Genomic DNA, 57,301 nt, shown 5'->3' on the forward strand with positions numbered 1-57,301 from the left:
GCGAGTATTTCCTTGGGGCAGCCATGGTCGTAGGTCCTCTCATGAGTCCCATCTGACCCTCTGTCAGCTCCCTCCGCATCTCGGGGGAACCTCAGACAGGGAGATCGTGACGTGCGCGCATGTCGTCGATGCCGCACTGGGGCGGGACAAGACGACAGACGAGCGGCCTGCGGACACTGCTCGTGTGCCGATCGAGTTCCCGTTACTGGGTGATGCAGAGGGAGCGCCCCTACGCCACTGCCGGGTCGTGGCGTGGGATCCACCGCCCGGACCTGGCCAGGCTGGGCGCGACGCTGCCGGACTGGTGCTCGTTGGGGGCGATGTTCTTCCTGCCGGCGCGGGAGCACGCCTCGCCGGTACGCACCGTGGTTCTTCAGCCGAGGGAACAGCCTCGGTATTCGGTTACCCAGGCAATCCCCCACGCACGAGAAACGGCGCCTGGAGCTCTTGCCGCCTGCGCGGTCCCGTGGGCGGAGGCGTGATCCAGCTGGATGCTGACAGCGAGTCGGCCTTGCGCACCCAGCCGTGGTTCAGCGGGGCGCCTGTCGTCGTCAACGGCAAGTGGGGGGATGCCGTCGTCGGCATGCTGGCCATCGCAAGTCGGGACGGCACCGTCGGCGACGCATACGCCGTGCCGCTGGCCCAGATGGCAGCGGCATGGCCGCAGGTGCTGGGCCGCAAGGTGTTGCCGCCCTGCCCTTACCGGGGCCGATGAGCGCCAGACGCCTGCCCGTCAGCACCGACACCTTCGCCGCGACCTTGTCGGTGGCGATCACCAAGCTCACCGCCGAGCGGCTCGCCGCCCTCGCGGCACTGGGCATGAAGTGGGCAGGACCGATTCTGGGCTCATCCGGCGGTCTGGGGGCTTCGGAGGACGGTCCCTGCCCAGCCCGCTGTCGGAGGCCCAGGTGCCCGAGCTGGGCGATCCAGACGGCAGCAGGGCGGAGGCCGAGCAAAGGCGCAGGAACTGGGTGGCACGGAGCAACAAGCGGGTGCAGCGCGTGCACGAGCTCATGCGTAAGCGCACCAAGGCCGAACTGCTGTGCATGGCCTACGGGGGTGGTCGGGTGCCCTTGAACTCCCCCGAGAAAGAGTGGTGTAAGGACGAGATCGCCTCCACCATCGTGGACATCGACTCCGGGCTGAGCAGGTCGAGGACCCTGGGCCGTCGGCCGAAGGCAGCACTCCCGCTCGGGATAACGTCTGGCCACCCTCCCGGCTACGCGAGCCCCGGGTCCAGCGGCCCGGGGCTCGCGTTGTCGGCGCAGTCGTGCGGTGTGTCAGGTGCTGATGGTGGCAGCGGGGTCGACGTGGTAGTTGCGGGCATAGCCGTTCTCGGTGCCGACGAGGATGTCGACGACCTCGAAGTAGCGGTCCCAGAACGGAGTTTCGCGCAGTGCGTCGATGAGGAGCTGGTAGGCGTGGTGATCGTCCGCTTCCCAGACCCAGACGTCGGTGACGCGCGCGGAGTAGAACTCGGTGTCGTAGAAGCGTGACCGGACGCCGGTGGTCCTGGCCTCGATCGTGGGGACGACCTGGGTGGTGAAGGCGTCGATCCGCTCCGGGACGGTCAGCGCGAGCCACTCGGGCGTGGTCTTGACGAGCATGAACGCGGTGACCGGCGGTTCGGTTTCCTCAACGGGCATGATGGGTGTCTCCAAGCGGCGGGTGGTCTGACGCCATAGGCACCATGTGCGATGGCGAAGGGGCTGGTGGCTTTCAGCGGAGGACGGCGGGCTTGAGGGTCTGGGCGCACCAGTGCTCGAAGGTGGCGGGACCGGCGGTGTCCGGGGTGCGGGTGACGCCGGCGTCGAGGCCCTCGTCCTTGGCTCGCTTCATGTCGGCGACGGCGACGAGGGGCGCCTTGCGGTCGGCGTCGACGGCGTCGGTGAAGACGCCCTTGACGCGGATCGAGGCGGCCTCCTCCAGGAGGTTCTCGAAGAAGGACGGGTTGGCCAGAGCCCGGTAGGCGACGCCGGTGCCGGCCAGAAGGTCGTCCATGGCCAAAGAGACGGTGACGAGTCCGGCGCGGCCGGCGAGCGGGGTGCCGCGGCCGAGAGCGGAAACCCCGACGACGTGGCCGACCCTGTGGGCGGTGAGCGCTCTCGCGGCGGGGCGGGTGAAGCCGGCGTAGGCGTCCTCCGGGGTCAGGCAGGCATCCGGGGGGACGAGCCAGAAGACGGCGTCCGCGCCCTGGAAGGCCCTGTCGACCACCTCGGCGTCGCCGTGCGAGCCGGTGATCGCCTCGACGCGTTCGCGTGCCGAGTCCGGCAGCCGTGCGGGGTCGCGCACGATCACGCGCAGTTCCTCACCGGCGCCGGGGCGGACTCCAGGAACCGGGTGCGCAGGTGGCGGCCGATGTTCCCGGTGGGGGCAGTGATGACGATCATGAAAACCTCAAGGTTTCGTGTTCCGTTCCGTAGGCCACCATCCTGGGGAGCGCCCCGGTGATGCCACAATGGGTACTTCAGCAAGGGGACATTGCCTGGAATGGAATTACGCTGGTGAACAGCCCACATTCGGCCCTTGACGCCAACCTCGCCGTCGCGCTGGACGCCCTGCTGGCCGAGCAGAGCGTCACCCGTGCCGCCGCCCGCCTGCGCACCTCCCCCGCCGCCATGAGCCGCACCCTCGGCCGCCTGCGACGTACCCTCCAGGACCCGCTCCTCGTGCGGGCCGGACAGACCATGGTCCCCACCCCTCGCGCCCTGGCTCTGCGCGACGAAGCCGCCGCAGTGGTGCGCCGCCTCGGATCGCTGCTCAGCCCCGGCGAAGGCGCCGACCCCGCCACCCTGGGCAGTACCTTCACCCTCCAGGCCGCCGACCTGGTCGGTGCGGCGCTGGCTTCCGGACTGCTGCCCCTGGCCCGGCAGGAGGCGCCGGGTGTCTCGTTCCGGCTCCGGGGCGAGGAGTTGGAGGCCGGCCCGGCCCTCCGCGACGGCCGGATCGATCTGGAGGTCGGATCCATCGACCACGTGGACCCGGAGACCCGGGTCGAAGAACTGGTCACGCTCCGGATGGTGGCGGCCGTCCGCCCGGGCCACCCCCTCGCGGGGAAAGCCCTGGACCCGGCGCAGCTTGCTGCCGCCGAACACGTCGTGGTCAGCCGACAAGGCCGGTTCACCGGCCCTCTCGACACCGCCCTGGCCGAACGGGACCTCCATCGGCGCGTCACCGCAGTCCTCCCCAGCCACCTGGCGGCAATGACCCTCGCAGCCCGCAGCGACGTCGTCTGCCTCGTCCCCGCCGCACTTCCCGGCAATCCCGAATCGCCTCTCACCCACACCGCCACCGCCCTCGGCCTGTGCCTCCTCGACATTCCCCTGCCGCTGCCGCCCCTGACCATCGGCATGGCCTGGCACCCCCGCCACGCAGCCGACGGAGCCCACCACTGGCTCCGCAACGCTGTTCGCCGCGCACTCCGTGCGCCCGGAGCCACCTGACGTGATCCCAGAGGTGCGGCATGGGCTGACAGCGGCCGGTTGGGGATCCGCCTGTCTGTGGTCCACTCGCGTTCCGGCTACCGGATTCGTGGTCGCTGACTCGTTCCACATCTTGCTTCGATCCCAGCCCCAAATACCGGCCGGACAGCCGACCTTGTGGAGCTGACGGCCCGGATGCTTGGCTTCCCCGGCGACTGAAAGATCAGACCCGTTCGGCGACCTCGGCCCGGTGGTCAGCCGCCCTCGGTCAGGAAGTCCTCTCTGATCATTGGCCACAGGAAAGTCGTCAGCTCGGCTTCGGAGGCATCGGATCCTGGAGCCGGTCCGCCGGCGATCGGCGTAAGGAAGGTCGTCACCGAGCCGGCCTCGCGCATGACGGTGTGCGGGGGAATGCCGGAGAAGCCGACCCTCAAGGCCGGCCAGAATACCTTTCATTGGTCATGCTTGGCCGACACTCCTGACGTATCGAAACCTGCTTCTGCGGCGTCGGCGGCGAGCCATATTCAGCATCGCCGCCCGATCCAGCGGCGGGTACCTTATCGCCGCGGGGTAATGAAAGCGCCATTCACGACGTACCCATCCAGCCCGTGGAGTTCGCCGTACGCAATCAGGTCGCTGGTGCGGTTGATGAACCCACGCCCCGAATAGTTGAGCGAGGTGTTGCAGAGGACGCTGAATCCGGTCAATTCACCGAAGGAGGTCAGCAGATCGGCCATTTCCGGGTTCGCCGTCGGGTCGACGGTCTGAGTGCGAGCCGTTCCGTCGACGTGCGTCACGGCCCGCAGTTCGCCGGACTCGACCTGACTGAAGTACAGCATGTAGGGGTCGGGGACCCCGCCACCGAACCAGCGGGCCGCGTCCTGCTCCAGACAGATCGGGGCGATGGGGCGGTAGCCCTCGCGCTGCTTGATCTTGTTGAGCCTGACCGTCGTCTCCTCGGTGAAGGGAGCGGCCAGGATCGACCGGTTCCCGAGCGCGCGGGGGCCGATCTCCCAGCGGCCCTGTGCCCAGCCGATGATGTTCCCGTCGCGGAGGTAGCGGGCGACCTCGTCGTTGCGCACCGGGCGGACTTCGTAGCGCTGCGGGTCGAATGTCATGTCCTCCACGAATTCACCCCCCGCGTAGACGTCCCAGTCCAGGTCGGCCGACCCGGTGTAGAAGTGCTGGGCGTCGATGGCGGTCCCGATCGCGGAGCCGCTGTCGTTGGGGCACGGCGGGACGAAGACCGCGGGGAAGAGCCCGCACTCGCGCCAGCGGCGGTTCCACTCGCAATTGAGTCCGCAGCCCCCCGAGATGAGCAGCGGGAGGCCCTCCGTCAAATGCTCCCTGGCGTACGCGTAGAACCGGTCGAAGATGGCGTTCGACAGGCGGGCGGCGAGGCTCTTGTACGCGTTCGATTCCACGCCGATGTTGTAGTAAGGGGAATCGACCATCCGGTCTTTCAGGCTGCCGGTGATGACTTCCTTCTGGCCGAGAATGAAGTCGATGACTTCCTGTTCCGCCTGGGTCGCCGATCGATTCTCGGCAAATCCGGCCAGGGCCATCTGCTTGCCCGCGTCCTGGAAACGGACGAATTCTTCGTGCGCACTGTAATTGGGGTCCGCGAGCGCGAAACCGTAGGAGTACTTGTTGCCCGGGTAGTTGAGCACCTCCTTGAGATGTGTCACCTTCCCTCGCTCGTCGATGCGGTAGAACGAGCCGATGTTCCCCTCCCACACCAGGCTATAGAAGGGCTGGTCCCGATGGAATGCCGACATTCCATAGGACGTCATGATGTGGGAGCGCTCATGTGTGGAGGAGAAGACGCGCACGTCCTTCCCGAAGAACCGGCCGGCCTCGTCCGAGATCGCGGATTCGCCCACACCGAAGTACCCGGAACGCGAAGGTTGGTCGGTGGCTTGGGTCCCCTTGATCCAGCCGCTCACGGCGACGACGTCCGGCTGCTTGTCCAGCCGGTCCGCCGCTACGGCGAACACCTCGGCGGTCAGACCGCTGTAGCGGACGAACGAGTCCTTCTCCGCCTCCAGGGAGAAGAGCAGCTTGCCGTCTTCGACGGCCGCTATCGCCCCGTCATGGCCTTCCTTGAGGGAAAGAATCAGCATGATGGTCCCTTTCTCTGTGGATTTCTGACCTGACAGTTGGGCGCCGGGATCAAACGGAGCCGGGATCGGCTGCCGCCCGGCGGCGCGGAGAGACGGGGGCGGCGACTCAGTCCATCGCAGCGATCGTGTCCATGACGTCCTCGGCGTGGCGGAAGGCGCGCCCCGAATCGCGGTACCGCCGCCAGGCGGGGCCTCCTGGCCAGCCGGTAGACAATTCCCTTCGGGGGCTGCCGGATGGCCGCGGTGTCGGACACACTCAAGCCCGTCACCACGCCCTCGGGAGGCTCCGCCGCAACTCGGCGAAGCGGTGTGCAAGTTCGGCGAAGACTGCTCCTGCCCCGGCGCTCTCGGGAGTGGTCCACACGGCCACGGCGTTGCCGCAGCCGGCTACCCAGACCTTCCCGGCCCCCTTGTCGCTGCGGGTGAGGAAGAGCTCCTGTGGTGACCCGGCGGGTGTGGCCGTCCCGGGGCGACGGTGCAGCGCGTGGCCGGACAGTCGGCGCACACCTCACCGAAAGCGTGTACGGACCGGGCGATGTCATCGCGGGTGGCGGGACGCACATCGGGCTCATGCTGGGGCATCGAGGTCTTCTGCATCGTGATCGAAGGCGGCGCCAGGCGGGGCCGAGAGGACTTTCAGGGCGAGCTGATGCAACCGCGGGTTGGCGGACAGGGCGCCGGTGCCGCTTTGGGGCGAGGCGCCCAGGAGATCGGTACAGACACCGCCGGCTTCCTCCACGAGGATCTGTACGGCGGTGATGTCCCAGGGGTTCACAACCGGTTCGGCCGCGATGTCGAGGGTTCCTTCGGCAACCATGCAGTGCTGGAGGAAGTCTCCGAAGGCACGGTCCTCCCAGCACGCTTCGGCCAGGCGCAGATATGCCTCACAGGAGTGGAAGATGTCCCAGGTACGCGTGCTGGTGGTGGACAGATAGGCCGTGTCGAGGCGGGGGTTGCCGGAGACCCGCAGGGGCAGGGGGGCGCTGTCGACCGACCCGCGCCGCAGCCAGGCGCCCCGTTCGGCCGCCGCCCACCATCGGCTGCGCAGGGCGGGGGCACTGATCACACCGACGGTGGGCCGGCCATCCTCCAGCAAAGCGATCAGTGTGGCCCAGACCGGCACCCCACGCAGGAAGTTCTTGGTGCCGTCGATGGGGTCGACCATCCAGGTGCGCCCCGCCGTGACGGAGCCGCCGGTCTCCTCCCCGGCGAAGGCGTCGTCCGGGCGGGCCGACCTCAGTGCCTCGTGTACGGCCGTTTCGACGGCGGTGTCCGCGTCGGTCACGGGCGTACGGTCCAGCTTCTCCTGGATCCGCAGGTCGCGGGCTTGGAAGCGACGGCTGGTGATGCTGTCGGCGATATCGCCGAGGTGCAGGGCCAGTTCGAGATCTGCCTGTCGTGACATGGAGCGCCTCACTGCACACATCGTAGGTTTCGGGGGCTCAGCCCTTGGCGGTCCGGGCGGAGCGCCAAGGGCTGCCGGATCACTTCGCGTGCAGTTCGAGCATGTGGTACTCCATGACCCGTACTTCCTCGATCCTGCGCACGCGCTGCAGCAGTTCGACCCGCATGCCGGCTTCCTCGGCGATGGCGTCGAGCCGTTCGCGGTCCCCGAGGTCGGCCGTGCCCAGCAACAGCCTGCCGTCGTCGGCCAGATGCTCATGGGCACCGGCGATGTACCGGGCCTGGCCCTGGTAGCCCGGGTCGAAGACGGCGGAGTGCAGATCGGTGGAGAGTGAGAAGCCGTCCTCCACATAGGTCCAGGGGACGTTCCAGAAGATGGCGTCGAAGCGCTCCGTGGGCTCAAGCGCCGTATACATGTCGCTGTGGAGGACGCGCACCCGGTCGCTCACACCGTGCCGCTCGGCGTTGGCAGCCGTGTTGGCCACGGCCTTTTCGTTGATGTCCAGCGCGGTGACGGAGGCGCAGCCGTTGAGCGCGGCGGTCACGGAGATGACGCCCGTGCCGCAGCCGACCTCCAGGAACGAGCCGCCCGCGGGATAGGGCACGAGCGAGGCCAGCACCTCGGTGGCGGCGCTCAGAGTGCTGGGGAAGACGCCTCGGTGCAGGCTCCATTCCCGCCCCAGCAGGGTGAAGGAGTCCGGCAGGTCGTCACCCACGAGGGCGTGCTGCAGGACCTGGGCCACGGCCTCGGGGGACTCCTCGGCAGTCATGGTCTCTCCCTCTTCGGTGGTGTCGGTCATCGGGACGGGTCTGCCGCGTACCGCACAAGCGCTTCGCGGTGACGGCCGATCTTGCGGAAGGCTTCGGCGTACTGGTCGATGAGCGTCGTGTCCTCGGGCCAGCTGGTGAAGGTGGGCAGGGACAGCGCGTGCTGCTCGACGTGTTCGGCGTGTGAGCCGGTCTCCGGTGCGATGCCCTTCTTCGGCGTTCCGGGGAAGAGGGGGTTCTCCGGGCGGGCGTAGAGCGGCAGGGTCGACAGCCGGGGGCCGGAGGGGGCGCCCACTTCCATGCCTTCGGCGCGCAGTGCCTCGATGAGCACGGAGCGCGGGACGCCGTCCAGTGCCTCGGGCCGGTAGAGCGGTTTGTAGCCGTACCAGGCGCCCATGTCGACGTGGTCGGCAACGTGTACCGGCTCCAGATAGGTCACGTCACCGAGTTGCTCGCTGAAGTAGCGCAGACAGCGATGCCGGGCCTCCTTGCGTGCCGGGAACGCTGCGAGCGCGTGCCGGGCGACGATGGCGTTGAACGGCGACATGCGCAGCTTGAGCCCGAAGCCGGTGACCCAGTGCGCACGCAGGTCCTCGTCGAGGACGGCGTCCCGGGAGCGGTCCCGGTAGTGCCCGAGAAGAGTGGCGCGGTCGTGCACCCGGGGGTCGCTCGTGACGAGGATGCCGCCCTCTCCTGCGTAGACGGCCTTGTTGGCCTGGAGGGAGAAGACCGCGGCGTCACCGAAGGTGCCGACGGGCTTGCCCTTGTAGCGGCTGCCATGGGCGTGAGAACAGTCCTCCAGAACGCGCAGCCCGTGTCGCTCGGCGATCCGCAAGATCGCGTCCATATCGCAGGGGTGGCCCCACTGGTGGACGACCGTGATGACCTTGGTGTGCTCGGTGAGCGCGGCGTGAAGTGCTTCGGGGTCCAGGCCACGGGTGTCAGGGTCGATGTCGGCCAGGACCACGTCACCGCGGAGCGCGAAGACGGGACTCAGCGCCGCATGGTAGGTGAGTGCTGGTCCCACGACGTCCACGCCTTCGCGCACGCCGAGCGCGAAGTAGGCGGCGAGGAGGGCGCTGGTACCGGAGTTGAAGGTGACCGCGAAGCGGGCCCCGTCGTTCAGAAAGGCGAGGAAATCGGCCTCAAGCCGGCCGATGGGACCGCTGTTGCCCTTGATGGAGATGTCGGTGTTCCGCTGCTCGGCCAGTTCCGACAGCTCCGCCTCGTCGGCGGGGGGCGGCCAGACCTCGTGTGGCAGCGGCCGTTCGACGGCGGGTGCGCCTCCAAGGAGGGCGAGTTGTTCGGCGGTGGTCATGTGTCCTACCTGCTTTCGCGGGTGGGCTTGGGCCCGGCGCGCCGTGCCTGGTCGGTGCGCGTTCGGTTGAGGAGGCGGTGCGGAGTGCGCTGTGCGGTGATGCCGCTCGGCCCTCGTCCTCGGTGCTGGGACGGGCGAACACAGCGGTATCCACGGCGTCTTGCGGGACGACGGCCAGTCGCACGTTCGCCAAGGACTCGTGGCCCTTCAGGAACATGACGACCAGGACGATTCCGGTGTCCGAGCGTTGGGGGTAGGGGTCAGGCGCACCGGTCGGCGAGCTCGTTCTGCTCACGTAACCGATCCCGGTAGATCCCGTCGATCGTGCGTACGGCGGCGAGTTGACGCTGGAGGTGGTCCTGGCGGTAGCTTCGGTCGTCCAGATGCCTCAGATGGTGGGCGATCATGGAACGCACGGCGTCGGTCTTAGGGCCGTCCCAGGTGTAGCGCTCCAACGGCAGCCCTCCGATGGAGTGCAGGATGGCGGCCCCGGGGGCGACGTTCAACGCGCCCTCCGTACCGAGCACGCAGAGGTGTTCGATCTTCTCGTAGTTATGGCGTGAGATGCGTAGCGAGCCCGCCAGCCCCGTTGAGGGATAGCTGCACATGAGGCTGACGAGATCCTCCAGTCGACGATCCCGCATCTCCCGGTACTGGTGCACAAAGGCGGATCGCACCCGAGGGGATTCGGGGAACATTCCGCTGAGCACATCGATGAGGTGGTAGCCCATATCGAGGAGCACACCGCCCATCGCCTGCTCCCGGGAGGCGCGCCATCCCGTGGTCGGATGAGCCAGGTTGAAGTGGTAGTCGTAGGAGAACCAGTAAGGCTCCCCGATCCGCGCGAGGTTCTCCTGGGCAAACTGGAACACGGGGTTGAAGTTCCGTTGCAGCAGCGTGAAGACGCTGCGGTCAGCGCGTTGCGCCAGGTGTATCAATTGCCGGGCTTCCCGTTCGGTGACGGCGAACGGCTTTTCCTTGATGACGTGCCTGCCGTGCGCCAGGAGTTTCGTACAGACCGGGAAGTGCTCGCTATGCGGTACGGTGACCACTGCGGCATCGAAGTCGACTTTTTCGAGTGCCTCACCGAGAATTTCATAATGCGGGAATCCCCATTCTTCGGCGAGTGATGAGGCCGCCGGGGCGGGGTCGACGCCGCCGACGACTTCTGCGCTCTCCCCCACGACCGGCAGATACTCCTTTCCTTGATGTCCAGCAAATCCGACCACCAATACTCGCGGTCGCGGACGCACGTTCTTCAACGTTTCACCGAGCATGCAGAATATCCCCCTCGCAGGATGACGCGGGCGGCCAGGGAAAAGCTCGTAGAGATCCCCATCGGACTCTTGGTAGCAGACGGTTCAGAGGGCTCTGCGGCTCTTCCCGGGAGCATCGGAGAGCCAGGCGTGTGCCGCGGTCACAACGTCCTTGATGAAGGTGCTTCCGCTGCGCTGTGCGTTCTCGTCAAGCAGCGAGACTTCCTCGGCCGCTATCCAGGCGAACTCAGTGTGCTTGTCCCGTTCGAGTTCGGGCGACGAGAGGTCTCCGTCCACCTCGACGACATAGTCCGACTCGATGTGCCGCAGTCCGTTCGCCGTCCACTCTTCGTGCGCCACCCGGGCAAGAACGCGGCGCAGCCGCCACCCGGTCTCCTCCGCTATCTCCCTGTGGAGCGCGTCCAGGAGGGACTCTCCTTCCTCCACGGCTCCGCCGACGACGTCCCAGCACTCGGGGAAGAGGCGTCGGCCGGACGAGCGGCGCTGGACGAAGATCCGGTCGCGCCGGTCGCGGATCAGCGCGCCCACCACCAGTCGGGGTGCGGTCTCCTCGCTCACGTCAGCCGTTCACCGCGCCCAGTAAACGGTGCGGCACAGCGGGTGGGCACCTGGCGGAAAGCGTGTCCGTGCAGTGTCGCCGCCTCGAACGCCACACAGTCGGAGCGACCGTCGGGCCAAGCGGGTGGCGAAGTGCGAACCTTGGGCGGCGAGCATTGCATGGTTGACGAATCCGTGACAGCAGTGACCGGGAAGGGGTGCTGGAGGAACCGAGCGAGGAATGAGATCCCAGCTGCACCTACAGCCACACGCCTTCTTTCTCGGAACCAGCTGACCATTCTTCCCTCATTTCACCTGCACATAAAACTCATGTGCGCCATACGCCGGGCAAAACACACAAAGGGTCGAACAATCCAAACGAAAACATCAAAACAGTCCGAATTATCACCGAATCGCGATTTTTATCGGACCTGCATTTCCGTCCCGAACACTACCCGACACCCCAGGAGGCGCATGGGTTTACGAAAGAACTCAGATGCCTCAACTTGCTCTTGACATAGCATTAACTCATGCGCTGAGGCGTTTGGCCCGGTGGGTGCCGGCATCCAGCCGGGCACAGGTGCTCGGATGGATGCCGTCACCAATCCACGGGCCGCCATCGTCCCGGTCCGCCTACTCCGCGGGCCAGGGGTCCCTTATCGCGCTTCCCTTGAACGATCATTCTTTCTGCCACCGTTGACCGTTTCATGGTCAACTATGTTGGCCGGATTTGCCACTCATCACGGCTCGACGACGCTGTCTGTCGACCACATCGACACGCAGAAGACGACACTCGCTGGGCTGGGCCGCCCGGACCGCGGCCTCGGCAACATCCCGAACCTTTTTATTTCTCGATAAGTTGACCACCTGGTGACCCACCAACACCGTACCGACCATCCAGGCACCTACGGGGACCGGCATATCGAACTCGATGTTTGCTCTAGTTTTGCTACTCTCCGGGCGGCTTCTCAGAACTGGTAGCACTCCGCCCGAGCCTCGACTTCACAGCCCGTTCCGCGAATTGCGTGAGGCAGCCGGGCTGCGCATCGCCTCCGGCCTGGGTGCCCTCAAGGAGGCGACGACCCTGAGCGACCAGCACGTACGGCTCCTTCGGAGCAGCTCGGACGCCACGAGGACAGGTGTCGGCCTCCGGCTCACGCCGCCGGGCGGGCCGGAACAGCAGGGTCCTGCCGGCCCGCGGCCGGTCGCCCCTGCTGCCGACAGGGTCCTGTGGTGCCACTCCCACTCCCACTCCCCCGGGCAAGTCCTTCGTTCACCGGCGGCGGGCGACCAGGAAGGCATAGCCGATCTGTGGGAGCGCACCGAACCGGGGAAGGGAGCGGGTGGAGTGGAAGAACTCGTAATGGGGGTCATCGACGGAGGGTGCAACATCGTCGAAGGCATCGGCGAACGCCTGGTAGGTGCGCCGGACGTGCTCTCCGATGTCGTGGAACTCCACCACCTCCAGACCGGCGCGGTCGAGGGACGTGCGGAGCTCCGCCGGTTCGGGCAGCGAGGGGGACTGGAACGCCCGGCACGTCTGGCGGACCAGATCCGCGGTATCCCCGGTCACCGGCGACCGAAGCAGCACATCGGTGATGACCAGCGGGCTACCCGGTCGCAGGGTCCGGGCGATCTCGGTGAGGGCAATGGTCCGGTCGCTGATGTGCATCATGGACTCGATCGCCCAGGCACCGTCGAAGGACGCGACATCGAAGGGCAGTGCGCAGGCGTCCGCGTACCGGAAGTCCACTCGGTCGGCGAGCGCGGTGGCGTCCGCCCGGGTTCGAGCAAGGTCGATGTCCTGGTTGCTGACCGAGATTCCTGACACACGGGCGCCGGTGGCCCGGGCGATGCGCAGGGCAGGCCGTCCGGTTCCGCAGCCGACGTCCAGCAGGCGCTGGCCGGGTGCGGCAGCCAGCCGCCCCGCCACGAGGTCGGTGAGTCGGTCGGTGGCTTGGTTGAGCGAGCGGTCGTCTGTGGCGCTGTCCCAGTAGCCGACGTGGATGTTGCCGTCGACGGCCGCGCCGTCCACGATCTCCGTTTGCACGATCTCGGTTTGCTCGTCATAGAGCCGGCCGACGCCCAGTGACGACGGGACGGTGTGGTGCACGGATGGGTCGTTGGTCATCGAGGTCTCCCGAGCGTGAGGGATGTGTCAGCTGGTGAAGTGGCCCATCTGCCGCATTGTGTCGAGTGAGCGGTCACGGGCTTCCAGGACGAACGCGACACCCTTGTCCGTGTGGACGGCCGAGAGCAGGAAGGCGTGGAGCTCCGGCAGATATCCACCGTGCGTCCGCATCCAGTTGGCCAGGGCCGTGGTCGCCCGCGTGTTGGCACCGTGAAGTGTGTCCCGGAAGTACTGGAGCCTCTTGTGGGTGAGGCGATTGGTCCTCAGTTGCAGGGGGGGTGAAGGAGGCGGCGAAGCGGCGGAGAACCTCGTTGACGTCCGCAGTGCGGTGGGGACACCGCCTTTACCACCTCCACCACTACGGGGGGTGCCGTCCTTCAGGGTCGCGCGGTGCATCTGGGCTAGGGAAGCGCTCGCCACGGGGTCGGGGCAAAGGAGCCGAAGACGTCCGTGAGGCGTCTGCCGCAGGCGCTCTCCGGTTGGCATCTGACGGTGCTGGGCATCGAACGACCATTGTTCTGGAGGACGCGTAGTTCGTCCAGGGCGCCCCAGGGGGAGCCAGTCGGAGCGGGTGGAGAGGGCTGCCCGAACTTGGGCGCCATGGGGCCGAGCCGGGTGCAGAGTCGGCGTAGTCGGCGTAGTCGGCGACCGAGCTGTCTGTCCCGGTCAGTGGGGTGCGACGGCGAGACTCCGGTCATCCCCGGTCGCCCTTCGCCGTCTCTTGGGTACGGTCGTGCGCAGCATCGCGGGCAGAATTCGAGCTGAGCTACCCCCAACCTTGCAGAGAATCTGCCTGCCTTGCCTCGACCGTGATCGGCTCAAGGCGTGCTCGGGATCGACCGGATTCTCTTCACCACCGACTGGCCGTACGCCAATAGGAAGGCCGCTCGCCAATTCCTGGACCAGATGCCCATCAATCTTGGCGATAAGGAGACGATCGCCCGCCTCACAGCCGGTAGGGACCGTTCGCGCTCGTGCCCGGCTGGCGGGCGCTCATCGTTCCTGTGCGCAGCACGAGTCGCAGAGGCAGCAGTCGTGGAGCAAGGGACCAGGCATGAGGATGAACGGCTGCTGACCGGCCGCCGAGGCCGCTACGTCGCCGGCATCGAGGTGCCGGGCTGTCCGGACCACGGCGGCTGTCCGCCCGTCCGTCAGAACTGTGCCGTGCCGGGCGCCGGCCTCCATCGAGTGCGTCGAGAGCGAGGGCGTGCCGAAGACCGGCTGCGGCCCGCGCCGGGGAGGTGAACCCGGCGCTGCCGGCTTTCCCGGCGGAGTGACCGAGTGACCGAAACGGCGGCGCGGCCGTCCCGAACCGAAGCCCGGTACTCCCCCGATCCTGCCGGATGCGGGGGGGGCGGGGCTTCACACCGTCCGGAGGCAGTCTGCCAACAGGTGCACTGTCGGACCTGAAGCGGTGCGCTGTGAGCCAAGTCCGGTACCGGCGGCGGATCTAACGTTCTGCCGTGTGTGCGAGCGGGCCGCCCGGTAACCGGCCCGCTCGACCGTCCTGGTCGCCGTTCCACCGCATGCGACCCGAACCCCGTCACAGGAGGCTGTCGAGGTGCCTGCAATACCGGTCGGCGGGCTGGTTCCCCGCGCCATCGAGAACGGCGCTGACGTCGTCGTCCGCAACGCGAAGATCTTCACCGGAGACGCCGCCCGCAGGCCGGCGCCCTCGCCATCCGCGGCGGCCTGATCACGGCCGTGGGGGACGACGCGGACGTCGCCCCGGTCGTCGGACCGTCCACCACCGTGGTCGACGCGCTCGGCCGGCGTATGGTGCCCGGTCTCAACGACTCGCATCTGCACGTGATCCGGGGCGGTCTCCACTACGTCCTGGAACTGCGCTGGGACGGCGTGACCTCGCTACGCCAAGCCCTGGCGATGCTGCGGGACCAGGCCGCCCGCACCCCCAAGGGGCAGTGGGTGCGCGTCGTCGGCGGCTGGTCGTCCGAGCAGTTCGCCGAGCGGCGACTCCCGACGCCCACCGAATTGAACGAGGCTGCGCCGGACACCCCGGTGTTCGTTCTCCATCTCTACCAGTCGGCGATCCTCAACCGCGCCGCGCTGAAGGCCGCCGGCTATACCAGGAGCACCCCCGACCCGAGTGGCGGCCAGATCGTCCGGGGCCGGAACGGTGAGCCCAACGGGATGCTGCTGGCCGCCCCGAGCGCCCTGATCCTCTATTCCACGCTCGCCAAGGCCCCGATGTTGGAGGGCGAGGACCGCACGACGTCCACCCGGCACTTCCTGCGTGAACTCAATCGCTTCGGGCTGACCTCCGCGATCGACGCCGCAGGCGGATTCCAGAGCTTTCCCGAGAACTACGGCACGGTGACCGAGCTCGCCCGGGACGGTCAACTCTCGCTGCGCATCGCCTACCGCCTGTTCCCGCAGACCCCGGGCCAGGAACTCGACGACCTCACCCGCTGGGTCGAAACGGTCCGCCCCGGGGACGGCGACGAGTGGCTGCGGCTGAACGGCGCCGGCGAGAACCTGACCTGGGCTGCCGCCGAATTCGAGAACTTCGCCGAGCCGGGACCCGAACTCACCGCCTACGAGGGCGAGTTCGAGAAGGCCGTCCGGCTGCTCATGGAACACGGCTGGGGCTTCCGGCTGCACGCGACCTACGACGAGACGATCCGCCGCGACCTGGCGGTGTTCGAGAAGCTCGCCGCCGAGGGGCTCTTCCCCGCCGGGAGCCGGTGGCTCTTCGACCACGCGGAGACCGTCTCACCGGACAGTCTCGACCGCATCGCGGCGCTCGGCGGCTCACTGTCCGTGCAGAACCGGCTGTCCTTCCAGGGTGAGATGTTCACCCGCCGGTACGGCCTCGGGGCCGCCGCGGAAGCCCCGCCGATCCGCGCGATGTGGGAGCGCGGGCTGACCGTGGCCACCGGCACCGACGCCACCCGGGTGTCCTCCTACAACCCCTGGGTCGCCCTGCACTGGCTGGTCTCCGGCCGTACGGTCGGCGGCCTGACGATGCGGCCGCCGCAGAACCGGGTGGAGCGGGAGACCGCGCTCGCGATGTACACCGCTGCGGGCGCGGCGCTGACCGGCGAGCAGGACGTCAAGGGCGTGCTGCGACCGGGCTGTTACGGCGACCTGGCCGTTCTGTCCGACGACTACTTCACCGTGCCCGAGCCTGACATCCCGCACATCGAGTCCCTGCTGACGGTCGTCGGCGGCCGGATCGTCCACGCGGCGGCCGAGTACGAGGGAATGGACGAGGAGCTGCCGGCGGTCAGCCCCGGATGGAGCCCGGTCGCCCACTTCGGCGGCTACCAGGCCCCCGGCCGGGCCCCGGGCGCGGGCGTCCGGCAGGCGGAGCTGCTCGGGCAGGCCGTCAGTGAGTCGGAGACGCATCGCCGTTGGCGCGCCGACCGCGGCCTGATGGTGGATCGCTCTTTGCCCTTCGATCCCTGTTTCCTCCTCTGAGGCGTATCCGAGGCACGCCGTGCCGCCTGCCCCTTACTTCTTCCACGGACCACCGTGCGAAGGGTCAACCGAGAAACCGAAGGGAACCCGTCATGGTCGACCTCACCCAGGTCAGCGCCGTTCCGAGCCCGGACCTGCTCACCCCGGACAACGCCGTGATGCTGTTCGTGGACCACCAGCCGCAGATGTTCTTCGGCACCGGCACCGGCAGCGGCGACCGGACCGCGATCATCAACGCCACCGTCGGCCTCGCCAAGGCCGCCAGGGCCTTCGACGTGCCGGCGATCCTGACCACTGTGGCCGCCGAGTCCTTCTCCGGACCGATCCTTCCGCAGCTCGGGGCGGTGTTCCCCGACGCCGAGCCCATCGACCGCACCTCGATGAACGCCTGGGAGGACGCGGCCCTCGTCGAGGCGGTCAGGGCCACCGGCCGCGGTAGGGTCGTCATCGCAGGGCTGTGGACCGAGGTGTGCCTGGTCCTGCCCGTGCTGTCCATGATCGACCAGGGCTATGACGTCCACGTCGTCACCGACGCCTCCGGCGGCGTCTCCCCGAAGGCCCACGAGCACGCCATCCAGCGGATGACGCAGGCCGGCGCCGTGCCCGTCACCTGGTTGCAGGTGCTGCTGGAGCTCCAGCGCGACTGGGCCCGTACGGAGACCTACGGCGCCGTCACGGAGATCGTCAAGGAACACGCCGACGCGTACGGCCTGGGAGTCGTCTACGCGCAGGCTGTCATCGGCGAACACGCCGCGGGCTGACCCGGCCCGCGCGCCGACTCCGCATCAGGGACAGGAACCAGGGACGGGAACAGGACGATGGACACCGGACTGCTGATCCTCCGGGTGGTGGTGGGCCTGCTCATCGCCGGGCACGGAGTGCAGAAGGTGAGCTACCGCCTCGGGGGCCACGGCCTCGTCGGCGGGACGGAGGAGTTCCGGCACGACGGGTTCCGCGGCGGGCCGCTCACCGCCCTCGCCGCAGGCACCGGGCAGATCGGTTCGGGCCTGCTCCTGGCCCTGGGCGCGCTCACCCCGCTGGCGGCCATGGTCGCCATGGGCGTGATGACGGTGGCGGCCACCGTCAAACTGCCGCACGGGCTCTGGGTGCAGGACGACGGCTACGAGTACCCGCTCGTGCTGGTCGTCGTGTCGGGAGCACTCGCCCTCACCGGGCCGGGCCGTTGGTCCGCCGACCACACGGTCGGCCTGACCGCCTGGCCGATGTGGCTGTCGCTCGTGGCCCTCGTGCTCGGCCCGTCGAGCGGGCTCCTCAGCCGGGCGGTCCTGCACCGTCCGCCGACGCCCCAGGAAGGAACAGCCGTTGCGTGCCCTGCTGACTGATGCCCTCCGGACGCTCGTCCCGCCGCGGACGGACCGGCACGGCCCGCTGCCGCCGCTGATGCTGCTGCTGACCGTGGCCACCGGGGTGGTGGACGCGGTGAGCTACCTCGGCCTCGGACACGTGTTCGTGGCGAACATGACCGGCAACGTGGTCTTCCTGGGTTTCGCCCTGGCGGGAGCCGCAGGTCTGTCGGTCACGGCTTCGCTCGTCTCGCTGGCGTCCTTCCTCACCGGTGCGCTCGCCGGCGGACGGCTGGGCAACAGGATGGCGGCCCACCGCGGGCGCCTGCTGGCCATGGCCACCTGCGTCCAGACGTTCCTGACGGCCGTGGCGGCCGCCACCGCTGCGGTCGCGGACGGGGATGCCCACTACGCCTTGATCGTCCTGCTGGGCCTGGGCATGGGCCTGCAGAACTCCGTGGCCCGTCGGCTCGGCGTGCCCGACCTGACCACCACCGTGCTCACCCTCACCCTGACCGGCCTCGCCGCCGACTCGGCACCGGCCGGGGCTGCTGCACCGCGCCAGGGGCGACGGATCCTCTCCGCGCTGGCGATGCTGCTCGGCGGCGTCGCGGGCGCGGCGCTGGTCCTGCACGGGCGGCTCCCCCTGGCCCTCGGGCTGGTCGCACTGCTGCTCCTGGTCACCTCGGTCACCGCCCACCGGGTCTCGGCCCCCGACGCCCACTGGGCCCCGCCGACGACCTGAGTACCTCCGCCGCCCCACCACCGACCAACTCCTCCGCCCAGCGACAGACACGCGCGCGACCGCCGGCACAGCGCAAGCCGGGGCGCGACGACGACCGGGAGGTCCCTCATGAAGCACCGCTTGGCCCGCCGGGTGGTCCCGTTGGCGGCGCTGATCGTCACGCTGACGGCGATCCCCACCGCCTCGGTGGCCCAGAGCACCCCGACGAGGCCGCCGGGCTCGCACCGGCAGTTCGCCGTCGGCCCGCAGTACGACTCCACCCACGTCTACGTGACGCCGGGCACGGAGCAGGCGTTCGTGGCCAGTTGGGTGGCCACCTTCGGCGGCACCACGATCGGGCCGACCGCGACCCAGGTGACACCCACGCCCAGCCGGACGCTGTCCGAGCTGGTGCTCTCCCCGGTGGGCACGCTGTCGGTGTTCGACTACACCACGCCCGTCCCGTACCCGTTCGGCACCGAGCGCACCGGCTGGCTGGTGACCGCGCGATGATGCAGTTCCCGGGCGGCTATGTCGCGGAGATCCACGCCGATCGGTGACCGGCACCGAGGCGGGTCGCGCTCCTCCCCGGCGGGCGGCCCGCCCCCTCGCTTGCCTGCCACTCACGCGGGGAGACCCCGTAGGCGGCCCGGAACGCGCGGCTGAAGTGACTGGCGCTCACGAAGCCCCAGCGGCCCGCTACCGCGGCCACGCTCGCCCGCCCCGCCGCCGGACGGGCGAGATCCCGCCGGCACGTGTCCAGCCGCCGGCGCTGGATCCAGCGGGCCACCGTCACGCCCTCGAAACGGAAGAGCTTGTGCAGATATCGCACCGAGACGTGGTGGGCGGCCGCGATGCGTTCCGGCGTCAGGTCCGGGTCGCCCAGGTGCCGCAGGATGTGGTCCTTCACCCGCGCCAGGGTCGCGAGGGCCATCTCGGGCGCCTCCGGGACCGGCCGGCCGCGGCGTTCGTGGGCGAGCACCGCGAGCAGGTCCAGGGCCGTGGTGGCGAGCCGGCCGGCCAGGCACGGCTCCAGCGAGTCGGCCGCCCGGGAGAGGTGTTCCACGTAGGCGGCCACCAGCCGGGCGGTGCCGCTGCCGGTCTCGAAGGCCGTCGCGGTGAGCACCCGCAGATCCTCCTCCGAGACGCCCACGGCCGACCGGGGCCAGTGGAAGGCCGTGAAGACGAAGGGCTCCGCCAGTTCCTTGGTGAACGGCTGTCCGGCGTCGGAGACCGCGAAGGTACCCGGCCGCAGCTCCACCTGGCGGCCTGCCTGGACCAGCCGCGCGGTGCCGCGGTGCTGGAGCGCCAGCGTGAGGTGGTCCTCCCCGCCGCGGGCGATCAGCCTCCCGCTGCGCTCGACCCGCTGCGGTCCGGCCCGGACCAGGGAGACCTGTGTGGTGCCCAGGCGGTGGCTGGTGAGGGACGCGGGCGAGGGCGCGGCTTCGAGCAGAGACACGTCCAGCGGGATGAAGGTACCGGAGACGGCCTGGTGCCAGTACTCGGCCCGATCGGCGGGCGGTACTTCGGCGGTGTCGAGACCGACGGACATCAGCGCTCCTCGCAGGATTCTCGGTCGGGGCTCACCGGGAGCCGGGGCTCGCCAGGAGCGGTGGTGCAGGGCGACGTGCACGGTGTCGGCCTGGGTCAGCGCGGCCCGGGCGGCGCCGGTGGGGCAGGACGTGCCGAGCAGAAGGCACCGCGCACGGCGCTCTGACCGGCCTCGGCGGTGCCCGAGGCGAACCTCCGGACCGGCCGGCCGTGGCAGGCCGCGTCGCCGAGCGGTCGGCCGGGACCGGGAAGGAAGACCGCCGCGGAGGGCTCGGCTTGCGGCCGCCGGCGGGCGGTTCGGCGACTCGTCAGCGGGGTCCCTCGGACCGCCGCGCGCGCCACGCGTGCGGCGGGACGCCGTACGCGGCGCGGAAGGCCCGGCTGAAGTGTGCCGGGTCGACGAAGCCCCACCGCTGGGCGACGGCCGACACGGTCGGCGCCGTACGGCCGCTGCGGCCCAGCTCGCGGGCGCACGCCTCCAGGCGGCGCTGCTGGATGAGCCGGCCCACCGTCACGTCCTCGCCCTCGAACAGCCGGTGCAGGTACCTCACCGAGATGTGGTGGGCACCCGCGATCCGCTCGGGCGTCAGCTCCGGGTCGCCCAGATGGTGGTCGATGTACTCCCGCACCCGTCGGACCAGGTGCTCGTTCGGGCCGGCCGGTCCGTCCGCCGCTCGTCCGACGGCCAGCTGGGCGACGAGCGCGCTCACGCCCAGGCCAGCAGCGTGCTCTTGCCCACGCCGGCTTCGCCGCGCAGCAGCACCGTGGACCCGCTCGCGCCGTCCTCCGCCTGGACCAGGGCAGCGGTGAGCACCTCCGTCTCCCGCTGCCGACCGACCAGGACCGGAGCCCGTCTGTCTTCCGCCACTCTTCGTTCCCCCTGAGTCGGCCGGCCCACTCCCCCGGGGCGCTCAAGGTTATCGCCCGTCTGGCTGTGTCGAGCAGTGGTGAAGTCACTTGTCGATGAGTTGGGGAGGCACCCCTCGAACTGCCCGCCCCGTCGCCGCGGACGCGCTCGGCTACCACGACAAGACCACCACCCGACTCCGCAACGAGACCGGCCGAAAGCCGCTCGAAGAACCACTTCGACATCTTGCGCGCATCGCGCGGCGCGATCTGGCAGGCGTCTTCCAGCGCGGGCAATGCCGGGTACGGCCAGTCGGTGCGGGGTGGCTCAGGTGAGGGGGCGGCACAGCAGGGCGTCGGGGCGGCCGCGCTGGAGCGACTTCCAGGTCATGGCGACACCGGCGACGTACTCGTTGTCGGCACACTGGCCCTTGTAGTCGTTCTCGGCCCAGTCACTGCCCTTGGCGCCGCCGGTGGCGGGGCGGTTGTCGCCCTGGTCGAACCACACGCTGCGGCCCTTGGTGGGCAGCGGGGTGGCGGAGGGTGCGCAGAGCAGGGAGACCATGGCGGGGCCGTTCATGCTGTAACCGACCGCGAAGCTGTTGACCGGGCACTGGAGCTTGTTGTAGCCGTTGGCCCAGTCGCCCTGCTGGACGTAGCGCTCGTCGTTGACCATCTCCCAGTCACCCGCTGCCTTGAGCGGCTCGGCGATGTCGGTGCACAGGCCGCGGCCGTAGCTGCGGCTGAGTCCGATCAGACGCTCGGTGTCGGGGCAGTTGCCCTTGGAGTTGCCCGGGCTCCAGTCCGCCTTGGCGAGCATGGTGCGGGAGAGGTTCCAGTCGCCGTGATCGATGTAGACGATGTTCCAGTGGTTGACCGGGGCGATGGGGCCGCTCTTGGCGGGGGCGTTGACCAGCTTGTTCCAGTCGGTGGCCCGCCAGTCACCGTCGTCCTCGACGCTGAGCCTGTTTCCGGATGCGTCGTACGAGATCAGCGCCCAGTTGTCGTTCGGCGTGCCCTTGTCGTCGCTCCAGCCCACCAGCGGCCACTGGGCGAAGTCGGTGTCGTTCTTCACCAGGATGTCGGTGAAGTTCTTGAACCAGGTCTTCTCCTTGGCGTCGGTGGAGCCGCGCCCGGCGGCGCCGAACTCGCTGACCCAGACCGGGGCGGTGAAGTGCTTCCCCTCGTCGGTGACGAACAGGCCCTCGTCGTTCACGACCTGGGCGAGCTTCTCGGGGGTGAAGTCCTGGTAGCGCGGGTCGTCGGTCGATCCCGGGCCACTGCCCGCACCGGTGTTGGCCGGGCCGGTGTAGCCGTAGAAGTGCACCGCGTAGACCAGCTTGTTCGAGTCGATCAGTGTGTGGGAGAGAGTGCGGACCGGCTTGAGGCCCGGACGCTGGTGGGGGAAGGGGGCAGCGGGGATGCCCTGCCAGTTGATGCCCTCCATGATGATCAGCATGTCGGGGTCGGCCTGGAGGATCTTGTTGCCGGCCTGCTCGAAGGCGGTGTACTCGTCGTGCCCGTCGCCCAAGCCCCAGTTGGCGTCGTCCCAGGTGTCACGGCGGACCTCGTTGCGCAGGTCGGCACCGACCACGCGCTTGTTGGCCTGGTAGCGCTTGGTCATGAACACCCAGTCGTCGATCCACTGTTGGGTCGACTGTCCGCTGTTCCAGCGCTCGTTGCCGTCCAGGCCGCAGCAGAAGCGGTAGCTGGTGGTGTGGTTGTTGAGGATCACCGCGAAGCCGTCGGCGGTCAGCGCCGCGATGACGGCGTCGAACACTTCCAGCGGCGTCTTCCCCTTGAGCTGGGAGTTGGCCGCGACCGCGGTGTCCGGCACCACGGACGTGTCGTGCACCAGTGCGTTGGCGAACGGCAGCCGGATGCTGTTGATGCCGAGGCTGTGGAAGTCGGCCATGATCTGGCCGATCGGGGTGCGGTCCAGGCCGAGCGGAATGTTGTTCGACTTCTGGTGCGCCTGGTGGTTCGCCACGTCGCCGACGTCGCCGCTGCCCACGTACGTCCCCTGGGCTCCCGCCCAGTTGCCGGACCTGAGCTTGAAGCGGTCGCCGTTGGCGTCGACGATGTACCGGCCCCGGGTGCTGAGCGGGCCGGTCCACGAGGTCGCGAGGTCGTCGCCCGTCAACGCGGCAGGAGCCGAGGCGGGAACGGAGTCCGGAGCGGCGACGGCTCCGGGAACGGCCGTGACCAGCAGCACGGCGGCGACGAGCAACGCCGGGATGCCACGGGTGACGGATCTGACGGTTCTCATGGAGCCTCCGGGTGCGGTGGGGTCGAGGAGCAGGTCGGTACGGGTCCCGGGCCACGGCCTCATCAGCCATCACACGAGCCCTTGGCCGCCATGGACGACGGCACCGCCGCCGAGAAGCACGGCGAGGTGTGGTCCATCACCCTTTCCTGGAGCGGCAGTTGGCGGATCACCGTACACGGCGACCCCGTCGGCCGCACCACCTGGATCGGCGGCTTGCCCCCGGCGAGACCCTGCACACTCCGGTCTTCGCCGGTCTGTGCAGCGCGAGCGGCTACGGCGGTACCGCCCGCGCCTGGCACACCCACGTTCACAACCGGGTGCTGCGCGAGGAGTCGCGGCGCCCCGCCGACCTGGAAGAGATCGCCCGCGCCATCAGTCGCGGCGACGCCGAGGCGGCCCGCGACACCGCCGGCCGCCTGCTCAACACCTCGGTCACGGCCGTGTGGGCCGCCACCATGACCACTCCCGGCAGAGGCCGGCGCCGTTGACGGCACCTTCTACCGGCGCAGGAGCGCCCCGGGGTCGCTGCGCAGCAGCCCCGGGGCGAGTGAGGAACGCCGGCCAGAGACCGGCCTTCCGGGGTTGACGGCCCCGACCGGGTCCAGGAATCTGCGACTGCCGGGGCAGTGGTCTCAGGCGCCGCGCCGCACTCGGGCCGCCTTGCGGGCCTCGGCGAGCTTGCGGGCCTCGTTCGCCTTGCGGGACTTGCCGCCGGTGCCGCGGGAGGCGTCCTTGCTGGTGCCCAGGCCGCGGAAGGGAGCGTTGGCGTTCTTGGGTCGGGATGCGGCGGGCCCGCCGTCGAGCGGGATGCCGGAGGGGGCCTTGGCCCCGGTGATCCGACTCAGCTCCGCCTCGCCCGAGCGCACCTTGGTGATCGTCGGCTCGATGCCGGCCTCGGCCATCAGCCGGTTCACCTCCCGGCGCTGGCCCGACAGCACCAGCGTGACGACGCTGCCGGACTCTCCGGCCCGGGCGGTGCGGCCCGCACGGTGCAGATAGTCCTTGGGGTCGGTGGGCGGGTCGACGTTCACCACGAGATCGAGGTCGTCGACGTGCAGGCCACGGGCCGCGACATTGGTCGCCACCAGGACGGTGACCTGGCCGTTCTTGAACTGTGCCAGGGTCCGTGTGCGCTGCGGCTGGGACTTGCCGCTGTGCAGGGCCGCGGCGTGCACCCCGCTGGCCCGCAGATGCCGGGTGAGCTGGTCGACGGCGTGCTTGGTGTCCAGGAACAGCAGTACGCGGCCGTCGCGGGCGGCGATCTCCGTGGTGACGGCGTACCGGTCGGGGCCGTGGACGACCAGCACATGGTGGTCCATCGTCGTGACCGCGCCCGCGGACGGGTCGACCGAGTGGACGACCGGGTCGTGGAGGTAGCGGTGGACCAGCTGGTCGACGTCGCGGTCCAGGGTGGCCGAGAACAGCATCCGCTGGCCGTCGTGGTGCACCTGGTCGAGCACCTCGGTGACTTGCGGCAGGAAGCCCATGTCACACATCTGATCGGCCTCGTCGAGGACGGTGATCCGCACCCGTCCCAGGCGGCAGGCCCCGCGCTCGATGAGGTCGTGCAGGCGGCCGGGCGTGGCGACAACGACCTCGGCCCCGTCGCGCAGCGCAGCGGCCTGCCGGCCGATCGACATGCCGCCCACGACCGTGGCCATCCTCAGGCGGAGCGCGCCGGCATACGGCGCCAGCGCCTCGGTTACCTGTTGGGCCAGCTCCCGGGTAGGCACCAGGATCAGGGCGAGGGGCTGCTTCGGCTCCGCGCGCCGCCCGGCCGTCCGCGCGAGCAGCGGCAGGCCGAAGGCGAGCGTCTTACCCGATCCCGTGCGCCCGCGCCCCAGGACATCGCGTCCGGCGAGGGCGTTGGGCAGCGTGGCTGCCTGGATCGGGAAAGGCTCGCGCACGCCGAGATCGGTGAGCGTGCGCAGCACCTCGGCCGGAAGTTCCATGTCGGCGAAGGCGACCGGGGACACCGTCGGGGTGAGGGTCACCGGCCGGGCGAGGTCGCCGTGCGAGATGCCGAGACGGTCCGGGTGATTCATGAAGAGCCTTCCGCATGGGGAACGTACCGAGGAAGGCCCGGCAGGAACAACGAGCAGCTGACGAACAGGGGGAACCGCACGGACGGAGTCGCCAGCCGTCACGACCGCCCAAACATCGGAGATTAACACAAAGTGACATTTCGACCCAGCGGTGTGGTGCTGGTCACTCGATCCGGGGCGGTGACGTAGCACGAGCTTCCGCCGCGGCAGACCCACGCATAGCCCCCACCCTTCCCCGGCAACACCCCTCGGTCCGGAAACAGGTCGGCCAACCGGACGAGAAGGGCATCGATCTCTTCCGGCGCGAGGGGGACGCGCTCGAACAGCAGCTCTTCCGCGTCCAGTCGGCCGTGGACACCGAGAGCGCGAAGAGATTCCGGGAGGCCGGCGAGGAAGCGCGGAGCGCGCCGCATCGCCGGCCCCAGGAGGAGTCAGGCGGACCTCTGCGGGTCAGCCGTGGTAGCGCGCCACCACCTTGGTGTAGTCGTACTGTGCCTGCTTGACCCCGCTGCACGAGTCCGCGTCAGAGCCGGGGGTGCAGGAGCGGTCGCGGTTGACCGACCAGAAGGTGAACCGGGCGAGGTGGTGCCGCTGGGCGTAGCCGAGCATCGTACGGAAGTTGCGGACGCTGATGGTCTGCCCCTTCATGTCCGTCTTGCCGTTCATCGTCGAGATGCCGATGCGGCGGTAGGCGGCGTCGGATTTCAGGCCGTACGCGGCGGCGACGACGTTCTTCAGGCCGTCGGCGGACTTCATGGTGGTGGTGCCCATGGTGTGGGGGGTGGCGAAGTTGAAGGCCATGATGTTCCACCCGGTCACCGGAAGGCGCGCCGCCCCGGCCCGCTTGATGAGGTCGCGGATGGCGAGGACGGGCCCGTCGGACCGGCCGCTGAAGGTGATGTAGACCTTCAGGGAGGGGTTGGCCGCCTTGACCTTCTTCAGCGCGTCGACGATGCGCTGGCGGACGACGGGTTTGTCGTCCTCCGTGTGCTCGACGTTGATGTCGATTGCCTTGAGCCGGTAGGCGCTGATCACCTTCTGGTAGGCGTGGGCCAGTGCGGTGGGCGTGGTGCAGGAGATGCCGAGCTTGTTGCCGCTCCACCCGCCGAAGGAGGCGACGACGTCGCCGCCTGCCGCGCGGATGTTCTTGATGGCCTTCTCCTCCGCCCCTCCCTGCAGGGGGCGGGAGCCGTCCCACTTCGGGTTGCACGTACCGCCGGAGGTGATGAACGACAGGGTGAACTGCTTGATGCCCGTGGCTTTCATGACACCGACGGGGTTCTGCGGGTGCCCCCAACCGAGGTACAGGTAGGGGGCGTTGATGCCGACGGGGAGTGTGGCGGCCTGAGCTGCCGGGGCGGCAACTGTGGACGAGGCACACAGCGCGCCCGCCGCGGTGCACGCGACCAGCGCTCGTCGCATCAGGAATCGACTCATGAACAGTCCTTTCCAAGGGACTTGGGGACGATCTGAAATGTACTCAGCGATGCGGGCGGGGCGCGGGGCGGGTCGAGGAATTCCGAGGGCCGACGGCGGGTCGGCCACTCAGGCTCTGGTGCACGGGCGGCCATCCAGCGATGGGTGAGGCGACACCAGGTGCTCACGCAGGACTGCCACCCGTTGAAGATCCACCGCTCCCGGTTCCGCACCACCCACCAGGCGTTGCGCGACAAAGGCGCCTGGACCGGCAGCGGACGGGCGACCAGATCGGATCCGCAGTGAGGGGGCTCGCCGGTATTGCTCCAGGAGGGAACGCTAGCTTCGCAAGGTGGCACGCAGGCGCAAGCCGGCAGTTGCGAGACCTTCGAAGGTGGTGACCTGGTAGCTGGGTTCCGGTCCGGGCGGCTCGCTCAAGTGGTAGCGGTGGGCGGTCTGCGCTGTCAGGAGCGTCAGCATCGCCATGGCCAGAGCGGCTCCTTCGCAGCCATGCGGCCCGGTCCCGAAGGAGAGGAAGACTCCGGGTTTCGCCGGCGAGCCCGAATCATCGAGCCAGCGCTCGGGCTGGAACTGATCCGGCTCGGAGTGTGCTCGTGCATCGCGGTGGGCGGTGTAGGGGCAGACGAGAACGGTGGACCCAGCGCCGATGGTGTAGTCGGCGAGCTGGGTCTCTCGCGTGGTGCGCCGGGTCAGCAGCCAGCTCGGGGGGTACAGGCGAAGCACCTCGCGTACCAGTGCCTGGGTGTATCGCAGGCTGTCGAGGTGGGTGCTGGTCGTCGCGGCCGGGTCCGCGGGCAGCAAGCCGGCTTCGGCCGCGACGCGACCCGCTGCCTGGGGGTGCCGGGCCAGGTGGAGCAGAATCCACCCGGCGGCCCGGGAAGGTGTTTCGAAGGTGGCGACGGTGATTCCGGGGAGAGTGTCGAGGACGGCCTCTTCTGGCAGTAGGCCGTAGCGGGAGGAGGGTCGGAGCATTTGTCCCAGCACGTCGTCACCGGGCCGGCCCGATGAACGGCGCCGGCGGACGATGGGCCGCAATGCATTGATGAAGGCGACTTGCTGCCGTGTGCGGAACCGCCGTGCCGGTGTGGGGACCCAGCGCGGCCATACCCAGCGCGAGGGGCGTACGAGCACCTCCCGGGCCAAGAAGAGCTGTGAGGCAAAGGGCAGCAGGGCGGGAGCGTCTTCGGAGAAGAGGTAGCGCACGCCGATCTCTGCCAGGGCACGCCGGACCAGGGGCAGAACCTCGACGTCTTGGCCCATGGGCCACTGGTCGGCGAATTGAGCGGCCCTGGGCGCAATCTCACCGATCCGGGCCGCAACCGCCTGCGGGCGTAGTCCGCGCATGCGAGCGGCGTGAGCGTGCGCACGCTCCTCAGGCGTCAGCGCACCGCTCGACCGCTTCAACGGCGGGAAGAGAGGCGAGGGCACCTTGGGGAAGTCCTGCCCGCGGCGCAGGACTGCTTCACACGGCTCGGACGTAGCGGCTACGTAGACACCCGGCTCCAGCTGCCAGACGTCCCCGCACTCGTCAGCGCCTCGGCGCGCCAGCGCCAAGCGGTCACGGCTCCAAGCCGTGAAGCTGCCTTCGGGAAGCCGCGGAGGCTCACGCATTCGGCCCATGAGATCGTCCCTGACTCTCGTGCCTGCCCAGGTCGATATCGTTGGTGGCGCGGTGGGGAGCCGGTGGGCGCCCGGTGGGTGCCCACCGGCAGTACGGTCACGTCCAATCGTGCTCCCCGTACGCACCGTAGTGGCGTGTGAAGCACAGCTTGCCGAGCAGCTTGGCCATCATGATGCACTCCTCTCCCCTGCCTGAGCCCTCCCAGCCGAAGGCCCACTAATCATATTGCCATATATGTCATGGATGTGATAGAGGTGGGCATTTTGAGACAGTATGACGGTCTTGTGGTTGCCTGATCGTGCGGGTTTGGGCGGTCCGGGCCGGTCGCGCAGCTTGGCCCTGCTGGGCCGTCCGGGTGAGTGACCGCACGCCCTACAAGAGCGACTTGTCCGATGAGCGGTGGACGCCGATCGAGCCGTTGATCTCGGCAGGGAAGGCCGACCGACGTCCCAGACGGGACATCAGGGCCGCTTCGGGGTGCGGGAGATCGCCAAAGCGGCCCTTTACCAGGGCAGAACCGGCTGCCAGGGAGACCACTTCCCGCACGACCTGCCACCGAAGGCTGCCGTCTCCTACTTTTTCAGGATCTCGATGGTCTGCTGCTTTCCCGGTTCTGCCGCTTCAGCCGGGCCAGCTCCTCGCGAACCGCAACAGCGCCAGCCGCCGCCAACGCCCGCCAGAAAACTCTCACTCGACCAGCCGCAGTGACACCCTCACCCAAGCACCGGAGCAATCCCAGTAGTTGAGCGACACCCTGTCGATAACCCGTGGACCTGCGCCTTCGGGCATGCCCGTCAGCCGCACCTTGGTGTGGCCGTCAAGGGACCGGCGGCACCGCCCCCGACACGTCGGCCAGGAGGCGCTCGACCTCCGCGCCCCAGCGCGAGGCGATCACCAGCTCGCGTGCCGGGTCCACCCACCTCGATCCAGCGAGGCGAGAGGACCTGCCGTCCGCCCCATACTCCGCCGCGCAGGCAGAGTTGACCGATGCACGTCTTTATTCGTGTTTCCTCCCTCATGTCCCACCTCTGACCAGCTGCTCCGAGGCATTTCCGGGCCGAGCCCGGGCTCACACGCCTTCTGTGGCCCTCAGGCGTCGCCGGGCTCAGCGATTGATCTTCGGGGAGCGCATCACTGAGTAGTCGCCTGCTCAGCGTGTTCCTCCCGGCGTCTTCGGGCCCTCCGGCCGGCACTGCGCACCGGCCATGGGGGTGGGGGCGCGTGGGTGTATCAGTCCGCCCGGTCTTTGCGCAGGAATCGGCGCAGCCGCCGCAGTGGCCACGTGTTGATCACATCTTCCGGGGTGAGCCACCCGCGTTGTGCCATGCCGATTCCGTAGCGGAGGTACGCGAGCTGCGGAATCGAGTGGGCATCGGTGCTGACGGCGAACTTCGCTCCGTGGCCCCTGGCCCGGAGGATGTCCTCGTCCCCCAGGTCGAGGCGGTCGGGCTGGGCGTTGATCTCCAGCGCGGTGCCTGTGCGGGCGCAGGCGGCGAACACCGCGTCGAGGTCGGCGTCGATGCCCTGGCGCTTGCCGATCAGACGGGTGGTCGGGTGGCCGATGACGTTGATGTGGGGGTTCTCGCAGGCACGTACGATCCGCCGGGTCATCGCCTCCCGGCTGAGGTGGAAGTGGGAGTGCACCGAGGCCACGCAGATGTCGAAGCCTTGGAGGAACTCGCCGGGCCAGTCCACTTCCCCGTCCGGGCCGATGTTGAGCTCGGTGCCGTGCAGCAGCCGCATCCGGCGGCGCCGACCGTTCAGTGACCGCACATGTGCGCGCTGGGCGAGGATCTTCTCGTCGGTCATGCGCTGCATGTACAGGTTCGGCGCATGGTCGGTGATCGCGTAGTACGCGTATCCGCGCTCGGCGGCCGCCGCCACCATCTCCTCCAGCGGGGCGAGGCCGTCGGTGAGGTCGGTGTGGGTGTGCAGGTCACCGCGGATGTCCTGTTCGGTCACCACGTCGGGCAGCTCGCCGCGCAGGCCGGCCTCGATCTCCCCCTGGTCCTCGCGCAGCGTGGGTGGGATCCAGGGCAGGCCGAGCCTGGCGTACACCTCGTCCTCGGACCGGGAGGCGACCCGCTTTCCGCCGTCGGTTTCGAACAGGCCGTACTCGGAGAGCTTCAGCCCCAGGTGGACGGCGATCGTGCGGGTGCGGATGTTGTGGGCCTTCGAGCCGGTGAAGTACTGCAGGCCGGCGCCCCACGAGTCCGGTTGCACCACGCGCAGGTCGACCTGGAGGCCCTTCGTGGTGCGGATCGAGGTCTTCTTCCGGCCGTGTGCGATGACCTCGGCGGTGGAGGGCAGTTCGGTGAGCGCGTCCATGAAGGATGCTGACCGTTCGGCGGCGACGAGGATGTCGATGTCGCCGATGGTTTCCTTCATGCGGCGCAGCGATCCGGCGTAGGCGCAGTTTTCACAGCCGGTGATCCGGGAGAGTTCCGTGACGATGTCCTCGGCGGGCTCCATGGCCGTGCTCAGCAGGACCCGCTCTCCCGCCTGCTGCATGAGGGCGATGCCGTGCAGGATGTTCTCCTCGGTCTTCTCCCCGAAGCCCTTCAGGTCGCGCAGTTTCTCCGCCTTGATGGCGTCGGCCAGCTCGCCGGCCGAGGAGATGTGCAGATCCTCGTAGAGTGCCATCGCCTTCCTGGGGCCGAGCGTGGGGATGGTGATGAGCTGCCGTACCCCTGCGGGTATCTGTGCCCGCGTCTCCTCCACCACCGTGACGTTGCCGGTGCGGAAATACTCGATGACCTTCTCGGCGATCGACCTGCCCACGCCCGGGATTTCCCGCAGGCCCGCGGCATCGAGGCGGGAGACATCGGCGGGGTGACCGCCGATCGCGCGGGCGGCCTTTTCGTAGGCCCGCGCTTTGAACGCGTCGCCTCCGGTGATGGCGATGAGGTCCGCGTACTCCTGAAGGAGTGCCTCGACCTCCTCATTGGTCCGGACCACGTAGCACAGTCTAGGAACCGACCTGTTCGACATGCCAGCCGAGGGCATGTGCCCGGCGGCACTGCGACCGGACGGAGGCGGTCGCACCTCGACGTGCCTTCCCTGCCTCTCCAGCGCGCGAAGCCGCGGGCCCGAGCGTGTACTGGAAGCGAGCGTTTACTGGAAGCCAGGAGGATCCGCGCGGCGACGTCTGAGGCGTGCGCCCGGTCTGCGGTGGCGTGCCAGGTGGCGGTTTGAGCAGGTGAGAGAGCGGTGCGGGCGACATTCGTTCTGGGACGGATCGCCGGGGTCCGGGTGGGCGTGCACTGGAGCGTCCTGCTCATCTTCGGGATCATCGCGCTCGGCCTGTCACAGGGCCGCCTTCCGGAGACGTATCCAGGGCGTGCCTGGGCGGTGTACTGGGCCGCCGGCCTGTGCACTGCCGTGGTCTTCTTCGCTTCCCTCCTCGCACATGAGCTGGCGCACGCCGTCGTGGCCCGGCGCAACGGGATCGAGGTGGACGACATCGTCCTGTGGCTGCTGGGCGGAGCGGCCCGGCTCAAGGGCGAGGCGTCCAGCCCCGGCGCGGAGCTGAGGATCGCCGGCGTCGGCCCGCTCGTCAGCCTCCTTCTGGGCGGGCTGTTCACCCTCGGGGCCTGGCTGCTCGGCCTGGCGTCCGTGTCCGGGATCGTGGTGGAGATGGTGGCGTGGCTGGCAGGCATCAATGTGCTGCTCGCCGCCTTCAACGCGCTGCCTGCCGCCCCTCTCGACGGGGGCAGGCTGCTGCGCGCGTTCCTGTGGTGGCGCACGGGAGACCGGCTGCGGGCGACGGCCGGCGCGACTGCGGCGGGGCGGGTCTTCGGGTGGCTGCTCGTGGTGCTCGGGCTGATCGCGTTCATGAGGACCGGCGCGTTCGGCGGTCTATGGCTGACACTGATCGGCTGGTTCCTCATCGCGGCTGCCACCGCCGAAGGACGGCAGGCCCAGCTGCGCGGCGTACTCGCCGGTATCCCGGTGCGGGACGCTATGACGCCCGAGCCTCTCACGGTTTCCGCCGGCACCACAGTCGCCGGCTTCCTCACCAGTTCGCGCTACCGCTACCGGCATTCGGCGTTCCCGGTGACCGACGACGGGGCCCCGCTCGGGCTGGCGACCCTCGACCGCGCCAGAAAGGTGCCGCAGGCCGAGGCCCATGCCGTGACGGTGAGCGCGGTGATGGTGCCGCTGTCGCAGACCACCGTCGTGGAGCCGGACGCGCCGCTCGCGGATCTGCTGCCGCGCATGGAACCGGGCGCCGAACACCGGGTCCTGGTCGTGGATCACGGCAGGCTCGTCGGAATCATCTCGCTCTCGGACGTCAGCCGCGCGGTGGCATGGCTGATGAACACCGCCCCCGGGCGGCACGGCGGTCTGTGACCGTGGCACCGTCGGACGGGCCGCGGCAGCCGTCCGCCCAGGTCCGGTCGCCGGAGGGTCGATGCGGGTATACCTCCATGCTGCGTGCCTGCCTCTCCCTGGCGAGAGGCGCAGACCCTCGCCGCGAAGCGCCCGTGGGCCCCGGACAGGTCCCGTTGAGCACGGCCTCACGCGTGCTCGCCTGCGCCACAAGCAGCAGCGAAGGGGCGAGGATGGAGGTACGGGGCGCACACGTCGCCCACGTGTTCCTCCGGGATGAGGAGGTCGGATCGTGTTCTTCATGGATCGTCGTGATGCCGGCCGGCAGCTGGCCGCCCGGCTGGCGCACTTCAAGGGGGCTGAGGTGGTGGTGCTCGGCCTGCCCCGCGGAGGGGTTCCGGTCGCCGCAGAGGTCGCCGATGCGCTGGGCGTGCCGCTGGATGTCTGCCTGGTGCGGAAGCTGGGCGTGCCCCTCCAGCCGGAGCTGGGGATGGGAGCGATCGGCGAGGGCGGCGTACGCGTGATCAACGATGACGTGGTCCGCGCGGCGCGCATCACTCCGGATGAGCTGGCTGAGGTCGAGGCCCGTGAGCGGGAGGTGCTGGAGAGCCGTGCCCAGCGGTTCCGGGGTGGGCGGGAACCGATCGGGCTGGAGGGCCGTACGGTGCTGGTGGTCGATGACGGGGTGGCCACGGGGTCCACGGCGCGCGCGGCCTGCCGGATTGCCCGCGCCCGCGGAGCTGCACGGGTCGTGCTCGCCGTCCCCGTGGCACCGCACGGCTGGACCGCACGGCTCGGCGAGGCCGACGAACTGATATGCCTGCACACCCCGCGGAACTTCTTTGCGGTCGGACAGTTCTACACCCTCTTCTCCCAGGTCGACGACGATGAGGTGGTCGCCTGTCTGGAAGAGGCGGCCGCACGCCCGGTGAGCACCCGCCGGACTGCGTCGCGTCACGCCGTGTCCGAGGATCGGGAGGTGGACGTGCGGGCTGGTGTGGTGGTGCTGCGTGGGCAGTTGACGGTGCCCGAGGGCGCGAGCGGGGTCGTGGTGTTCGCGCACGGCAGTGGCAGCAGTCGGCACAGCCCGCGCAACCGGTTCGTGGCCACCGGACTGAATCGGGCCGGGCTGGGCACCCTGCTGTTCGACCTGCTCACCGAGGAGGAAGAGAGCGACCGGGCCAACGTGTTCGACACCGGACTGCTGGCCCGGCGTCTGGTGGACGCCACCGGCTGGTTGCGCGGGCAGCCGGAGGCCGAAGGGCACGCTGTCGGGTACTTCGGCGCCAGCACCGGCGCGGCAGCCGCGTTGTGGGCGGCCGCCGAGCGGGGTGCGCGGATCGCCGCGGTCGTCTCGCGGGGCGGCAGGCCCGACCTGGCCGGTCCACGGCTGCCGGCGGTGACGGCGCCCACGCTGCTGGTCGTCGGGGGCCACGACCCACTGGTGCTCGACCTCAATCGCGAGGCACAAGCCCGGTTGCGCTGCGAGAACCGGCTCGCGGTCGTCCCCGGCGCCACCCACCTCTTCGAGGAATCCGGTGCCCTGGAGAAGGTCACCGATCTGGCCCGTGACTGGTTCACCGACCATATGGTCCCGGTTCCCCATGCGGCGGCCTGAGGCTGAACGCGTGTTCCGGTCGCAGGCGGGACGAGGCCGGAGGCGGCCAGGGTGCCTGTGGTGACTGCCGGTGGGGTGGTCGCGCGGGGGCCGGTAGGCGTAGTGGTAGCACTGCCCGGACTTGGGTGTCCCGCGGGGCCGCACGGGCGAGCCCCGCCTCCGATCGAGCTGCACGGACTGTCGGCGCGCCAGGCACCGGCCCGTGTCGCTGCCCCGGCGCACCCCCGGTGATCTCGGATGTCCGCCCGAGCGGATCAGGCGCGGTGGCGGCAGAGAGGGACCTACGTAGGCTTGATCGCGTAGGAGAACGGGCTTCCTGTTCCAGGGGCCTGCCGTGCGGTGCTTTCGCAGGGAGACTGCCATGGCCGTTTCCCTGGGGGTGCGCGCCGTTCGGAGACCGATGCCGCCGCCGTCAACGCCGTCGGCCCTCACCCCCGCGGGGCCCTACCGAAGGACCACGTCATGCCTGCTCCCGTCGTTCTCATCACCGGCGCGCTCACCGGGATCGGTCGCGCAACCGCCCTCACCTACGCCCGCGACGGCGCGGACGTGGTGGTCAGCGGTCGCCATCAGGACGAAGGCGATGCACTCGCCGAGGAACTCCGGAGCAACGGCGGCCGGCCCCTGTTCGTGAAGGCGGACGTGCGCCATGACGCCGAGGTCCGCAACCTGGTCGACCGCGCGGTGGAACACTTCGGACGCCTCGACGTCGCCTTCAACAACGCCGGCACCGAGGGCAGACTCACCCCGGTCACCGAGGTGACCGACGAGGCGTACGAGGGCACCTTCGACACCAACGTCAAGGGCACCCTCCTCAGCCTGAAGCACGAGTTCCGAGCCATGCAGGCACAGGACGGCGGCGGCAGCATCATCAACGTCAGCTCCGTCTACGGCCTGATGGGCTACCCCGACTACGCCCTGTACGTGGGCAGCAAACATGCCGTCGTCGGCATCACCAAGACCGCGGCCCTGGAGGGCGCCAAGCACGGCATTCGCGTCAACGCGGTGGCCCCCGGCTACACGCGGACCGCGATGTACGAGCGCGCCACCGGCAGCGACGCCGTACGCGATGCCGTCAACTCCGTACTGCCGATGGGCCGTCCGGGCGCCCCCGAGGAGATCGCGGCGGCCGTGCAGTACCTGGGCTCCGGCAAGGCCGGCTACCTCACCGGCCAGACGCTCACACTCGACGGTGGCCTGATGTCGGGCTGGCCCCTCTTCCCCACCTCATGACGGCCGTCAGGTCACGCGCAACCGGCCGTCCACGAACAGATCCACGGCGTTGATGCCGGTGTGACGGAGCGCGGTGTGACCCGAACCGACGGGAGAGATGCGATGCCCATCGATCTGACGGCGGCCTCGGTCACCGAGGCGGTGCAGAAGGCGTTCGAAGGCACGGCGGATGAGCGCGTCAAGGAGCTGTTCAGCCGCCTGGTGCAGCACCTGCACGACTTCACACGGGAGGTGCGGCTGACCGGTGACGAGTGGTTCACGGCGATGGATTTCCTTGAGCGGGTGGGCAAGACCTGTACTCCGACGCGGCAGGAGTTCGTCCTGCTGTCCGACATCCTGGGCCTGAGCGTTCTGCTGGACCTGATCCACCATCCGGGCAGCGGGTCGGCGACGGATTCGACGCTGCTGGGCCCCTTCTACGTCGAGGACCGGCCGACGGCAGAGAACGGATCGGACATCTCCGGTGAGGTCACGGGGACTCCGATGTTCTTCAACGGCCGGGTACTCGACTCGGACGGCGCCCCCGTGGCCGGTGCCAGGGTGGACACCTGGCACAGCGATGGGCAGGGCTCCTACGACGTGCAGATGCAGGACACACTGCACGGCCGGCTGGCCATGCGCGCCCTGCTGACCACCGACGACGAGGGGCGGTTCTGGTACCGGTCCGTAGCCCCACGGTCCTACCCGGTCCCGGACGACGGGCCGTGCGGGGAGATCCTGCGTGCCGCACACCGGTCACCGATGCGCCCGGAGCACCTGCACTTCCGGCTGCATGCCGAAGGCTTCGAGCCACTGATCACCATGCTGGTCCGCAGTGATGACCCCTACGTGGAGCGGGACGCGGTCTTCGGGGTCAGGCGGTCGCTGGTGGTGGACTTCGTCCAGCGCGATGCAGGGGAATCCGCTCCGGACGGCACCCGCATGGACAAGCCGTTCCAGACGGTGGAGCGGACCTTCGTGCTGGCTCGCAAGGAGCAGTGAAGGCGGCCGGCATCCCGCTGGCCCACGTCGAGCCGGTCGGCCCGCCACCCGTGACGATCACCACGCGGCGTTCGCGCCTTTGACGATCCCGTCGTGATGCGCGCGCGAGCTCGGGTCCGCCCTCTCCTGCGACCAGCCGACGACGCCTACGGCACCGACGTAGCCGGCCAGGCGGTGACGTGACGACGGTCCGGCCCGAGGTCAGTGTGGCGACGCCGTCACGTTCACCCCGCCGGAATCGTCGTGGTCCACCTGCCTGGGCAAGGGTTCGCCTCGCCACCCCCGTAATAATGCGCTTGCATCGCTTCCCGGTATGAGATGTGATGCGAGCGCATCGAAACGAACGGACAGTCAACTGCCATGGCGGGGCACGTCATGGCGCGGCGAGGGAAAGGGGGCAGGGGCGCACGCTCTCCACGAGGGCGGAGCGAGCGGCCCGGCGACGCGATGAACACGGAATCGATGAACACGGAACTGTGGAAGCTGAACGCGACCGGACTGGGCGCGGCCGTCGCCCGCGGCGAGGTCTCGGCGGCCGAGGTGGTGGAGAGCCATCTGGAGCGCATCGCGGCGGTGAACCCGGCCGTCAACGCCGTCACCCAGCTCATGGCGGACAGCGCCCGCGAAGCCGCGCGCACCACCGACCGGCGCCGCGCGGCAGGGGAGCGGCTCGGCCCGCTGGCCGGAGTGCCCTTCACCGTCAAGGAGAACATCCACGTGGCGGGGTGGGCGACCACGCACGGCGTGCGGAAGTTCCGCGATCAGGTGGCCGAGGCCGACTCCCCGCCGGTGCGCCGGCTCCGTGACGCGGGAGCGATCCCGATCGGCCACGCCAACATGCCCGACCTGGCGATCTCCTCGGACCCCGCGAGCCAGCTGTACGGCAGGACGTACAACCCCTGGGACCGGTCGAAGACCCCGGGCGGGAGCAGCAGCGGCGACGGGGTGGCGGTGGCGGTCGGCATGGCGGCGCTCGGTCTCGGCAACGACTCGGGCGGCTCGGTGCGCATGCCCGCGGCCTTCAACGGAGTGGCGGCGCTGAAGCCGAGCCACGGCCGCTTCGCCGCCGACCACCGCATCATGGGCCAGGAGCCGATGCTGGCCTCCCAACTCATCCCCGTCGACGGCCCGATCGCCCGCTCGGTCGCCGACCTGCGCGCGGCCTACGAGGCACTGGCGGGCGCAGACCCGGAGGACCCGCGGGCGGTCCCGGTACCCGCATACGGGCCCGGCCCCACCGGCCCTCTCCAGGTCGGCATCGTGGCCGACCCGGCCGGAGCCGGCATTCACCCCCAGATCCGTGCAGCCCTCGACGAGGCGGCCACCGCACTGGAGCAGGCGGGCTACGCCGTGGAGGAGGTGCAGATCCCCCGGCTGGCCGAGGCCCTGGAGTGCTACGGCAAGCTCATCATGACCGAGTTCGGGGTGACGTGGCCCCGCATCAGGCGACTGCTCAGCGAGAAGGGCGCCCAGCATCTCGACCTGTTCATGGAACGCACTCCGCACACCGAACTCGCCGAGTTCCTCCGGCAGACCGGCGTCCGGCTCTCCGTCCAACGTGACTGGGCCAAGCTCCTGGACACCCACCCGCTGCTCCTCGGAGCCACCTGCCCCCAGCCCGTCCCCGGGGCCGACCTGCTCCCCGACGACACCGACGCCGAGAGCCACGCCCGGATGATGCTGGCGGGAGCCCTGTGCACCGTGACCTCCCTTGTCGGCGTGCCTGCGGTGAGCGTGCCCACCGGGTTCGCGGACGGCATGCCGCAGGGCGTCCAGCTCATCGGCCAGATGTACCGCGAGGACCGGTGCCTGGGGGCCGCCGAGGTGATCGAGCGTCACTTCGGTGTGCTCGCGCCCATTGACCCGCGCCCGTACTGTCCGTCTACCGGCCCTTGCTCTCTGCTTCCGCCAGCTCCTTGAACTGCTGAAGGTCGCTCCGTACTCCGCGCTCGATCGCGGCCGCCTGCGCAAACCCCTGAGGCCCGCCGAAGGTCTCCTTGATCGTGTCGGGGTCGTACTCGAACCGGGCCTGGAGCCGGGTGTGCGCCCGGTCGATCGGCAGCAGCGAGAAGGTCCCTGCCAGGTCGGGACCGCTCGTCGTCCGCCACGTCATCATGTTCTCCCTCTCCCGGTCGACGATCTCGACCTCGAACTCCTGCGCGCGGCCTCCCGTGTCAACGTCCAGATGCGTGCGTCGCTCCCCCTCCGGCCGGGCATCCCGTACACCGTTCAGGAACCGCGGATAGGTCTCCGGGCGGTGAAGGCAGTCCCAGGCCGTTTCGAGGGGAGCACCGACGTCGATGTGCTCTTCGAGAGTGCTCATCAGGCACCTCACAGCTTCGTCTACGGCTCACCCCGTGCATCTCCAGAGTCCCCCACCCGGCCGCCGGAAGCGACCCGGGCGCGCAGCACAGTGCACGACAGGGGCGCGGCTCAGAAGCTGAACAGGCCGGGATTCTCACGGACGTATTCCGCCACCCCTGAAGGGGGTCGCCCGGTGACCTGCTCGTACCCTTCTGCCGTGCGGTCGTAGCGGTTCTCCGCGTGAAGGCGAGCCATGGTGGTGAGGTGCTGGAAGACGTGGTCGGACAGCCCCAGCGGTCTGAGGTCGTCGTCGATCCACTCGTGGAGGGGAACGTCGGTGTACCGAACCGGCCGCCCCAGAACTGTGGAGATCTCCGCTGCCATGGCGGCGACGTCCTCCGAGCGCGGGCCGGTCAGCTCATAGGTCCTGCCGATGTGCGGGGCCGGGTCGGCCAGGATTTCCTCCACGACCGCGGCCACGTCACCGGCCACCACAGGGGAGGTTTTCGCCCGGCCGAAGGGCAGCCTGATGGTTCCGTCCTTCGCGATCGAGGAGAAGCCGACGCGGAACAGCGGGTTTTCCATGAACACGGTGGGCCTGAGCTGGACGACGGGCAGGCCCGACCAGTCGAGGACCTGCTCCACCAGCCACTGCTGACGCTGCTGCACGGACTCGGAGGTGCTGGTGAGGTCCGTCTCGGAGACGGTCAACTGCGACATGTTCACGAATGCTTCCAGGCCCCCGTACGCACGCGCGACGGCTGCCACCGTTACGGCAGCCTGCAGATACTGCGCCGACACACCCATGCCGAAGTACATGCGTGTACAGCCGGCCAGGGCATCGGCGATGTCGCCCGCGCGCGTCAGGTCTCCGACGACGACCTCCGCGCCGGTCAGGCGTAGCGCCTGCGCCCGCTCGTCGTCGCGACGCACCATGGCCCGGACGGGCAGGTCCCGTCGCCGAAGACCTTCGACCACCGATCGTCCGACCCCGCCGACACTGCCCGCCGCGCCCGTCACCAGAACGGGCATCACACCAACTTCTCGGGTGCGGTTCATAGCCGCAGCCTGCGATGCACACGACTGCGGCGCAACTGGTCACGCACGTCATCGACCTCACCGATTCCGGCGCCCTCCACGGCCTTCGCCGCTGCCCGGCAGGGCCCGTTGCCCTTCCCGCCGTTCGCGATGCGCAATGCCCACAGCCCCGTACCCACCCTTTTACCGCGAGCCGGTTACCGACACGCCGCACTGCGCCTGCCCCAGGAAGAGTGCGGGAACAACAACGCGCCCGGTCGGCGGCCTCCCCCGGTACCCGGCGACGGGCTGCCGGGAGCCGCTACGCCTGGTGAGCCGCGGAGATCTGGCCGACCAGGACGGCGAACGGCATGTCGAGGGCGGCGTAGACGGCGCCGGACTCGGGTGCCGCATTGTCGGCCAGGGCCTCGACCATGAGGGTGGCGTAGTCGCTGACCATGACGCCCGCCTGCTGCATGCGCAACAGCCCCGCCTGCCGCTTGGTCCGGCTGAAGGTGCCGGAGGCGTCGACGGCGACGTACGCGTCGTATCCGGCGGCCGTGGCGGCAAACGCGGGCAGCGCCGCGCACACCTCCAGCGACACCCCGGCGAAGATCAGCTTCTGCCGGCCGGTGGCTTCGACGGCCTCGCGGACGCGGTTGTCGTGCCAGGCGTTGACGGTGCTGCGGTCGATGACCTTCTGGTCGGCAGGCAGCGCCTCGACCAGCTCAGGGGCGGTCGGCCCCCACATGCTGTCGGCCGCGGTGGTGGTCACGACCAGCGGGATACCCAGGACCGTCGCCGCCTTGGCCAGCGCCACCACGTTGTGCTTGAGCTCGTCGACGGTGATGTCACGGACGCCGGACAACAGGCCCACCTGATGATCGACCAGCACCACGGTCACGTTCTCCCGGGTGAGCGACTCCAGGAACTTGCTGCGCTCACTCATCTCGCACTCCTCATCGGGTGGAGACACAGCTCGTTGGTCACTAATCTTGATAGTCAGAATTGGTGATTACTCACCTTCACGCTAGGCCCCGGCCCGGCGGAGCACAAGCGCTCCCGGAGGGTGCGCCCAGCTGCGGGCCGGCGCTGTCCCAGCCATCGTCAGGGACGACTGACACCGCAGGTCACGCTCTGCACGGCGGCGGAGGACCATCGAGACGGGAGCTGCGTTGGCCAGGAAGCAGACCGCGGAACCGGACCTCGGCGTACTCGCCGCCCAGGTCCTCTTCTCCGTTCAACGCGAGCTGTTCGCCGCGCTCGCCGAGCAGGGCTTCGACGACATCCAGCCGCGGGCCGGCGCGGTCCTCGCGTACCTGCGTTCCGACGGCATCCGGGCCAGCGAACTCGCCCGCGCCTCCGGACGGCACAAGCAGGTCATCGGCTCCCTCATCGACGATCTCGAACGTCTGGGGTACGTCGAACGCAAACCCGACCCCGCAGACCGCCGCGCCAAACTGATCTATCCCACCGAACGCGGCCTGCTTCAGATGGCAACCGCCGCCGCCATCATGCGTACGATCGAGGAACGCCACGCGGAGGCGCTGGGCAGGCAGGAATACATCACCTTCAAGTCGGCTCTCCACTGCGTGGCCGACCTCCCACGCAAGCCGTCGAGGTGAACGCGCGAACCACCGACCTGTCGCGCGGCCGCTCCTGACCAGCTCTTCCGGATCAGTGGCGGAAGAGGACCTCTACACCGGAACTCCGTAGCATCCGCCTGAACGCTTCCGTTGACGCACACCGTCCACGAATGACGGAAACTCAGCTGTCTGATGTCATCAGCTTCCGCATCTTTTACGGACCCGCCTTACGGGGCGGGCAAGAGAGCGGCGGCGGAAATCAGAGATCAGGCCCAGTCTTCGTTGACGAATACGGATGCCTCCCCTGCGTCCTTCGTACAGGACGCACAACAGTCACCCCCGAGCGTGCCGTTGCCCCGCTGGACAGCTGAGGAGGCAATAGCAATAGCCACCATCCCGACCCGTGGCAGGGAGGAGGTACGGACAGTTCTGTCAAGCCTGCATTGCATGGTCGGCGATTCCCCCGTGGAGTGCCTAAAAGGCACGGCGTAACCTACCGCAGAAACATTATGAGAGTATGCCATCACCCTCTTATCGTCTCGACTTCGAAAAGAGATGCGGGCTCCGCACTCCACGAATAGGCGGGACGCCGAGGCGCACATTCGTCCGCTTTTGTGAGCGAGGTCAACGCCGGCCTCCCTTGTGGGTTTCTCTGTCCCAGTCACGGAAGGCCGCCCACAAAAGGACCAGCACGGCCGCGAACGCCGGTGTCCAGGCCAGGCGGACAACGACCCACAACGGGCTGTCCGGGCTCGCGTGCAGGGCGAAGTACCGCTGACCGAGCGCGAGAGGGACAACGGTGGTGACGAGCATCGCCGTCTGGTGCCACAGGAAGACCGTGATGGTCGAGAGGTTGAGCAGCGCAACCGTCGCCCAGAGGAACTGGCGGGGCGTCGCCCGGGGTGATGTCCGGTACGCGGAGTGGGACTTGTCCGCTACCGGCTGCCCGACCAGGCGGCGCAACGGTCGGCGCAGCAGCAGAGCCCCACCGCACTGGGTCAGCCCGAATGTCACCGCAGCCAGCGTGGGCGGATTGAGGTTCGACATGCTCTCACCGGGGACGCCCACCATGCTCACGGGGTAGCCGCCCCACAGCATCAGGGCGGCCGTGGCCGCAGCGCCGCCGACGAGCATCGCGATGGCGGACCGGCGTCGGGTGAACGCCCCCGACACCCAGGCCGTGCCCAGGCAGTACGGCACCAGCCACCCCGCGATGATGTTGATGTCACGGAGCGATTCGACCCAGCCGGTGTCGCCGAAGATGAATCCGGCACCGTCCGTGGCGGCCACGACCATGCCCGCCGTCACGGCGATCCGGATTCCCCACTTCTGGACGAGCGGTGTCAGGGCGGTCAACGCCGCGTACACCGCGAGGAACCACAACGGCGAGAAGGAGAGCCGCGTCAGGGTGTGCATCGTCTCGGGCGCCATGCCCGCGGTGGCCAGGCCGACCAGCGCCAGCGCCCATGTGAGGGCGAGTGCGAGCGTCGGGCGCAGCAGCCTGCGCAGTCGCTGGGCGAGCCAGGTGCCGTACCCCATGCCACTCGCCCTGGCCGAGCCGTAACTGTGAGACCCGACACGGCCACCGACGAAGAAGAAGACCGCGAGCGGCTGCAGCACCCACGACAGCGGGGCGAGGCCGGGCATGTGCGATAAGGGGCTGTCGGCGGCCAGGTGGCCGCCGGCCTGGAGCACCACGGCACTGACCAGCCAGTGGCCGAGGACCACCCCCAGGGTGGCCAGCGAACGCAGCACGTCGACGGCGCGGTCTCGGCCGACGGGGGTCATCGCGTCGATCCGCAGCACCGCCGCGTGCAGCCCGGCAGTCCATGGCCGACGGCCCGCGCACGGCCGGCCCGTCAGTGTCCAGGCACCGGGCGCACCGGCTCGGGCGGTCTGTTCCTCGGGAGGAATACGGAGGTCAGCCACGGGACACCTCCGCGCCCCGGCCCAGCGTGATCAGCGCGATGTTCCGTACGGCGAGGCCACCGGGCTTCAGGTATGCGCTGTGCTGGGCGGAGCCCGCGGGAAGGACCTCGGCGCCGAAAGGCGTGGATGTCGGGTCGCTGCCGAAGCCGACCGATACGCCGAAGACGCTCACGCTGACGTGCGGAACGTCTGCGATCCAGTCGCGGGTGCCGCGGCCCGCCCAGAACGGGACGTGGGTGCCGAGTTCGGACCGTGAACGTACCCCCATGCCGGGACTGCCGAAGACCACGATGTCCGACAGCGCCGACGCCGTCCTGGGGTCCATCGTGCCCATGGCGCTTCCGCACACCACGGAACCGTAGGAGTGGCAGAGCAGAGTGGTCCGGGCCGTGGAGTTCACCTGCCGCAACTGCCTGATCAGCCCTTCCAGCCGCTGCCCTCCCTCCTCCGCACGGCTTTTGGTGAGGACTTCGACGCTCTGGGTCCGGGGCGCCCGGTAGCCGTACCAGGCCACTACGGCAACCCGTGACTTCGGGTCCAGCTTCTTGGTCTCGGCATACAGGCCGCGGGCACCACCGGCTAGCGAGCCGTAACGCGAGCCGAGCATGTCGAACGTGTCGATGGTGGTGTCCGAGCCCGGAACCACCACGGCTATCCGGTCCGCATGGGCCAGATCTCCCAGTACCTCCACGGCTTGGCCATCACCAACGGGCGAGAAGGAAAGGAAGTTGCGCTTGACGGAGCGCAGTTCGCCCAGCCGGTCCGCCCGGGCGCCGTCCCCCACGTCCCGTGCCGCCCGCTCCGCCTCGGCCATGTAGTGGCGGTTCGCTGCGTAACGGTCCTCCAGCGTGTCCGCCGAGAGCGCGGGCAGCCGGGGCGCTACGGGGGTCTGCGTGGCGTGGGAATGAGCTGCTGCGGTGACCGAGAACACCAGGCAGCCAGCAACGGCGGAGACCAGCAATCCACGTCTGAGACGGGCAGCTCGCACGGCTTCTTTTCCCTCCTCGTCGTTCGAAGAACTGGGAGGAAGGCTAGGTTTCACCGGCACGGGAAGGGATCACGCCAGAGAGCTCACTTTGCAGCTAGCTCTCAGGTATGACAGGAGGGAACTCACTCATACCCAGGGGGGCATGGGCGTCGGCCTCAAGGCAGAGAAGCGCGGACAGATGTCCCCGGTGCAGAGCCCGTCGACGCGCGCGGGCCGTTCGGGCACGCTCACTCGCCTGCGACGACGAGGCCGGCTTCATAGGCGAATATCGCCGCCTGCGTACGGTCCCGCAGGCCGAGCTTCACCAGGATGCGGCCCACGTGCGTCTTGGCGGTCTGTTCGGCGATGACCAGCTCCTTCGCGAGCTCGGCGTTGGACAGTCCCCGCGCGATGAGGCACAGCACCTCGGTCTCACGGAGCGTCAGGTCGCCGATGTTCTCCTGGCGCGGTCTGTGCGGGGTGGGCAACCGGGCGAACTCCTCCATCAGCCGCTTGGTGATGGTCGGTTCGATGAGCCCGCCGCCCTCGTGCACCGTTCGTATGGCGTTGGCCAGTTGGTGCGCGGAGGACGTCTTGAGCAGGAAACCACTCGCGCCGGCGCGCAACGCCTCGTACACGTACTCGTCCAGGTCGAACGTGGTCAGTACGAGGATCTTGGCGACGCTGCCGCCGGCCGTGATCTGCTGGGTGGCCTGGAGGCCGTTGAGCCGCGGCATCCTGATGTCCATGAGGACGATGTCCGGGTCCAATTCGCGAACCAGGCGGACTCCGTCCTCACCGTTGTCCGCCTCGCCGACAACATCGATGTCCGGCTGCGCGTTGAGGAGAATGGCGAAGCTTTCGCGGATCATCGTCTGGTCGTCCGCGATCACTACACGAATCGTCATCTTTCCTCGCTCTCACCGGAACGCAAGGGCAACGCTGCTGTCACTTCGTACCCCCCGTCCCCTCGGTGTGCCGCCCGGAAAGTACCGCCGAGCATGGAAACCCGCTCCCGCATTCCCAGCACACCATGACCGGATCCCGGCCGGGGCTCCACCGGACCGGCCGGCGGCCCGTTGGACACGTGCACCTCGATCTCCGACCGGCCATACGTCAAGGTGACTTCGACCCGGGAACCCGGGGAATGCCGCAGCGCATTGCTCAGCGCCTCCTGGGTTATCCGGAAGGCGGAAAGTTCCACTCGCTTGGGCAGTTCACGTCGTACACCGCGGATCTCGGCAGCGATGTCCAGCCCTGCCGAGCGGACGTTTTCCAGGAGTTCCTCGAAGTTGTCCAGGCCGGGCTGCGGCACGTAGCGGCTGTCCGGGTCCTGCTCGTCCGACCTGAGCGTGCCCAGGAGATGTCGCATCTCGGCCAGGGCTGCCAGCGCGTTCTCCCGGATCTCGGTGAAACACTCGCTGAGCTCCTGGGGCGGATTCGCCACCCGGTACGGAGCCGCCTCCGCCCGGACGGCCACCACCGACATGTGATGGGCGACGACATCGTGAAGTTCCCGCGCGATACGCGCCCGTTCTTCCAGGACTGCGCGGCGGGATCGTTCGAGCGCGGTCAGGCTTTCCTGCCTGCGCAACTGCCGCCGGGCCCGCACATTCGACCGGGCGACGGTCAGCAGCACCAGGCCGATCGCCGAAGCCGCTCCGTACAGCTGCACGTTGTGGTTCGCGCCCGGGGGTGTCGCCCACGTCTGGAGGGCAAGGCCGGTGAGCATGCTGAGCACCCATTGCGCGACTGCTACCCGTAGCGGGAACTGCCAGGCGTTGATGAGGGTGACGGCGAGATGGACGAGCAGTGCAGCCCCCGTCCAGGGCCAGGGCAATCCCGCCGTGTTGTGCCCGGCAAGCGAAGCGCTGGTCAGTGCGTAGGCGATCGTGGCCGCCAGTGAAAGCCACCAGGCGACAAAGGGGCGAACGAGAGAAAGCGCCATCGGGAGGGTTTGCGCGCATGCGAGGGTGGCGCACAAGGCAAGAGGCAATTGCAGTCGCTCTGCCATCAGATTGCCGGCGGACACCGCGAGCGCCGCCGCAACGGCCCCGGCAGCAGAAACGGCGAGCCAGCGCCACAGTCGCTTTCGGGGGGAGTGCGAATCGGACCGGGGGCCTCTCGATAAGTCACAAAGAACCCGGAGAATCACCCACAGCGATTCCAGGAGAAGAATTGCACGGCGGTATCGGACTTCGCCCAGGCGCGGCGATGTCCCCTTTCCCGCACTCTTCTGCTCCCCCACTCGCGTGACCTTACCACGGCCGGAACTGATCGCCCCGTACCGCAAGCGCATTCCCTGCGCGCGACGTCAGACGCCTCGGAGGAGGGGCAGCACGCCCTTCCCTTCGCGCACTTCCCTTACGGACAGTCAGCAGCCAACATTCCCGTGGACAGTGGCTCCGGCCGCCTCCTGCGTGACACGTCACCCCTCAAACCCACCCCTACCAAGCGTTACCGAAACCCACCTCTCGGTGATCACCCGTACTCGACTGTCACGATTCTGATGCTCGCTACATCCGACCCTCTCGCCGCTGGCTACTGTTTGATCCATAACCACCCCTCGGGGGACGTAGTGATGGGGAGGAATGATGAGAGAACAGCTGAGCTTCAAGATCCTCGGCCCGCTGTCCATGATCGTAGGAGGAAGAAGTACGACAGTTGGCGGCGCGCGGCAGCGCACGATCCTTTCACTCTTGATCCTCAACCCCGGCCGAATCGTCCCGATGGACACGTTGGTCGAGGTGGTCTGGAATGGCAGGCCGCCAACAACTGCGCGCACCCAGGTGGCAATCTGCATAGCCGCCCTGCGCAAGAAGTTCAAAGCCGAAGGCGTTGCCGAGGACATCGTCATAACGGCCCACCCCGGTTACTTGCTCAACACCGAGGGCCACGAAGTGGATTCGGTGGAATTCACCAAGCTGGTAGGCGCGGCGCAACAGGCCGTAAAAGAGCAGCGGCTCGATGAGGCCGCGCAGTTCTACCAGTCGGCACTGGATCTGTGGCGGGGGCCCGCTCTTGACGGGGTGACCGGCCAGCTGGTCGAGGAGGAGGCACGCCGGCTGGAAGAGCTGCGGCTCAATGCCTACGACGACCACACAGCCGTCCAGTTGGAACTCGGGAATCACCAGGCGACCATTCCGGAGTTAGCCGCAGTGGTGCGCGAACAACCGCTGCGGGAGCGCACGCGCTACCACCTCATGCTTGCGGAATACCGTTCCGGCCGCCGCGCCGATGCCATGGCGACCTTCCGCGACGCACGCCGCCAGCTCGTCGAGGAGCTCGGCCTGGAACCGGGCCCGGATCTACAGGAATTGCACGATGCAATTCTGCGGGACGATCCCGCGCTGGCCCCGGTCGCCCGTACCTCCTTCGTCGCCCCGAAACACCAACCCCGGACAACGGCCGTCCACTCCAGCCTGCCGCCCGACATCCCTGGATTCGTCGGGAGGGTGCGCGAACTCGCCGCGCTGAGCACCCTCGTGGCGGGCGAGGGCACACGGCAGGCGGTCAGCGTGAGCCTGATCACCGGGGCCGCCGGCGTCGGTAAGACGGGGTTGGCCCTCCACTGGGCCCACCGCGTCGGCGACCAGTTCCCGGACGGACGCCTCTTCGCGGATCTGCAGGGTTACGAGAGCGGCGATACGCTGCCCATCAGCGATGTCCTGAGCCGCTTTCTGCGCTCGCTCGGCGTGTCGAGCCAGCAGATCCCCACCGAGCTGGAGGAACGCTGCTTCCTCTATCGCCACATACTCGCCGACCGGCGCGTGTTGCTGGTCCTGGACAACGTGCGCACGTATGCGCAGATACAGCCGCTGCTGCCGAGCGCCGGTGAGAGCTGTGTGCTCGTCACCAGCCGTGAACAGCTGGAAGGGCTGGTGGCCTGGCCCGCGGAGGCCCGGGTGCACCTGGGCCCGCTCCCCGAGCCTGACGCGAGGGAACTGCTCGGGAAGATCGTCGGCACGGCCAGGATCTCCGCCGCGCCGGCCGAATCCGCGCGCCTGGTCGAGCTCTGCGACAAGCTGCCGCTGGCGCTGCGCATCGCAGCCGCCCGGCTCGCCTCCAAACCGCACTGGACCGTACGGCATCTGGCCAACCGGCTGGACGACGAACGGCGGCGGCTGGACGAACTCAGCCAAGGCGAATCGCAGGTACGGGTCAGCTTCGGGCTCAGCTACCGGCACCTGCCCGACGACGCAGCCCGCCTCTACCGTCTCCTCGGCCTCCTGGACATCCCGGACTTCACCGCCTGGGTCGGCGCGGCGCTGCTGGACATCGACGTACTCGACGCGGAAGGGCTCATCGAGTCCCTCGTCGATGCCCAGCTCCTTGTAGCGCTCGGCACCGACGCGACCGGCTGCCTGCGCTATCGCTTCCAGAATCTGCTGCGTCTCTACGCACGTGAGCGTGCTCATGACGAAACGCCGTGCGACGAACACCGGGCGGCCCTGGACCGCGTCTTCCGTACCTTCCTGACCCTCACCGAGGAGGCGCACCGGCGGGATTACGGCGGGGATTTCACCGTCATCCACAGCGATGTACCGCGCCGTACGGTCGATCCCGCGTTCCTGGACGATCTCCTCGCCGTGTCGTTGGACTGGTTCGAGGCCGAGCGGCTCAACCTCCTCGCGGTGATCGAACAGGCGGCTCGCACGGGCATGGACGACCTTGCCTGGGACCTGACCGCGTCCATGGTGACGCTCTTCGAGACCCGCAACTACGTCGAGAACTGGCGGGTCTGCTGCGAACACGCCCTGGCCGCCGCCCGCGAGACCGGCAACATACGCGGCCAGGCAGCCATGCTGCACGACTTGGGCGCGGTCGAACTGCGGCTACGCAGGATCGACATGGCAGCCGACCGCTTCCACGACGCGCTGCGGCTCTACGAAGCGGCCGACGACGAACACGGCCAGGCACTGACCCGACGGAACATCGCGATAACCGACCGGATCCGGGGTGACCTGGACAGCGCGATGACAGCCCTGGAAACGGCTCGGGCCACGTTCCGTGCCGTGGGTGACCACTCTTCGGAGGCCCATGCGCTGAACAACATGGCGCAGATCGCGCTCGACCGCGGCCAGCCGGACTCCGCGGTCCGGCTCGCCCTGGAGTCGGTCCGCATCTCGCAGTCGATCGGTGCGGGCGGGAAACGGGGCCTCGCGCAGGGATCTCATCGGCTGGCCCGTGCCTATCTTGCGCAGGGGCAGCTGGTGCTGGCGGAGGAGACCTTCCTGGAGGTCGTACGGATCGTCAAGGAGAGGTCCGACCAGGTCGGACTCGCCTATGCCCTGCTCGGCGTCGGTGAGACCAACCTGGCCGCCAATGCCCCGCAGCAGGCCGACACCGTGCTGAACGAGGCGCTGGAGATCAGCCGACGGATCGACAGTCCGCTGGTGGAGGGCCAGATCAACCTGGCCCTCGGGGAATCCTGCCGCCGGCAGGGCCGGTACTCGGCTTCGCGGACACATCTGCTCGCCGCCCAGCAGATCTTCACCAGCGTAGGCTCCCCGCCCTGGCAGGAACGGGCGCTGCTGGGGCTGGACGCGCTGGACGCCGAGCCAGTCGTGCAGAGCGGGCTGGGGCACCGTATTCCGGTGCCCGGACAGCGGACACCGGCGAGTTTGCGCAAAAGGTGAGACCGGCTGTCACCGACCGGCCGCCTGCGCGCGCTCGTGCCGCCCGCAGGCGGCCGAACACCCGGAGAAGTGTTCGTCGTACCGAGAAGAGCTACAGAAAGCTGCATTCGCCATTGTTCGTGAATAACGGCGAGTTCGGGTTCCCCGAAACTGTTCGATAACCAAACAATAGGTGGTTTGGCTACTTTCCTGATCAGCGAGATCTGGTCGAAACGACCGTTCCGCCACGGAGTCGTCACTTGCGCCCAGGAGATCCTCTTGTCCACTTCGCAAGCCGATGCGGTCCCGCCATCGGGAATGGCCCCGACCGATGGCATGGCCCCGGTCTACGTTCCGGCACAGGACCCCGCAGACCATCAGTTGGCACACCGGCTCGCGGAGAGCGCCGGCGCTTTGCTGCTCGCTCTGCGGTCGGAACCCGGTCACACGAATGTGAGCGCGGAGGGCGACCGCCGATCCAATGAATTCCTGCTCGCCCAGCTCGCGGCGGACCGGCCCGGCGACGCGGTTCTTTCGGAGGAATCCGCGGACGACCGGTCCCGGCTGGACGCACGGCGCGTATGGATCATCGATCCGCTGGACGGCAGCCGTGAGTTCGGCGAAGCGGGGCGCACCGACTGGGCGGTGCACGTCGCGTTGTGGATCGAGGGCTCGCTGGCCGCCGGCGCAGTGGCCCTGCCCGCGGCCGGTCAGACGTTCTCGACCCGGCGGACCGCTCCCCCTTGCCCCGATCCCGGGCACCTGACGCTCCTGGCGAGCCGGAGCCGCCCTCCTGCGCTGATCGGCGACATCGCCGAGCGGCTGAGCGCCCGGATCCAGCCGATGGGGTCCGCGGGGGCCAAAGCCATGGCGGTACTGAACGGCACCGGCTCCGCCTACGTGCATGCGGGCGGCCAGTACGAATGGGACTCGGCCGCCCCCGTGGCCGTGGCTCTGGCCCACGGCCTGCGGGTGCGGCGACTGGACGGGTCGGCGCCCCGTTACAACCAGCCCGACCCCTCGTTGCCCGACCTGGCGATCTGCCGGCCGTCAGCCGCCGAAGAACTCTGGGACGCCCTGGACGCGCTCGCGTCGCATGCCGGTCGTTGATATTTTTCCATGCGAAAGGAACTGACATGCTCAACGTCATTGGCGTGGGGTTCGGCCGAACCGGCACCAATTCCCTCCAACTGGCCTTGGAAAAGCTGGGATTCGGCCCCTGTTATCACATGCTCGAAGTGATTCGACATGCCGATCACCTGCCTCGGTGGCGCCATGCGTTGAGCGCCGACAAGATCGAATGGGACCGGGTTTTCGACGGTTACCATTCCTCGGTCGACTGGCCCGGCTGTGCGTTCTGGCGCGAGCTCGTCGAGACCTTTCCCGAGGCCAAGGTTGTTCTGACGGTACGGGAGCCGGAACGCTGGTACGCGAGCGTCAAGAAGACCATCTTCGCTACCGGAGAGGACACCGAAGGCCCCACGCTGCCGCCGAACGGTCTCTCCCCCGAGGCCATGGAGTTCGCCGGCTTCATGGGCAATGAACTGCTGCCGCGGATCATGGACGACGGGCAGGGCGGCCGGCTGGACCAGGCCGACGAGGAGCGGGCCATCGAGACGTTCCTCCGGCACAACGAAGAGGTCCAGCGTGTCGTCCCGGCCGACCGCCTGCTGGTCTACCGGGTCACCGAGGGCTGGGGGCCGCTGTGCGCGTTCCTGGACGTGCCGGTCCCGGCCGAGGAGTTCCCCCACGTCAACGACTCCGGTACGTTCCGCCGCACCTTCGAGGGAGCGTTCGCGGAGCGGATGGGGCTCTCCGTGCCCGGCGCGACGGTCTGAGCGCCCCCGAGCGGACGCAACGAACGAACCGGGCACATGGGCGCCGCACGCGAAGGAACCGAAATGAATCGCCATCACCCCGGCGCGACGGTCTGGCTGACCGGGCTGCCGAGCTCGGGAAAGACCACCATCGCCGGCACACTGGCGAAACGACTGCGCTCCGCCGGCCACCGGGTGGAGGTCCTGGACGGGGACGAGATCCGCGCCTTCCTCTCGGCCGGCCTGGGTTTCTCCCGTGCGGACCGCGACACCCACGTCCAGCGGGTCGGCCTGGTGGCCGAGCTGCTCGCGCGTAACGGCGTCATGGTGCTGGTTCCCGTCATCGCCCCGTACGCGGACAGCCGCGCTGCTGTCCGCGCCCGTCACGAGGGCTCGGGCACGCGGTACGTGGAAGTCCATGTGGCCACCCCGATGGAGGTGTGCGCCGAGCGCGATGTGAAGGGCCTCTACGCGAAACAGGCGGCCGGCCGGCTCACCGGGCTGACCGGGGTCGACGCCCCCTATGAGCCACCCAAGGAACCGGACTTGTACCTCGATACGCAGTTGCAGTCCCCAGGGCAGTCGGCGCACGCCGTGCAGACGGTGCTGGCGGGGGAGGGACTGATATGACCGCGGTGACCCAGGCACGCGTCCTCAGCCACCTGGACGCGCTGGAATCGGAGGCCGTGCATATCTTCCGCGAGGTGGCGGGCGAGTTCGAGCGGCCGGTGATCCTCTTCTCCGGCGGCAAGGACTCCATCGTCATGCTGCACCTGGCGCTGAAGGCGTTCGCGCCCGCGCCGGTGCCGTTCGCCCTGCTGCACGTGGACACCGGGCACAACTTCCCCGAGGTGCTGGCTCACCGGGACCGACTGGTGACCGCGCACGGGCTGCGGCTGCACGTCGCCTCGGTGCAGGACTTCATCGACCGCGGCGAGCTTCGCGAGCGCCCGGACGGCACCCGCAACCCGCTGCAGACCGTCCCGCTCAACGACGCCATCGGGAAAAACGGCTTCGACGCCGTCTTCGGCGGTGGCCGCCGCGACGAGGAGAAGGCCCGCGCCAAGGAACGGATCTTCAGCCTCCGTGACGAGTTCGGCGGCTGGAACCCGCGCCGGCAACGGCCCGAGCTCTGGGACCTTTACAACGGCCGGCACGCGCCCGGCGAACACGTCCGGGTCTTCCCGGTCTCCAACTGGACCGAGCTGGACGTCTGGCAGTACATCGCCCGCGAGCACATCGAGCTGCCCACGATCTACTACGCGCACGAGCGCGAGGTCTTCGCCCGCAACGGCATGTGGCTGGCGCCGGGCGAGTGGGGTGGCCCGAAGGAGGGCGAGCGGGTCGAGAAGCGGCGGGTGCGCTACCGCACCGTCGGCGACATGTCCTGCACCGGCGCCGTCGACTCCGACGCGGTCACCGTCGAGTCCGTCATCAGCGAGATCACCGTCAGTCGGCGCACCGAGCGCGGCGCCACCCGCGCCGACGACAAGCTGTCCGAGACAGCCATGGAAGACCGCAAACGTGAGGGGTACTTCTAGCCATGCCGACCGCCGACCTCGAAACGAGCGCGACCTCGCTGCTGCGGTTCGCCACCGCCGGAAGCGTCGACGACGGCAAGTCCACCCTGGTGGGCCGACTGTTGCACGACTCCAAGTCGGTCCTGACCGACCAGCTGGAGGCGGTGGAACGCGCGTCGCTGGGCCGCGGGCAGGAGATCCCCGATCTGGCGCTGCTGACCGACGGCCTGCGCGCCGAGCGCGAGCAGGGCATCACCATCGACGTCGCCTACCGCTACTTCGCCACGCCCCGGCGCCGGTTCATCCTGGCGGACACCCCCGGGCATGTGCAGTACACCCGCAACATGGTCACCGGCGCCTCCACCGCCGAACTGGCCGTGGTCCTCGTCGACGCCCGCAACGGCGTGGTCGAGCAGACCCGCCGGCACGCCGCCGTCGCCGCCCTGCTGCGCGTCCCGCACGTCGTCCTGGCCGTCAACAAGATGGACCTGGTCGACTACGCCGAGCCGGTCTTCGCCACCATCGCCGAGGAGTTCACCGCCTACGCCGCCTCACTGGGCGTCCCGGAGATCACCACGATCCCGATCTCCGCCCTGGCCGGCGACAACGTCGTCACACCGTCCGCCACCATGGACTGGTACGCCGGCCCGACGGTGCTGGAGCACCTGGAAACCGTCCCGGTCGCCGCCGCGCCCATTGACGCGCCGGCCCGCTTCCCGGTCCAGTACGTGATCCGGCCGCAGACGCCCGAGCACCCCGACTACCGCGGCTACGCGGGGCGGCTGACCGCCGGGATGCTGCGCGTCAGTGACGAGGTCACCGTGCTGCCCTCCGGCCGCACCAGCGTCATCGCGGCCATCGACATCCTCGGCGAGCCCGCGGAGATGGCCTGGGCACCGCAGTCGGTGACCGTACGTCTCGCCGACGACCTCGACGTCTCCCGCGGCGACCTGATCGCCCCGGTCGCCGCCGCGCCCACCCTCACCCAGGACATCGAGGCGACCGTCTGCCACCTCCATGACCGTCCGCTGAAGCCCGGTGACCGGGTGCTGCTCAAGCACACCACGCGTACGGTCAAGGCGATCGTCAAGGACATCCCGTCCCGGCTGGCCCTCGACGACCTCGCCCGGCATCCTGCGCCGGGCGAGCTGGTCGCCAACGACATCGGCACGGTCCGGGTGCGTACCGCAGAGCCGCTGGCGCTCGACCCGTACGCCCGGTCCCGTCCCACCGGCGCCTTCCTCCTGATCGCTCCGGCCGACGGCGCCACGCTCAGCGCCGGCATGGCCCACTGAGCCCATGTCCCCCGCCACCACTGCGGCCGTGCGGCTGACCGGAGTGACGAAGACCTTCGGCGATGCGCTCATCCTTGACGGCATCGACCTGGAAGTGGCTCCGGGCGATTTCCTCTGCCTGCTGGGCGCGTCCGGCTGCGGGAAATCCACCCTCCTGAACTTGCTGGCCGGTCTGGACCGGCCGTCGTCCGGCCAGGTGTCCTCGGGCACCGCGCGCCCGGCCCTGATGTTCCAGGACCATGCGCTCTTTCCCTGGCTGACAGCCGGTCGCAACGTCGAACTCGCACTGCAACTGGCCGGGACGGCTGACAGGGCCGAGCGCCGCGCCGAGGCCACGCGGCTCCTCGGACTCGTACGGCTCGGGGACGCCTACGCCAAGCGGGTGCACACGTTGTCGGGCGGCATGCGGCAGCGTGTCGCCCTCGCTCGCGCCCTGGCCCAGGGCAGCGACCTCCTCCTGATGGACGAGCCGTTCGCGGCACTCGACGCGTTGACCAGGGATGTGCTGCACGAGGTACTGATCGGCGTCTGGGAGCGCCGGCGGCCGAGCGTCGTCTTCGTCACGCACGACATTCGGGAGGCGGTGCGGCTGGGCACCCGTGTGGTGCTGCTGTCCTCCCGCCCGGGCCGGATCGCCCGCGAGTGGCGGGTCGGCATTCCCCACCCGCGCCGCGCCGAGGACGCCACCCTCCTCGGCCTGGCCCTGGAGATCTCCCGGGACCTGCGTGAGGAGGTCTGCCGGCATGCCCGTGACTGACCTCAGCCCCGTCCGCGGGGCGGACGTCCCGCCGGACTTCTCGTCAGGTGCGGACGTGCTGGATTCCCCGGCCGCTCCGGCCGTGCCCACCCTGTTCCGCCGGTCCGTGAAGAGGGCGACGGCTCCGGTTCTCGCGGCCGTCTTCGTGCTGTCCGTGTGGCAACTGGCCGCCCTCTCCGGCCTGTTCCCGAGGCTGCCGTCACCCGCCGCAACCCTGGGCGAACTGGCCAAGCTGCTACGGGACGGCATCCTGCTGCCGGCTCTCGGGCAGAGCCTGGGCCGGGCCGTGACCGGATTCGCCGCTTCGGTGCTGCTGGGTGTCCCACTCGGCCTGCTGGTGTACCGGTGCGGCGCGGCACGGACCGTCCTCACGCCGGTCCTCGCGGCCTTCCAGTCGCTGCCCGCAGCGGCCCTCGTTCCGCTGGCGGTGGTGGCGTTCGGGGAGTCGGAGCGGTCGGTGTACTCGGTCGTCCTGCTGGGTGCCGTGCCGTCCCTCTCCATGGGCGTGGTCGGCGCGCTCGACCAGGTTCCGGTGCTGCTGCGGCGTGCCGGCCGGGTCATGGGCGCCACTGGCCTGCGGGCGGTCCGCCACGTGCTGGTGCCGGCCGCGCTGCCCGGACTGATCGCGACGCTGCGCCAGGGCTGGACCTTCGGGTGGCGGGCCCTGATGACCGCCGAGCTGATCACCTCGACGCCGCTTGCCGGTGTCGGGCGGATCCTCGACACCGGCCGGCAGGAGGGCAGTTTCGCCCTGGTGATGGCGTCGGTGGCGCTGATCCTGGCCATCGGCGTGCTGGTCGAGGCCATGGTGTTCCGGCCTGTGGAGAAGCGGGTGCTGTACCACCGCGGCCTGCTCGTCTGAAAGAGCCCGTCCGACGGTCCTACGGCATCCGGGGCCCGCCTGGCAGCGAGTCCCGGTACGCCCGGTTCTCGTCCACGCATGTTCAGTGACAAAAAGCAGTTCGGTGACGACACACACAGAACGGAGATCCGATGACCGAGCAGGATCCTCTGTCCGTCCCGCATGCCGACGGCAGCAATAATCTTTTCGACTGGCTGACAGGCATGCGGGCCGAGAATCCGGTATGGCAGGAGGGCAATGGCCCCTACCATATATTCCGCTATGACGACGTGCAGCAGGTGATTTCCGACCCCAAGGTGTTTTCGAACGACACCAGTCGCGTCATGCCGCATGTGAAGCCGCTGACCGAGGGACATATCAACGCGATGGACCCGCCGGAGCACGGGAAGCTCCGCCGGCTGGTCAACCAGGCATTCACGCCCCATACCGTGGACAAACTGGAGCCGCGCATCACGGCCGTGACGAACGAGCTGCTCGCCGAGACCGGCAGCGAGCGGTTCGATCTGATCGATGTGCTCACCTATCCACTGCCGGTGATCGTCATCAGCGAACTGCTGGGAATTCCGGCATCGGACCGGGACCTCTTCCGCAGGTGGGCCGACCGGTTCATGAATCTCAGCAGGCCCAAGTCCGAGACGGATATCGTGGCCAATTTCCAGGCCGCCACCCGGGAGATGGACGCATATCTGCTCGAACACTGCCGGCAGCGCCGGGGGGACCCGAAGAACGATCTGATCAGCAAGCTGGCGACCGCGGAGGTGGACGGCGAGCAGCTCACCGATGACGAGGTGGTCAAATTCGCCGGCATTCTCTTCCTGACCGGGCATCTCACCACGACGCTGCTGATCGGCAATGCCGTGCAGTGCCTCGACGGCAATCCGGAGGCATACGCCGAGCTCCGCGCCGACCGCTCCCTCATTCCGTCCGCGGTCGAGGAAGTGCTGCGCTTCCGGTCGCCGTTCACGACCGTGAGCCGGGTCACGGTGACCGACGTCGAGGTCGGCGGGCGGCTGATCCCCGCCAACCGCATGGTCACGCCGTGGGTCATCTCCGCCAACCACGACGATGCCCATTTCCCGGACGCGGGCCGGTTCCTGATCCGGCGCACCCCCAACCGGCACGTCGCGTTCGGCCGTGGCGGGCACTTCTGCGTCGGAGCGCCCCTCGCCAGACTGGAGGCCCGGGTGGCGCTCAACGCCCTGCTGGACACCTTCACCGAGCTGCGGGTCGACCGTGATGCCGGCGTC

The 57,301-nt window shown here is 69.0% G+C and carries 48 protein-coding genes and 2 pseudogenes (1 of these 50 cut by a window edge); 24 read left to right on the plus strand and 26 right to left on the minus strand.

The genetic code is table 11. The annotated features are described in order from the left end of the window. The first annotated feature begins 478 nt into the window (after nt 1–478). Entirely contained in the window at nt 479–715 is a 237-nt protein-coding gene (locus tag ACFWWQ_RS20300; RefSeq protein WP_384598013.1) for a hypothetical protein, read from the plus strand. A gap of 565 nt (nt 716–1,280) precedes the next feature. Here ACFWWQ_RS20300 and ACFWWQ_RS20305 read toward each other — a convergent pair. Continuing rightward, on the minus strand, nt 1,281–1,646 hold the full coding sequence (locus ACFWWQ_RS20305) for a darcynin family protein (RefSeq protein WP_384598015.1): 366 nt from the start codon (nt 1,644–1,646) through the stop codon (nt 1,281–1,283). Between the two features lie 73 nt (nt 1,647–1,719). After that, nucleotides 1,720–2,390, minus strand: a pseudogene (locus ACFWWQ_RS20310) (NAD(P)H-binding protein). 114 nt (nt 2,391–2,504) lie between these two features. Here ACFWWQ_RS20310 and ACFWWQ_RS20315 point away from each other — a divergent pair. Then, on the plus strand, nt 2,505–3,443 hold the full coding sequence (locus ACFWWQ_RS20315) for a LysR family transcriptional regulator (RefSeq protein WP_384598017.1): 939 nt from the start codon (nt 2,505–2,507) through the stop codon (nt 3,441–3,443). Nucleotides 3,444–3,676: 233 nt separating this feature from the next. Here ACFWWQ_RS20315 and ACFWWQ_RS20320 read toward each other — a convergent pair whose 3' ends face one another. The 9 genes from ACFWWQ_RS20320 to ACFWWQ_RS20360 form a co-directional block, all read right to left on the minus strand. Further along, on the minus strand, nt 3,677–3,856 hold the full coding sequence (locus ACFWWQ_RS20320; RefSeq protein ID WP_384598019.1) for a hypothetical protein: 180 nt from the start codon (nt 3,854–3,856) through the stop codon (nt 3,677–3,679). 123 nt (nt 3,857–3,979) lie between these two features. After that, nucleotides 3,980–5,545, minus strand: coding sequence for a carbamoyltransferase C-terminal domain-containing protein (locus ACFWWQ_RS20325; RefSeq protein ID WP_384598021.1), 1,566 nt, complete (start codon nt 5,543–5,545; stop codon nt 3,980–3,982). Nucleotides 5,546–6,113: 568 nt separating this feature from the next. Beyond that, a complete protein-coding gene (gene hisN / locus ACFWWQ_RS20330) occupies nt 6,114–6,950 on the minus strand; it encodes a histidinol-phosphatase (RefSeq protein WP_384598022.1) in 837 nt (278 codons plus the stop codon). A gap of 79 nt (nt 6,951–7,029) precedes the next feature. Further along, on the minus strand, nt 7,030–7,749 hold the full coding sequence (locus ACFWWQ_RS20335) for a methyltransferase (protein ID WP_384598024.1): 720 nt from the start codon (nt 7,747–7,749) through the stop codon (nt 7,030–7,032). After that, on the minus strand, nt 7,746–9,035 hold the full coding sequence (locus ACFWWQ_RS20340) for a DegT/DnrJ/EryC1/StrS family aminotransferase (RefSeq protein ID WP_384598026.1): 1,290 nt from the start codon (nt 9,033–9,035) through the stop codon (nt 7,746–7,748). Before ACFWWQ_RS20340 ends, ACFWWQ_RS20335 begins: the two co-directional genes overlap by 4 nt. 260 nt (nt 9,036–9,295) lie before the next feature. After that, the gene (locus ACFWWQ_RS20345; RefSeq protein ID WP_384598028.1) at nt 9,296–10,312 is read right to left on the minus strand and encodes a Gfo/Idh/MocA family protein; all 1,017 of its coding nucleotides are present in this window, start codon (nt 10,310–10,312) and stop codon (nt 9,296–9,298) included. An 84-nt stretch (nt 10,313–10,396) separates the two neighbouring features. Continuing rightward, nucleotides 10,397–10,870 carry an NUDIX hydrolase gene (locus ACFWWQ_RS20350; protein ID WP_384598030.1) on the minus strand — a complete coding sequence of 158 codons (474 nt, stop codon included), beginning with the start codon at nt 10,868–10,870 and terminating at the stop codon, nt 10,397–10,399. A 1,252-nt stretch (nt 10,871–12,122) separates the two neighbouring features. Then, complete coding sequence (locus ACFWWQ_RS20355) at nt 12,123–12,980, minus strand: SAM-dependent methyltransferase (RefSeq protein ID WP_384598032.1); 858 nt, start codon at nt 12,978–12,980, stop codon at nt 12,123–12,125. Between the two features lie 27 nt (nt 12,981–13,007). Then, nucleotides 13,008–13,376, minus strand: a complete 369-nt coding sequence (locus ACFWWQ_RS20360) for a hypothetical protein (RefSeq protein WP_384598034.1) — start codon at nt 13,374–13,376, stop codon at nt 13,008–13,010. A gap of 1,165 nt (nt 13,377–14,541) precedes the next feature. Between ACFWWQ_RS20360 and ACFWWQ_RS20365 the strand changes: the two are divergent. The 5 genes and pseudogenes from ACFWWQ_RS20365 (at nt 14,542) to ACFWWQ_RS20385 (ending at nt 18,962) form a co-directional block, all read left to right on the plus strand. Next, nucleotides 14,542–16,421: pseudogene (locus tag ACFWWQ_RS20365) on the plus strand (amidohydrolase). Between the two features lie 92 nt (nt 16,422–16,513). Then, on the plus strand, nt 16,514–17,182 hold the full coding sequence (locus ACFWWQ_RS20370; protein ID WP_384598036.1) for a hydrolase: 669 nt from the start codon (nt 16,514–16,516) through the stop codon (nt 17,180–17,182). 57 nt (nt 17,183–17,239) lie between these two features. Next, nucleotides 17,240–17,764 carry a DoxX family protein gene (locus tag ACFWWQ_RS20375; RefSeq protein WP_384598038.1) on the plus strand — a complete coding sequence of 175 codons (525 nt, stop codon included), beginning with the start codon at nt 17,240–17,242 and terminating at the stop codon, nt 17,762–17,764. Continuing rightward, nucleotides 17,745–18,470 carry a YoaK family protein gene (locus tag ACFWWQ_RS20380; RefSeq protein ID WP_384598040.1) on the plus strand — a complete coding sequence of 242 codons (726 nt, stop codon included), beginning with the start codon at nt 17,745–17,747 and terminating at the stop codon, nt 18,468–18,470. The genes ACFWWQ_RS20375 and ACFWWQ_RS20380 overlap by 20 nt, the downstream gene beginning before the upstream one ends. Before the next feature lie 108 nt (nt 18,471–18,578). After that, nucleotides 18,579–18,962, plus strand: a complete 384-nt coding sequence (locus ACFWWQ_RS20385; RefSeq protein WP_384598042.1) for a hypothetical protein — start codon at nt 18,579–18,581, stop codon at nt 18,960–18,962. A 16-nt stretch (nt 18,963–18,978) separates the two neighbouring features. Here the strand turns inward: ACFWWQ_RS20385 and ACFWWQ_RS20390 are convergent, their stop codons facing one another. From ACFWWQ_RS20390 to ACFWWQ_RS20405, 4 genes are all read right to left on the minus strand, one after another. Further along, the gene (locus ACFWWQ_RS20390; RefSeq protein ID WP_384598044.1) at nt 18,979–20,001 is read right to left on the minus strand and encodes a helix-turn-helix domain-containing protein; all 1,023 of its coding nucleotides are present in this window, start codon (nt 19,999–20,001) and stop codon (nt 18,979–18,981) included. Nucleotides 20,002–20,308: 307 nt separating this feature from the next. Continuing rightward, nucleotides 20,309–20,710 carry a helix-turn-helix domain-containing protein gene (locus tag ACFWWQ_RS20395; RefSeq protein WP_384598046.1) on the minus strand — a complete coding sequence of 134 codons (402 nt, stop codon included), beginning with the start codon at nt 20,708–20,710 and terminating at the stop codon, nt 20,309–20,311. Continuing rightward, nucleotides 20,707–20,868, minus strand: a complete 162-nt coding sequence (locus ACFWWQ_RS20400) for an AAA family ATPase (RefSeq protein ID WP_384598048.1) — start codon at nt 20,866–20,868, stop codon at nt 20,707–20,709. The genes ACFWWQ_RS20395 and ACFWWQ_RS20400 overlap by 4 nt, the downstream gene beginning before the upstream one ends. Nucleotides 20,869–21,174: 306 nt before the next feature. Beyond that, a complete protein-coding gene (locus tag ACFWWQ_RS20405; protein ID WP_384598050.1) occupies nt 21,175–23,115 on the minus strand; it encodes a glycoside hydrolase family 5 protein in 1,941 nt (646 codons plus the stop codon). Between the two features lie 90 nt (nt 23,116–23,205). Between ACFWWQ_RS20405 and ACFWWQ_RS20410 the strand changes: the two genes are divergently transcribed. Continuing rightward, nucleotides 23,206–23,574 carry a glycoside hydrolase family 36 N-terminal domain-containing protein gene (locus ACFWWQ_RS20410; RefSeq protein ID WP_384598052.1) on the plus strand — a complete coding sequence of 123 codons (369 nt, stop codon included), beginning with the start codon at nt 23,206–23,208 and terminating at the stop codon, nt 23,572–23,574. A 173-nt stretch (nt 23,575–23,747) separates the two neighbouring features. Here the strand turns inward: ACFWWQ_RS20410 and ACFWWQ_RS20415 are convergent, their stop codons facing one another. Together ACFWWQ_RS20415 and ACFWWQ_RS20420 are read right to left on the minus strand one after the other, a co-directional pair. Beyond that, nucleotides 23,748–25,160: a DEAD/DEAH box helicase gene (locus ACFWWQ_RS20415; protein ID WP_384598054.1), complete on the minus strand. Its 1,413-nt coding sequence runs from the start codon at nt 25,158–25,160 to the stop codon at nt 23,748–23,750. Between the two features lie 450 nt (nt 25,161–25,610). After that, the gene (locus ACFWWQ_RS20420) at nt 25,611–26,597 is read right to left on the minus strand and encodes a chitinase (RefSeq protein ID WP_384598055.1); all 987 of its coding nucleotides are present in this window, start codon (nt 26,595–26,597) and stop codon (nt 25,611–25,613) included. A gap of 144 nt (nt 26,598–26,741) precedes the next feature. Here ACFWWQ_RS20420 and ACFWWQ_RS20425 point away from each other — a divergent pair, with 144 nt between their 5' ends. Continuing rightward, complete coding sequence (locus ACFWWQ_RS20425) at nt 26,742–26,882, plus strand: hypothetical protein (RefSeq protein WP_384598057.1); 141 nt, start codon at nt 26,742–26,744, stop codon at nt 26,880–26,882. 33 nt (nt 26,883–26,915) lie between these two features. On the opposite strand, the gene ACFWWQ_RS20430 is transcribed toward ACFWWQ_RS20425, so the two are convergent. Further along, entirely contained in the window at nt 26,916–27,857 is a 942-nt protein-coding gene (locus ACFWWQ_RS20430; RefSeq protein WP_384598059.1) for a cytochrome P450, read from the minus strand. Between the two features lie 1,591 nt (nt 27,858–29,448). Next, on the minus strand, nt 29,449–31,176 hold the full coding sequence (gene polX, locus ACFWWQ_RS20435; protein ID WP_384598061.1) for a DNA polymerase/3'-5' exonuclease PolX: 1,728 nt from the start codon (nt 31,174–31,176) through the stop codon (nt 29,449–29,451). A 252-nt stretch (nt 31,177–31,428) separates the two neighbouring features. On the opposite strand from polX, the gene ACFWWQ_RS20440 reads away from it, so the two are divergent. From ACFWWQ_RS20440 to ACFWWQ_RS20460, 5 genes are all read left to right on the plus strand, one after another. After that, nucleotides 31,429–32,571 carry a site-2 protease family protein gene (locus ACFWWQ_RS20440; RefSeq protein WP_384598063.1) on the plus strand — a complete coding sequence of 381 codons (1,143 nt, stop codon included), beginning with the start codon at nt 31,429–31,431 and terminating at the stop codon, nt 32,569–32,571. A gap of 271 nt (nt 32,572–32,842) precedes the next feature. Next, nucleotides 32,843–34,168 (plus strand): phosphoribosyltransferase family protein, encoded by a 1,326-nt coding sequence (locus tag ACFWWQ_RS20445; RefSeq protein WP_384598065.1) that lies wholly within the window; start codon nt 32,843–32,845, stop codon nt 34,166–34,168. 462 nt (nt 34,169–34,630) lie between these two features. After that, the gene (locus ACFWWQ_RS20450) at nt 34,631–35,401 is read left to right on the plus strand and encodes an SDR family NAD(P)-dependent oxidoreductase (protein ID WP_384598067.1); all 771 of its coding nucleotides are present in this window, start codon (nt 34,631–34,633) and stop codon (nt 35,399–35,401) included. Between the two features lie 102 nt (nt 35,402–35,503). Further along, nucleotides 35,504–36,382 carry a dioxygenase gene (locus tag ACFWWQ_RS20455; protein ID WP_384598069.1) on the plus strand — a complete coding sequence of 293 codons (879 nt, stop codon included), beginning with the start codon at nt 35,504–35,506 and terminating at the stop codon, nt 36,380–36,382. A 462-nt stretch (nt 36,383–36,844) separates the two neighbouring features. After that, nucleotides 36,845–38,302, plus strand: coding sequence for an amidase (locus tag ACFWWQ_RS20460; RefSeq protein ID WP_384598071.1), 1,458 nt, complete (start codon nt 36,845–36,847; stop codon nt 38,300–38,302). Here ACFWWQ_RS20460 and ACFWWQ_RS20465 read toward each other — a convergent pair. The 3 genes from ACFWWQ_RS20465 to ACFWWQ_RS20475 all read right to left on the minus strand — a co-directional run bounded on the left by ACFWWQ_RS20465 (nt 38,265) and on the right by ACFWWQ_RS20475 (nt 40,652). Further along, the gene (locus ACFWWQ_RS20465) at nt 38,265–38,705 is read right to left on the minus strand and encodes an SRPBCC family protein (protein WP_384598073.1); all 441 of its coding nucleotides are present in this window, start codon (nt 38,703–38,705) and stop codon (nt 38,265–38,267) included. The genes ACFWWQ_RS20460 and ACFWWQ_RS20465 overlap by 38 nt on opposite strands. 110 nt (nt 38,706–38,815) lie before the next feature. After that, nucleotides 38,816–39,745 carry an NAD(P)H-binding protein gene (locus ACFWWQ_RS20470; protein WP_384598075.1) on the minus strand — a complete coding sequence of 310 codons (930 nt, stop codon included), beginning with the start codon at nt 39,743–39,745 and terminating at the stop codon, nt 38,816–38,818. A gap of 280 nt (nt 39,746–40,025) precedes the next feature. Next, nucleotides 40,026–40,652, minus strand: coding sequence for an isochorismatase family protein (locus tag ACFWWQ_RS20475; protein WP_384598077.1), 627 nt, complete (start codon nt 40,650–40,652; stop codon nt 40,026–40,028). 226 nt (nt 40,653–40,878) lie between these two features. Between ACFWWQ_RS20475 and ACFWWQ_RS20480 the strand changes: the two genes are divergently transcribed. Beyond that, complete coding sequence (locus ACFWWQ_RS20480; protein ID WP_384598079.1) at nt 40,879–41,328, plus strand: MarR family winged helix-turn-helix transcriptional regulator; 450 nt, start codon at nt 40,879–40,881, stop codon at nt 41,326–41,328. A gap of 585 nt (nt 41,329–41,913) precedes the next feature. On the opposite strand, the gene ACFWWQ_RS20485 is transcribed toward ACFWWQ_RS20480, so the two are convergent. The 4 genes from ACFWWQ_RS20485 to ACFWWQ_RS20500 all read right to left on the minus strand — a co-directional run bounded on the left by ACFWWQ_RS20485 (nt 41,914) and on the right by ACFWWQ_RS20500 (nt 46,433). Next, the gene (locus tag ACFWWQ_RS20485) at nt 41,914–43,218 is read right to left on the minus strand and encodes an acyltransferase family protein (protein WP_384598081.1); all 1,305 of its coding nucleotides are present in this window, start codon (nt 43,216–43,218) and stop codon (nt 41,914–41,916) included. Continuing rightward, the gene (locus ACFWWQ_RS20490) at nt 43,211–44,206 is read right to left on the minus strand and encodes an alpha/beta hydrolase (RefSeq protein ID WP_384598083.1); all 996 of its coding nucleotides are present in this window, start codon (nt 44,204–44,206) and stop codon (nt 43,211–43,213) included. Before ACFWWQ_RS20490 ends, ACFWWQ_RS20485 begins: the two co-directional genes overlap by 8 nt. A 227-nt stretch (nt 44,207–44,433) precedes the next feature. Beyond that, nucleotides 44,434–45,093: a response regulator gene (locus tag ACFWWQ_RS20495; protein ID WP_384598085.1), complete on the minus strand. Its 660-nt coding sequence runs from the start codon at nt 45,091–45,093 to the stop codon at nt 44,434–44,436. Beyond that, a complete protein-coding gene (locus ACFWWQ_RS20500; RefSeq protein WP_384598087.1) occupies nt 45,090–46,433 on the minus strand; it encodes a sensor histidine kinase in 1,344 nt (447 codons plus the stop codon). Before ACFWWQ_RS20500 ends, ACFWWQ_RS20495 begins: the two co-directional genes overlap by 4 nt. Nucleotides 46,434–46,821: 388 nt before the next feature. Between ACFWWQ_RS20500 and ACFWWQ_RS20505 the strand changes: the two genes are divergently transcribed. The 9 genes from ACFWWQ_RS20505 to ACFWWQ_RS20545 form a co-directional block, all read left to right on the plus strand. Beyond that, the gene (locus tag ACFWWQ_RS20505) at nt 46,822–49,824 is read left to right on the plus strand and encodes a BTAD domain-containing putative transcriptional regulator (RefSeq protein WP_384598125.1); all 3,003 of its coding nucleotides are present in this window, start codon (nt 46,822–46,824) and stop codon (nt 49,822–49,824) included. 177 nt (nt 49,825–50,001) lie between these two features. Further along, entirely contained in the window at nt 50,002–50,913 is a 912-nt protein-coding gene (locus ACFWWQ_RS20510; protein WP_384598089.1) for a 3'(2'),5'-bisphosphate nucleotidase CysQ, read from the plus strand. A gap of 26 nt (nt 50,914–50,939) precedes the next feature. After that, nucleotides 50,940–51,641, plus strand: a complete 702-nt coding sequence (locus ACFWWQ_RS20515) for a sulfotransferase family protein (RefSeq protein ID WP_384598090.1) — start codon at nt 50,940–50,942, stop codon at nt 51,639–51,641. 36 nt (nt 51,642–51,677) lie between these two features. After that, nucleotides 51,678–52,250 carry an adenylyl-sulfate kinase gene (gene cysC, locus ACFWWQ_RS20520; protein ID WP_384598092.1) on the plus strand — a complete coding sequence of 191 codons (573 nt, stop codon included), beginning with the start codon at nt 51,678–51,680 and terminating at the stop codon, nt 52,248–52,250. Beyond that, nucleotides 52,247–53,161 carry a sulfate adenylyltransferase subunit CysD gene (gene cysD, locus ACFWWQ_RS20525; protein WP_384598094.1) on the plus strand — a complete coding sequence of 305 codons (915 nt, stop codon included), beginning with the start codon at nt 52,247–52,249 and terminating at the stop codon, nt 53,159–53,161. Before cysC ends, cysD begins: the two co-directional genes overlap by 4 nt. 2 nt (nt 53,162–53,163) lie before the next feature. Next, the gene (locus ACFWWQ_RS20530) at nt 53,164–54,435 is read left to right on the plus strand and encodes a sulfate adenylyltransferase subunit 1 (RefSeq protein WP_384598096.1); all 1,272 of its coding nucleotides are present in this window, start codon (nt 53,164–53,166) and stop codon (nt 54,433–54,435) included. A 4-nt stretch (nt 54,436–54,439) separates the two neighbouring features. Next, nucleotides 54,440–55,192: an ABC transporter ATP-binding protein gene (locus ACFWWQ_RS20535; protein WP_384598098.1), complete on the plus strand. Its 753-nt coding sequence runs from the start codon at nt 54,440–54,442 to the stop codon at nt 55,190–55,192. Next, the gene (locus ACFWWQ_RS20540) at nt 55,179–56,054 is read left to right on the plus strand and encodes an ABC transporter permease (RefSeq protein WP_384598100.1); all 876 of its coding nucleotides are present in this window, start codon (nt 55,179–55,181) and stop codon (nt 56,052–56,054) included. Before ACFWWQ_RS20535 ends, ACFWWQ_RS20540 begins: the two co-directional genes overlap by 14 nt. A 131-nt stretch (nt 56,055–56,185) precedes the next feature. Beyond that, nucleotides 56,186–57,301, plus strand: partial view of a cytochrome P450 gene (locus tag ACFWWQ_RS20545; protein ID WP_384598102.1) — the 5' portion only. It continues 63 nt past the right edge of the window; the window shows 1,116 of its 1,179 coding nt (coding positions 1–1,116); it begins with the start codon at nt 56,186–56,188; its stop codon lies beyond the right edge, outside the window.

The sequence above is a fragment of the Streptomyces sp. NPDC059080 genome (assembly GCF_042739975.1).
Lineage (GTDB): Bacteria > Actinomycetota > Actinomycetes > Streptomycetales > Streptomycetaceae > Streptomyces > Streptomyces benahoarensis.

Coding starts and splice junctions, on each gene's coding strand:
- ACFWWQ_RS20305 (WP_384598015.1), bottom strand. CDS start 1,646: ATGCCCGTTGAGGAAACCGAACCGCCGGTCACCGCGTTCATGCTCGTC.
- ACFWWQ_RS20325 (WP_384598021.1), bottom strand. CDS start 5,545: ATGCTGATTCTTTCCCTCAAGGAAGGCCATGACGGGGCGATAGCGGCC.
- hisN (WP_384598022.1), bottom strand. CDS start 6,950: ATGTCACGACAGGCAGATCTCGAACTGGCCCTGCACCTCGGCGATATC.
- ACFWWQ_RS20335 (WP_384598024.1), bottom strand. CDS start 7,749: ATGACCGACACCACCGAAGAGGGAGAGACCATGACTGCCGAGGAGTCC.
- ACFWWQ_RS20340 (WP_384598026.1), bottom strand. CDS start 9,035: ATGACCACCGCCGAACAACTCGCCCTCCTTGGAGGCGCACCCGCCGTC.
- ACFWWQ_RS20345 (WP_384598028.1), bottom strand. CDS start 10,312: ATGCTCGGTGAAACGTTGAAGAACGTGCGTCCGCGACCGCGAGTATTG.
- ACFWWQ_RS20355 (WP_384598032.1), bottom strand. CDS start 12,980: ATGACCAACGACCCATCCGTGCACCACACCGTCCCGTCGTCACTGGGC.
- ACFWWQ_RS20360 (WP_384598034.1), bottom strand. CDS start 13,376: ATGCACCGCGCGACCCTGAAGGACGGCACCCCCCGTAGTGGTGGAGGT.
- ACFWWQ_RS20370 (WP_384598036.1), top strand. CDS start 16,514: ATGGTCGACCTCACCCAGGTCAGCGCCGTTCCGAGCCCGGACCTGCTC.
- ACFWWQ_RS20375 (WP_384598038.1), top strand. CDS start 17,240: ATGGACACCGGACTGCTGATCCTCCGGGTGGTGGTGGGCCTGCTCATC.
- ACFWWQ_RS20385 (WP_384598042.1), top strand. CDS start 18,579: ATGAAGCACCGCTTGGCCCGCCGGGTGGTCCCGTTGGCGGCGCTGATC.
- ACFWWQ_RS20390 (WP_384598044.1), bottom strand. CDS start 20,001: ATGTCCGTCGGTCTCGACACCGCCGAAGTACCGCCCGCCGATCGGGCC.
- ACFWWQ_RS20405 (WP_384598050.1), bottom strand. CDS start 23,115: ATGAGAACCGTCAGATCCGTCACCCGTGGCATCCCGGCGTTGCTCGTC.
- ACFWWQ_RS20410 (WP_384598052.1), top strand. CDS start 23,206: ATGGACGACGGCACCGCCGCCGAGAAGCACGGCGAGGTGTGGTCCATC.
- ACFWWQ_RS20415 (WP_384598054.1), bottom strand. CDS start 25,160: ATGAATCACCCGGACCGTCTCGGCATCTCGCACGGCGACCTCGCCCGG.
- ACFWWQ_RS20420 (WP_384598055.1), bottom strand. CDS start 26,597: ATGAGTCGATTCCTGATGCGACGAGCGCTGGTCGCGTGCACCGCGGCG.
- ACFWWQ_RS20430 (WP_384598059.1), bottom strand. CDS start 27,857: ATGGGCCAAGACGTCGAGGTTCTGCCCCTGGTCCGGCGTGCCCTGGCA.
- ACFWWQ_RS20450 (WP_384598067.1), top strand. CDS start 34,631: ATGCCTGCTCCCGTCGTTCTCATCACCGGCGCGCTCACCGGGATCGGT.
- ACFWWQ_RS20455 (WP_384598069.1), top strand. CDS start 35,504: ATGCCCATCGATCTGACGGCGGCCTCGGTCACCGAGGCGGTGCAGAAG.
- ACFWWQ_RS20460 (WP_384598071.1), top strand. CDS start 36,845: ATGAACACGGAACTGTGGAAGCTGAACGCGACCGGACTGGGCGCGGCC.
- ACFWWQ_RS20465 (WP_384598073.1), bottom strand. CDS start 38,705: ATGAGCACTCTCGAAGAGCACATCGACGTCGGTGCTCCCCTCGAAACG.
- ACFWWQ_RS20470 (WP_384598075.1), bottom strand. CDS start 39,745: ATGAACCGCACCCGAGAAGTTGGTGTGATGCCCGTTCTGGTGACGGGC.
- ACFWWQ_RS20475 (WP_384598077.1), bottom strand. CDS start 40,652: ATGAGTGAGCGCAGCAAGTTCCTGGAGTCGCTCACCCGGGAGAACGTG.
- ACFWWQ_RS20495 (WP_384598085.1), bottom strand. CDS start 45,093: ATGACGATTCGTGTAGTGATCGCGGACGACCAGACGATGATCCGCGAA.
- ACFWWQ_RS20505 (WP_384598125.1), top strand. CDS start 46,822: ATGATCGTAGGAGGAAGAAGTACGACAGTTGGCGGCGCGCGGCAGCGC.
- ACFWWQ_RS20515 (WP_384598090.1), top strand. CDS start 50,940: ATGCTCAACGTCATTGGCGTGGGGTTCGGCCGAACCGGCACCAATTCC.
- cysC (WP_384598092.1), top strand. CDS start 51,678: ATGGGCGCCGCACGCGAAGGAACCGAAATGAATCGCCATCACCCCGGC.
- cysD (WP_384598094.1), top strand. CDS start 52,247: ATGACCGCGGTGACCCAGGCACGCGTCCTCAGCCACCTGGACGCGCTG.
- ACFWWQ_RS20530 (WP_384598096.1), top strand. CDS start 53,164: ATGCCGACCGCCGACCTCGAAACGAGCGCGACCTCGCTGCTGCGGTTC.
- ACFWWQ_RS20535 (WP_384598098.1), top strand. CDS start 54,440: ATGTCCCCCGCCACCACTGCGGCCGTGCGGCTGACCGGAGTGACGAAG.
- ACFWWQ_RS20540 (WP_384598100.1), top strand. CDS start 55,179: ATGCCCGTGACTGACCTCAGCCCCGTCCGCGGGGCGGACGTCCCGCCG.